The 55,720-nt window shown below is 71.1% G+C and carries 54 protein-coding genes (2 of these 54 only partly in view); 28 read left to right on the top strand and 26 right to left on the bottom strand.

The features are described 5' to 3' along the window. On the top strand, positions 1-349 hold the final stretch of the coding sequence (locus KFLA_RS34335; protein WP_012924450.1) for an MFS transporter. 1,016 nt of this gene lie to the left of the window's left edge; only the last 349 of its 1,365 coding nucleotides appear in the window; the start codon falls outside the window, past its left edge; the stop codon is at positions 347-349. Here KFLA_RS34335 and KFLA_RS34330 read toward each other — a convergent pair whose 3' ends face one another. Next, positions 350-988: a LysE family translocator gene (locus KFLA_RS34330; RefSeq protein WP_012924449.1), complete on the bottom strand. Its 639-nt coding sequence runs from the start codon at positions 986-988 to the stop codon at positions 350-352. It lies immediately after the preceding gene. Positions 989-1,164: 176 nt separating this feature from the next. On the opposite strand from KFLA_RS34330, the gene KFLA_RS34325 reads away from it, so the two are divergent. The 3 genes from KFLA_RS34325 to KFLA_RS34315 all read left to right on the top strand — a co-directional run bounded on the left by KFLA_RS34325 (position 1,165) and on the right by KFLA_RS34315 (position 3,358). Continuing rightward, the gene (locus tag KFLA_RS34325) at positions 1,165-1,761 is read left to right on the top strand and encodes a histidine phosphatase family protein (protein WP_012924448.1); all 597 of its coding nucleotides are present in this window, start codon (positions 1,165-1,167) and stop codon (positions 1,759-1,761) included. Positions 1,762-1,841: 80 nt separating this feature from the next. After that, positions 1,842-2,966, top strand: a complete 1,125-nt coding sequence (locus KFLA_RS34320; RefSeq protein WP_012924447.1) for an alpha/beta hydrolase — start codon at positions 1,842-1,844, stop codon at positions 2,964-2,966. Beyond that, positions 2,963-3,358: a hypothetical protein gene (locus KFLA_RS34315; RefSeq protein ID WP_012924446.1), complete on the top strand. Its 396-nt coding sequence runs from the start codon at positions 2,963-2,965 to the stop codon at positions 3,356-3,358. The genes KFLA_RS34320 and KFLA_RS34315 overlap by 4 nt, the downstream gene beginning before the upstream one ends. On the opposite strand, the gene KFLA_RS34310 is transcribed toward KFLA_RS34315, so the two are convergent. From KFLA_RS34310 to KFLA_RS34300, 3 genes are all read right to left on the bottom strand, one after another. Further along, the gene (locus tag KFLA_RS34310) at positions 3,355-3,732 is read right to left on the bottom strand and encodes a VOC family protein (RefSeq protein WP_012924445.1); all 378 of its coding nucleotides are present in this window, start codon (positions 3,730-3,732) and stop codon (positions 3,355-3,357) included. The genes KFLA_RS34315 and KFLA_RS34310 overlap by 4 nt on opposite strands. Before the next feature lie 118 nt (positions 3,733-3,850). Continuing rightward, the gene (locus KFLA_RS34305; RefSeq protein WP_012924444.1) at positions 3,851-4,702 is read right to left on the bottom strand and encodes a fumarylacetoacetate hydrolase family protein; all 852 of its coding nucleotides are present in this window, start codon (positions 4,700-4,702) and stop codon (positions 3,851-3,853) included. Positions 4,703-4,723: 21 nt separating this feature from the next. Further along, positions 4,724-5,419 carry a GntR family transcriptional regulator gene (locus KFLA_RS34300; RefSeq protein WP_012924443.1) on the bottom strand — a complete coding sequence of 232 codons (696 nt, stop codon included), beginning with the start codon at positions 5,417-5,419 and terminating at the stop codon, positions 4,724-4,726. 145 nt (positions 5,420-5,564) lie between these two features. On the opposite strand from KFLA_RS34300, the gene KFLA_RS34295 reads away from it, so the two are divergent. Both KFLA_RS34295 and KFLA_RS34290 read left to right on the top strand, forming a co-directional pair. Further along, positions 5,565-6,647: a substrate-binding domain-containing protein gene (locus tag KFLA_RS34295; RefSeq protein WP_012924442.1), complete on the top strand. Its 1,083-nt coding sequence runs from the start codon at positions 5,565-5,567 to the stop codon at positions 6,645-6,647. Between the two features lie 136 nt (positions 6,648-6,783). Next, positions 6,784-7,623 carry an amidohydrolase family protein gene (locus tag KFLA_RS34290; protein WP_012924441.1) on the top strand — a complete coding sequence of 280 codons (840 nt, stop codon included), beginning with the start codon at positions 6,784-6,786 and terminating at the stop codon, positions 7,621-7,623. Here the strand turns inward: KFLA_RS34290 and KFLA_RS34285 are convergent, their stop codons facing one another. Together KFLA_RS34285 and KFLA_RS34280 are read right to left on the bottom strand one after the other, a co-directional pair. Continuing rightward, the gene (locus KFLA_RS34285; protein WP_012924440.1) at positions 7,624-8,682 is read right to left on the bottom strand and encodes a DNA polymerase IV; all 1,059 of its coding nucleotides are present in this window, start codon (positions 8,680-8,682) and stop codon (positions 7,624-7,626) included. A 4-nt stretch (positions 8,683-8,686) separates the two neighbouring features. Next, entirely contained in the window at positions 8,687-9,154 is a 468-nt protein-coding gene (locus tag KFLA_RS34280) for a GNAT family N-acetyltransferase (RefSeq protein WP_012924439.1), read from the bottom strand. 223 nt (positions 9,155-9,377) lie between these two features. On the opposite strand from KFLA_RS34280, the gene KFLA_RS34275 reads away from it, so the two are divergent. Beyond that, positions 9,378-11,819, top strand: coding sequence for an immune inhibitor A domain-containing protein (locus KFLA_RS34275; RefSeq protein ID WP_012924438.1), 2,442 nt, complete (start codon positions 9,378-9,380; stop codon positions 11,817-11,819). A 200-nt stretch (positions 11,820-12,019) separates the two neighbouring features. Beyond that, positions 12,020-12,334: a WhiB family transcriptional regulator gene (locus tag KFLA_RS34270; RefSeq protein WP_012924437.1), complete on the top strand. Its 315-nt coding sequence runs from the start codon at positions 12,020-12,022 to the stop codon at positions 12,332-12,334. Positions 12,335-12,361: 27 nt separating this feature from the next. On the opposite strand, the gene KFLA_RS34265 is transcribed toward KFLA_RS34270, so the two are convergent. Together KFLA_RS34265 and KFLA_RS34260 are read right to left on the bottom strand one after the other, a co-directional pair. Then, on the bottom strand, positions 12,362-12,715 hold the full coding sequence (locus tag KFLA_RS34265; protein WP_012924436.1) for a TFIIB-type zinc ribbon-containing protein: 354 nt from the start codon (positions 12,713-12,715) through the stop codon (positions 12,362-12,364). 86 nt (positions 12,716-12,801) lie between these two features. Beyond that, positions 12,802-13,212 (bottom strand): nuclear transport factor 2 family protein, encoded by a 411-nt coding sequence (locus tag KFLA_RS34260; protein ID WP_012924435.1) that lies wholly within the window; start codon positions 13,210-13,212, stop codon positions 12,802-12,804. Positions 13,213-13,285: 73 nt separating this feature from the next. Between KFLA_RS34260 and KFLA_RS34255 the strand changes: the two genes are divergently transcribed. Beyond that, the gene (locus KFLA_RS34255; protein ID WP_012924434.1) at positions 13,286-15,004 is read left to right on the top strand and encodes an AAA family ATPase; all 1,719 of its coding nucleotides are present in this window, start codon (positions 13,286-13,288) and stop codon (positions 15,002-15,004) included. A gap of 55 nt (positions 15,005-15,059) precedes the next feature. On the opposite strand, the gene KFLA_RS34250 is transcribed toward KFLA_RS34255, so the two are convergent. Continuing rightward, positions 15,060-16,967, bottom strand: coding sequence for a penicillin-binding transpeptidase domain-containing protein (locus tag KFLA_RS34250; RefSeq protein ID WP_012924433.1), 1,908 nt, complete (start codon positions 16,965-16,967; stop codon positions 15,060-15,062). Positions 16,968-17,141: 174 nt separating this feature from the next. Next, complete coding sequence (locus KFLA_RS34245) at positions 17,142-17,942, bottom strand: VOC family protein (RefSeq protein WP_012924432.1); 801 nt, start codon at positions 17,940-17,942, stop codon at positions 17,142-17,144. A gap of 129 nt (positions 17,943-18,071) precedes the next feature. Here KFLA_RS34245 and KFLA_RS34240 point away from each other — a divergent pair, with 129 nt between their 5' ends. Beyond that, positions 18,072-18,395 carry an L-rhamnose mutarotase gene (locus tag KFLA_RS34240; protein ID WP_012924431.1) on the top strand — a complete coding sequence of 108 codons (324 nt, stop codon included), beginning with the start codon at positions 18,072-18,074 and terminating at the stop codon, positions 18,393-18,395. Here KFLA_RS34240 and KFLA_RS34235 read toward each other — a convergent pair. From KFLA_RS34235 to KFLA_RS34215, 5 genes are all read right to left on the bottom strand, one after another. Beyond that, complete coding sequence (locus KFLA_RS34235; protein ID WP_012924430.1) at positions 18,392-19,105, bottom strand: pirin family protein; 714 nt, start codon at positions 19,103-19,105, stop codon at positions 18,392-18,394. The two genes, KFLA_RS34240 and KFLA_RS34235, sit on opposite strands and share 4 nt — an antisense overlap. A gap of 4 nt (positions 19,106-19,109) precedes the next feature. After that, positions 19,110-19,625: a DinB family protein gene (locus KFLA_RS34230; RefSeq protein ID WP_012924429.1), complete on the bottom strand. Its 516-nt coding sequence runs from the start codon at positions 19,623-19,625 to the stop codon at positions 19,110-19,112. A gap of 143 nt (positions 19,626-19,768) precedes the next feature. Further along, on the bottom strand, positions 19,769-21,208 hold the full coding sequence (locus KFLA_RS34225) for a S1C family serine protease (protein WP_012924428.1): 1,440 nt from the start codon (positions 21,206-21,208) through the stop codon (positions 19,769-19,771). A gap of 127 nt (positions 21,209-21,335) precedes the next feature. Beyond that, positions 21,336-23,021 (bottom strand): sensor histidine kinase, encoded by a 1,686-nt coding sequence (locus tag KFLA_RS34220; protein ID WP_272941273.1) that lies wholly within the window; start codon positions 23,019-23,021, stop codon positions 21,336-21,338. Beyond that, positions 23,018-23,710 (bottom strand): response regulator transcription factor, encoded by a 693-nt coding sequence (locus KFLA_RS34215; protein ID WP_012924425.1) that lies wholly within the window; start codon positions 23,708-23,710, stop codon positions 23,018-23,020. The genes KFLA_RS34220 and KFLA_RS34215 overlap by 4 nt, the downstream gene beginning before the upstream one ends. A 142-nt stretch (positions 23,711-23,852) precedes the next feature. Here KFLA_RS34215 and KFLA_RS34210 point away from each other — a divergent pair, with 142 nt between their 5' ends. Further along, on the top strand, positions 23,853-24,845 hold the full coding sequence (locus KFLA_RS34210; protein ID WP_012924424.1) for an acetamidase/formamidase family protein: 993 nt from the start codon (positions 23,853-23,855) through the stop codon (positions 24,843-24,845). Here KFLA_RS34210 and KFLA_RS34205 read toward each other — a convergent pair. After that, positions 24,783-25,688 carry a DMT family transporter gene (locus KFLA_RS34205; RefSeq protein ID WP_012924423.1) on the bottom strand — a complete coding sequence of 302 codons (906 nt, stop codon included), beginning with the start codon at positions 25,686-25,688 and terminating at the stop codon, positions 24,783-24,785. The two genes, KFLA_RS34210 and KFLA_RS34205, sit on opposite strands and share 63 nt — an antisense overlap. Positions 25,689-25,810: 122 nt before the next feature. Here KFLA_RS34205 and KFLA_RS34200 point away from each other — a divergent pair, with 122 nt between their 5' ends. After that, positions 25,811-26,236, top strand: a complete 426-nt coding sequence (locus KFLA_RS34200) for an Lrp/AsnC family transcriptional regulator (protein WP_237706666.1) — start codon at positions 25,811-25,813, stop codon at positions 26,234-26,236. 31 nt (positions 26,237-26,267) lie between these two features. Here the strand turns inward: KFLA_RS34200 and KFLA_RS34195 are convergent, their stop codons facing one another. Next, positions 26,268-27,230, bottom strand: coding sequence for a hypothetical protein (locus tag KFLA_RS34195; RefSeq protein ID WP_012924421.1), 963 nt, complete (start codon positions 27,228-27,230; stop codon positions 26,268-26,270). A gap of 182 nt (positions 27,231-27,412) precedes the next feature. On the opposite strand from KFLA_RS34195, the gene KFLA_RS34190 reads away from it, so the two are divergent. Further along, entirely contained in the window at positions 27,413-28,624 is a 1,212-nt protein-coding gene (locus KFLA_RS34190; protein WP_012924420.1) for a pyrophosphate--fructose-6-phosphate 1-phosphotransferase, read from the top strand. Between the two features lie 54 nt (positions 28,625-28,678). On the opposite strand, the gene KFLA_RS34185 is transcribed toward KFLA_RS34190, so the two are convergent. The 3 genes from KFLA_RS34185 to KFLA_RS34175 all read right to left on the bottom strand — a co-directional run bounded on the left by KFLA_RS34185 (position 28,679) and on the right by KFLA_RS34175 (position 30,278). Further along, positions 28,679-29,131, bottom strand: coding sequence for a low molecular weight protein-tyrosine-phosphatase (locus KFLA_RS34185; protein WP_012924419.1), 453 nt, complete (start codon positions 29,129-29,131; stop codon positions 28,679-28,681). A gap of 1 nt (position 29,132) precedes the next feature. Continuing rightward, complete coding sequence (locus KFLA_RS34180) at positions 29,133-29,519, bottom strand: phage holin family protein (RefSeq protein ID WP_012924418.1); 387 nt, start codon at positions 29,517-29,519, stop codon at positions 29,133-29,135. A gap of 90 nt (positions 29,520-29,609) precedes the next feature. Further along, positions 29,610-30,278 carry a GntR family transcriptional regulator gene (locus tag KFLA_RS34175; RefSeq protein WP_012924417.1) on the bottom strand — a complete coding sequence of 223 codons (669 nt, stop codon included), beginning with the start codon at positions 30,276-30,278 and terminating at the stop codon, positions 29,610-29,612. A 213-nt stretch (positions 30,279-30,491) separates the two neighbouring features. Between KFLA_RS34175 and KFLA_RS34170 the strand changes: the two genes are divergently transcribed. From KFLA_RS34170 to KFLA_RS34150, 5 genes are all read left to right on the top strand, one after another. Continuing rightward, positions 30,492-32,069, top strand: a complete 1,578-nt coding sequence (locus KFLA_RS34170) for a phage tail tip lysozyme (RefSeq protein ID WP_012924416.1) — start codon at positions 30,492-30,494, stop codon at positions 32,067-32,069. Positions 32,070-32,079: 10 nt separating this feature from the next. Beyond that, the gene (locus KFLA_RS34165; protein ID WP_012924415.1) at positions 32,080-32,691 is read left to right on the top strand and encodes a PEGA domain-containing protein; all 612 of its coding nucleotides are present in this window, start codon (positions 32,080-32,082) and stop codon (positions 32,689-32,691) included. A 102-nt stretch (positions 32,692-32,793) separates the two neighbouring features. Beyond that, positions 32,794-33,666: a dimethylarginine dimethylaminohydrolase family protein gene (locus KFLA_RS34160; RefSeq protein ID WP_012924414.1), complete on the top strand. Its 873-nt coding sequence runs from the start codon at positions 32,794-32,796 to the stop codon at positions 33,664-33,666. Between the two features lie 78 nt (positions 33,667-33,744). Further along, positions 33,745-34,836, top strand: a complete 1,092-nt coding sequence (gene hisC / locus KFLA_RS34155; RefSeq protein ID WP_012924413.1) for a histidinol-phosphate transaminase — start codon at positions 33,745-33,747, stop codon at positions 34,834-34,836. A gap of 277 nt (positions 34,837-35,113) precedes the next feature. Beyond that, the gene (locus KFLA_RS34150) at positions 35,114-35,833 is read left to right on the top strand and encodes an SDR family NAD(P)-dependent oxidoreductase (RefSeq protein WP_012924412.1); all 720 of its coding nucleotides are present in this window, start codon (positions 35,114-35,116) and stop codon (positions 35,831-35,833) included. Positions 35,834-36,114: 281 nt separating this feature from the next. On the opposite strand, the gene KFLA_RS34145 is transcribed toward KFLA_RS34150, so the two are convergent. Together KFLA_RS34145 and KFLA_RS34140 are read right to left on the bottom strand one after the other, a co-directional pair. Further along, positions 36,115-36,723 (bottom strand): hypothetical protein, encoded by a 609-nt coding sequence (locus KFLA_RS34145; protein ID WP_012924411.1) that lies wholly within the window; start codon positions 36,721-36,723, stop codon positions 36,115-36,117. A 506-nt stretch (positions 36,724-37,229) separates the two neighbouring features. Continuing rightward, a complete protein-coding gene (locus tag KFLA_RS34140; protein WP_012924410.1) occupies positions 37,230-38,189 on the bottom strand; it encodes an EamA family transporter in 960 nt (319 codons plus the stop codon). Between the two features lie 202 nt (positions 38,190-38,391). Between KFLA_RS34140 and KFLA_RS34135 the strand changes: the two genes are divergently transcribed. From KFLA_RS34135 to KFLA_RS34120, 4 genes are all read left to right on the top strand, one after another. Beyond that, positions 38,392-39,681 (top strand): phytase, encoded by a 1,290-nt coding sequence (locus KFLA_RS34135; RefSeq protein WP_012924409.1) that lies wholly within the window; start codon positions 38,392-38,394, stop codon positions 39,679-39,681. Between the two features lie 352 nt (positions 39,682-40,033). Next, positions 40,034-41,209, top strand: coding sequence for a pyruvate dehydrogenase (acetyl-transferring) E1 component subunit alpha (pdhA, locus tag KFLA_RS34130; protein WP_012924408.1), 1,176 nt, complete (start codon positions 40,034-40,036; stop codon positions 41,207-41,209). A 5-nt stretch (positions 41,210-41,214) separates the two neighbouring features. Next, complete coding sequence (locus KFLA_RS34125; protein ID WP_041289613.1) at positions 41,215-42,192, top strand: alpha-ketoacid dehydrogenase subunit beta; 978 nt, start codon at positions 41,215-41,217, stop codon at positions 42,190-42,192. After that, entirely contained in the window at positions 42,192-43,601 is a 1,410-nt protein-coding gene (locus KFLA_RS34120; protein WP_012924407.1) for a dihydrolipoamide acetyltransferase family protein, read from the top strand. Before KFLA_RS34125 ends, KFLA_RS34120 begins: the two co-directional genes overlap by 1 nt. Before the next feature lie 120 nt (positions 43,602-43,721). On the opposite strand, the gene KFLA_RS34115 is transcribed toward KFLA_RS34120, so the two are convergent. After that, entirely contained in the window at positions 43,722-45,176 is a 1,455-nt protein-coding gene (locus KFLA_RS34115) for a S8 family peptidase (RefSeq protein WP_012924406.1), read from the bottom strand. Between the two features lie 201 nt (positions 45,177-45,377). Between KFLA_RS34115 and KFLA_RS34110 the strand changes: the two genes are divergently transcribed. The 5 genes from KFLA_RS34110 to KFLA_RS39510 all read left to right on the top strand — a co-directional run bounded on the left by KFLA_RS34110 (position 45,378) and on the right by KFLA_RS39510 (position 50,146). Then, on the top strand, positions 45,378-46,112 hold the full coding sequence (locus KFLA_RS34110; protein WP_012924405.1) for a GntR family transcriptional regulator: 735 nt from the start codon (positions 45,378-45,380) through the stop codon (positions 46,110-46,112). Continuing rightward, on the top strand, positions 46,109-47,476 hold the full coding sequence (locus tag KFLA_RS34105; RefSeq protein ID WP_012924404.1) for an MFS transporter: 1,368 nt from the start codon (positions 46,109-46,111) through the stop codon (positions 47,474-47,476). The genes KFLA_RS34110 and KFLA_RS34105 overlap by 4 nt, the downstream gene beginning before the upstream one ends. Positions 47,477-47,583: 107 nt before the next feature. Then, positions 47,584-48,570 (top strand): daunorubicin resistance protein DrrA family ABC transporter ATP-binding protein, encoded by a 987-nt coding sequence (locus KFLA_RS34100; protein WP_012924403.1) that lies wholly within the window; start codon positions 47,584-47,586, stop codon positions 48,568-48,570. After that, positions 48,567-49,400 carry an ABC transporter permease gene (locus tag KFLA_RS34095; protein ID WP_012924402.1) on the top strand — a complete coding sequence of 278 codons (834 nt, stop codon included), beginning with the start codon at positions 48,567-48,569 and terminating at the stop codon, positions 49,398-49,400. Before KFLA_RS34100 ends, KFLA_RS34095 begins: the two co-directional genes overlap by 4 nt. A 119-nt stretch (positions 49,401-49,519) precedes the next feature. Further along, the gene (locus KFLA_RS39510) at positions 49,520-50,146 is read left to right on the top strand and encodes a TetR/AcrR family transcriptional regulator (protein WP_012924401.1); all 627 of its coding nucleotides are present in this window, start codon (positions 49,520-49,522) and stop codon (positions 50,144-50,146) included. On the opposite strand, the gene KFLA_RS34085 is transcribed toward KFLA_RS39510, so the two are convergent. Next, positions 50,127-53,417, bottom strand: coding sequence for an ATP-binding protein (locus KFLA_RS34085; protein WP_012924400.1), 3,291 nt, complete (start codon positions 53,415-53,417; stop codon positions 50,127-50,129). The two genes, KFLA_RS39510 and KFLA_RS34085, sit on opposite strands and share 20 nt — an antisense overlap. A gap of 71 nt (positions 53,418-53,488) precedes the next feature. On the opposite strand from KFLA_RS34085, the gene KFLA_RS34080 reads away from it, so the two are divergent. Continuing rightward, positions 53,489-54,835, top strand: a complete 1,347-nt coding sequence (locus tag KFLA_RS34080) for a serine hydrolase domain-containing protein (RefSeq protein WP_012924399.1) — start codon at positions 53,489-53,491, stop codon at positions 54,833-54,835. A 7-nt stretch (positions 54,836-54,842) separates the two neighbouring features. Here KFLA_RS34080 and KFLA_RS34075 read toward each other — a convergent pair whose 3' ends face one another. Together KFLA_RS34075 and KFLA_RS34070 are read right to left on the bottom strand one after the other, a co-directional pair. Further along, positions 54,843-55,280: a PIN-like domain-containing protein gene (locus KFLA_RS34075; RefSeq protein WP_012924398.1), complete on the bottom strand. Its 438-nt coding sequence runs from the start codon at positions 55,278-55,280 to the stop codon at positions 54,843-54,845. Further along, positions 55,280-55,720, bottom strand: the 3' portion of a protein-coding gene (locus KFLA_RS34070) for a DUF433 domain-containing protein (protein ID WP_202797056.1). Its footprint extends 42 nt past the window's final position; only the last 441 of its 483 coding nucleotides appear in the window; the start codon falls outside the window, past its right edge; its stop codon occupies positions 55,280-55,282. Before KFLA_RS34070 ends, KFLA_RS34075 begins: the two co-directional genes overlap by 1 nt.

Genomic DNA, 55,720 nt, shown 5'->3' with positions numbered 1-55,720 from the left:
GGTCTCGCTGATGCTGGGAATCCTCACCGCGGCGGCGACCCTGGACGAGCGGGTGCCCGTCCTGGTCGGTGTCCTCGGCTGGGGGCTGGCCGGGCTCGGCATGGGCACCGTGTTCCCGACCTTGTCGGTGCTGGTGCTGGAGTACTCCAGCCGGGAGCAGCAGGGCGCGAACACCTCGGCCATGCAGCTCAGCGATTCGTTGCTCACCGCAACAGTGCTTGCGGTCGGCGGCTCGCTGTTCGCCGCGATCGAGCCGCACTCCCCGACGACCGCGTACCTGACCGCCTTCGGGCTGCCCGCCGCGCTCGGTCTGCTCGGCGTCCTCGCCGCCCGCCGTACCCGGGCCTGACTATTCTTTGGCGCCGCTGACGGCGATGCTCGCGCCGAGGCCGATGATCATCAGGCCGCCGGTGCCGCCGACCAGCTCCAGCCGGCGCGGGGAGCGGGCGAACCAGTCCCGGGCGGAGCCGGCCGCCACCGCCCAGACGGTGTCCGACGCGAGCGCGATGACGACGAAGATCAGCCCGAGCACCAGGATCTGCGCCGCGGCCGCACCGGCGGCGGGGTCGACGAACTGCGGCAGCACTGCGGCGAAGAACACCGCGGTCTTCGCGTTCGTCACCCCGACCAGGAAGCCCTGCCGGAGCACTCGCCGGGTGTTCGCCGGCTTCACCCCGCCGGTGAGCGCCTCGGCGAGCGACTTGCGGGTCCGGAACGCGTGCACACCGAGACAGATCAGGTACGCCGCGCCGGCCAGCTTCACCGCGGTCAGCGCGATCGCGCTGGCCGCGATCAACGTGCCGAGCCCGAGCGCGACGGCGACCAGCATGACGGCAGCGCCGAGGGTGTTGCCGACCATCGTCAGCATCGCCTCGCGCCGGCCCACCGCCAGCGCGCGGCCGACGATGAACAGCACGCTCGGTCCGGGTACGACGATCACGATCAGCGCGGTGACGGCAAAGGCGAGCAGGTGCTGGATCGACGGCATCCCGCCACGGTAGGCGCCGGCGCGAGTGCGGTCGGCCGAAATCTCACCAGGTGGGGCAAGCTCCGGTTCGCCTCGCTCGGCACGCAGGCGGTGCTGGGGACGCTGCACGGCTTCGGTTACGCTGCGTTGGTGGATCGTCGCACTCCGGTTATCGTCCCGAGCGAAGCGGTCGGCTCGTGACCACGCTGAAGCTGGTCGCGCACGCGCTCACGCCTGGCCTGCGCGGACTCGTGCTCGGCGGCACGCCCGAGCCCGACCAGGCGAGCCTGGAAGCGGCCCGCGAGCTCAAGCCCGAGGCCGACCAGGCGTACTGCGGACCGGAGCCGGCCGCGGTCCGGACCGCGGAGGCAATGGGGCTGACGGCCACCGTCGACGCCGCGCTGCGCGACCGCTCGTACGGCGACTGGACCGGGCGCGGCCTGGAGGACCTGCTGGCGGAGTTCCCGGGCATGGTGTCGGCCTGGCTGGACCGGCCGCACACGGCACCGCGCGGCGGCGAGACCGAGAACGACCTGATCACCCGGGTCGCGGACTGGCTCGGCGACCTGGCCGGTGGACCGTCCCCGTCGCAGCCGTTCGGCGAGCCGGTGACGAGCGGGCCGGCGGCGGACCGGCGTACGGTCGTGGCGGTGGTGCACCCGGCGGTGGTGCGGGCGATCGTGCTGTACGCGCTGGAGGCGCCGGCGGAGTCGCTGCGGCACGTCGACGTCCGCCCGCTGGCGGTGGTCACGCTTTCCGCGCACGCCGGCAACTGGTCACTCGCTTTCCACTGAATCGATACTTCCGGTGAGCTCTTTTCGGTGCCACACTGCCGGAAGCTCGTGACACCAGCCGACTGTCACCGGGAGACGCGATGACGACCGACGAACTGGCGAAGCGGTTCCAGGCGAACCACCTGCGCCTGGTCGCGGCGCGGGACCGGCTGCACGGTCTGGTCGAAGCCGGGACGGCGACCCCGGCCGAGCGCAAGCGGCTCGACACGGTCCAGGAACTGCTCACCCCGGTCACGTCCACCGAGCTCGACTCCACCGGAAAGCTCGTCCAGGTCTCCCGGGCGCGCCAGTTCCTGCACGTCGACCCGGACGGCCAGGGACGGGCGGTCGAGGTGCTCGGCGAGCTCGATGCCGCCGGCAACGTCGCGGTCCTGGTGCCGGGCATGGGCAACAGCCTGGACACCTTCCGCGACCAGTCCGACCGCGGCAACCTCATCCAGCAGGAAGCCGGCCCGGGGACCGCGGTGGTGGTCTGGCTCGACTACCCCTCGCCGCCGGACATTCCGGCGGCGATCAGCCCGGCGCCCGCACAGGAAGCTGGGCCGCAGCTCGCCAAGTTCCTGGCGGAGGTCGACGGGATCAAGCCCGTCACCGCGAAACTGACGGTGATCGGGCACAGCTACGGCAGCGTCGTCACCGGCTACGCGCTGCGGGCCGGTGCCCGGGCGGACCGGGTGGTGCTGACCGGATCGCCCGGTGCCGGCCGGGGAGTGGACGCGGCGGCGGAGCTCGTACCGCCGGGCACCAGCCTGTACGTCGAACGCGCGCCGGGCGACGTCGTCTCGTACACCCAGTGGCACGGACCCGACCCGGCGAACTACTCCGACGCGGTCCGGATGGCGACGAACGCGCCGGGAGCCGACCCGGTCCGCGGGCATGACGAGTACTACCGGACGAACACCGAGTCCCTGCGCAACATCGGCCGAGTGATCCGCGGCGACCTGAGCCGCATCACCACGACGGCGACCAGCGCGGCCGCCGAGACGCGGGTGCTGCCGTGGCTGTCGTGGAGCGAGCCGGTGCGGATCGCGGCGCAGGCGGTGTCCAAGGTGTACGACGGGATGACCGCGCTGACCAAGGCGACCCGGCACGCGGTGCGCAGCGCCGGTGGCGGCGCCGGTGGCAGGGCCGGTGGGACCGCGGCAACAACCGAGAAGCGGCGGTCGACGGACCGCCCGCGCCGACCGGGAGGACCGGATCGATGACGGACGCAGTACCCGCTCGCTCGCTGGCCGAGGCCCGCAAGTTCCTGCGCGAGGAGCTGCTGGCGGTGGCGACAGCCGTCGTGCCGGACCAGCAGCCGGTCGTCACGCACGATCCCGGGCCGGTGAACCCGGGCGCGCTCTTCGACGGGCGCGGGCCGGCGACGGTGTGCAGCATCACCGTGCAGACGGGTACCGCCGACGGCGCGGGCCCCGCGGCGGCGGTGAGCGCGGCAGCCGCGGCCCTGCGTGATCGCGGCTGGACCGCCGAGGTCGCGCCCGAGGAGAACGGCCACCACCGAGTGGTTGCTTCCCTCAACGGCTACGACGTCGCCGTGCACGCCTGGTCCACCGACTGGCGGATCACGCTGACCGGCGAGACGCCGCTGCCCTAGGAAGTTGCCGCGCGTTCGGCGGCGGACCGCAGAACGCAGAACTCGTTGCCCTCAGGGTCGAGCATCACCACGAATCCGGTGCCGTCCGGTTCCCGCCGGTCGTGTGCCACGGTCGCGCCGAGGCCGAGCAGCCGGTCGACCTCCTCGTCGCGCGGGACGTCCGGCTCCAGGTCGAGGTGCACCCGGTTCTTGGCGACCTTGTCGTCGCCGTTGCGCTCGAACAGCAGCGTCACCGACTCGGTCACCACCGCGGCGTACGGGTCGTCGGGCTCGTCGTCGGACGGCCGCTGCACGTCGAACACCTGCAACCAGAACCCGGCCAGCGCGTACGGATCCCGCGCGTCGAACGTCACGGTGCGAACTCTCGAGGTCATGGGGCCCTCCCGGCCTGGACTGAGGAGTGGAAAGAGCGAAGCGACTGGAGCGACGAGGGAAGGCCGGGAGCTGGGGCCCCATGACCCGCCGGCGCCGAAGGCCCGGCCAAGAGCACGGTCAGGCCCGGCGCAGGGTCTGCCGCATCCGGCCGAGGCCCTGGATCTCGCACTCGACGGTGTCGCCGGGGGCGAGGTACGGGAAGCGGCCGGACAGGGCGACGCCCTCCGGCGTACCGGTGTTGACGATGTCGCCCGGGTCCAGGGTCATGTACTGCGACAGGTCGCGGACCAGGGCGGCGACCGAGAAGATCATGTCCCGGGTGTTGGAGTCCTGGCGGGGCTGCCCGTTGACCCAGGACCTGAGATCCAGCGTCTGCGGGTCATCGATCTCGTCGGCCGGGACCAGCGCCGGGCCGAGCGGGTTGAAGGTCTCGCAGCACTTGCCCTTCGACCACTGGCCGCCGGACACCTCGAGCTGGAAGGTCCGCTCCGACACGTCGTTGGAGACCGTGTAGCCGGCGATGCAGTCGAGCGCCTCCTGGTCCGACGACAGGTAACGGGCGGTCTTGCCGATCACCACCGCCAGCTCCACCTCCCAGTCGGTCTTGCGGCTGTCCCGCGGCACCAGCACGTCGTCGTACGGACCGACGACGGTGTTCGGGTGCTTGAAGAAGACGATCGGCTCCTTCGGCGGTTCGGCGCCGGACTCGGCGGCGTGCGCGGCGTAGTTCTGGCCGATGCAGACCACCGCGGCCGGCATGGCCACCGGGGCGCCGACCCGCAGGCCCTCGACGTCGGCCACAGGCAGCGAGCCGGCCTCCAGGGCGGCCCGGGCGCGGGCGATGCCGCCGGAGCCGAGAAAGGCACCGTCGATGTCGGTCGTGACGGAGCTCAGGTCGTAGGTGGTGCCGTCGGTGGCGCGCAGGTACGGGCGCTCCTCACCGACAGCGCCGAGGCGCAGCAGTTCCACGGACTCTCCTTCAGCGGGATCTCACTGGTGGTCGAACACCGGGCGCAACCGGGCCCGGGACGCTTCGAGGTGCGCACGCATCGCGGCGGCGGCCTGCTCGGGATCGCCCTTGCGGACGGCGGTCACGACGGCCTTGTGCTCGCGCAGCGCCTGGGTCGCGGTGCCACCGCCGTAGTACAGGCGGAACAGGTGCAGGTGGCAGTGCGTCCGGGCGAAGGACTGGCGGGCCGTCTCGTTGCCGGACAGCTCCAGCACCAGGTCGTGGAAGCGCTGGTCGTGCGCCGCCATCGCCTTGTACGAGTCGTAGTCCGGGCGGTCCGGGACGTCGGTGTAGCTGAGCATCTCGTCCTTCAGCCGGACCAGGTCCTGCGGCGAGGTGCGCTCGGCGGCCCGGCCGGCCGCCCACGGCTCGATGTGCAGCCGGTACTCGAAGAGGTCCTCGAACTCGGCCCGGGTCAGCGTCGACGACACCCGGTAGCCCCGCAGCGGCTCCTTGATCACCAGACCGTCGGACTCCAGCCGGGCCAGCGACTCGCGGATCGGGGTCTGCGAGATGCCCAGCTCCCGGGTCAGCGCGTCGATGTTCAGCCGGGTGCCCGGCGCGACGACGCTGTCCATGATCAGGCCCTTGACCGTCTCGTAGACGTCGTCGCTCAGGACCTGCCGCTGGGGCAGGCGGTTGAGCTGCCCCGCCAGGCCCACATGCGCATCCGTCACCGTCGCTCCTCCCGGAAGCCACCCATTCTGCCCGACCCGCACCACCGGCATGATCGGTCGAGACAGGGCACGTCTTGACGCCACCAGTGTGAGGCGGCACCATCGACTGCGCAATATCCTATAGGATCTTTGAGGAGACCGGTTCATGAGCAGGCCCACGTCCTGGTACCGGAGAACGGCCGTCGGGCTGGCCGTCGGTGCGCTGGCCGCGACCGGCTGCAGCACGCCGAACGCTACCGGCACCGCCGCAGGCGCCGCCACCGGTACGCCGAACGAGCCGGTCGCCTTGAAGGACGGTTCCGCGGTGAAGCTGGCGCTGGTCCCCGGCGGAGCGCACCCGTACTTCGAGCCCTGGAAGGCCACCGCCGAACGGGGCAGGACCGACTTCGCGCTCGGTCGTGTCACCGTCGACGAGACCGGCCGGTGGGACCAGAGCCGGCAAACGGCCGTGATCAACTCGCTGGCCGCGCAGGGCTTCACCGCGTTCGGCGTCTCCGGCGTGTCGCCGACCGGCATCAACCCCGTCTTCGAGGAGCTGAAGGCCAAGGGCTTCGCGGTCGGCTCACTCGCCTCCTGCCCGGCCGGCGACACCAACGCGGCCGACTTCTGCCTGGCCACCGACGTGGAGTCGGCGGCGTACAAGGCGGCCAAGGCAGCCGTCGACGCGATCGGCGGCGAGGGAACGATCGTGCACCTGACCGGCAGCACCGGCGACCCCACCACCCAGCGCCGGATCGCCGGGGTGCAGAAGGCGGTCGGCGAGACCGGTGGCAAGGTGACCGAGCTGCCGGTGATCACCGGCAGCGACAAGGACCTGCCGACCGCGCAGAAGGCGGTCGCCGACCTGCTCGCCGCCCAGGGCGAGAACCTGAAGGGCATCGTGGCCACCGCCTCGCACCCGGCGGTCGCCGCGGCCGACGGGGTGGCCACCGGCAAGCTGCCGATCAAGGTGGTCGCGATCGACGACGACGCCAGGATCCTGGCCGGCATCACGTCCGGCGGAGTCGTCGCGACGGTGGCCCAGAACCCGGTCGGCCAGGCGTACGTCGGCGGCTGGTTGCTCGCGCTGCTGGGATCCAGGCAGTGCACGATGAAGATGCCCGGCGCGGTCGTCGACTCCGGCTCGTTCCTGGTCACCAAGGACAACGTCGACAGCTACGACGAGGAGCGCAAGGCCAAGACCAAGGAGCTCCAGAGCGAGCTCACGAGTCAGCTGAGTTGCCAGTGAGCGGCGTGCCGACAACCATCACCAGGGCCGTGGCGTTCCTGGTCGATCTCGAGGTCGAGACCGTCCGGACCGACGCGCGCCATCGGCGACCGGCGGGTCTCGTGAACGCACCGGCGACGAACCAGGGAGCGACGCGATGAGCAGGGTCGACGCACATCACCATGTCTGGGATCTCGGCGTGCGCGAGCAGAGCTGGCTGGCTGGTTCGGCGATGGATCCGATCCGGCGGAACTTCGGCGTCGAGGACCTCGCGCCGCTCGCCGCGGCGGCCGGCGTGACGCAGACCGTGCTGGTGCAGACGGTCGGTCTGCCGGACGAGACGGCGGAGTTCCTGGCGATTGCCGACAGCAACGAGTTGGTGGCCGGGGTGGTCGGCTGGATCGATCTCACCGCCGACGACGCGGAAGCCGTGCTCACCGGTCTGCTGAACCGCCCGGACGGCCAGTGGCTGAAGGGGATCCGGCACCAGGTGCACGACGAACCCGATCCGGACTGGCTCGGCCGGTCCGACGTCCGGCGCGGGCTCGCGGTGGTGGCGGAGGCCGGGCTGGTCTACGACCTGCTGACCAGGACGCCGCACCTGCCGGCCGCGCTGGAGGCGGTGCGCGCGCTGCCGGAGCTGACCTTCGTCGTCGATCACCTCTGCAAGCCGGAGATCGGCGGTGACCTGGAGCCCTGGGCGTCCGGCATCCGCGCGCTCGCCGCGCAGTCGAACGTGGCGTGCAAGCTGTCCGGCCTGGTCACCGAGGCGTCCTGGACGGACTGGAAGGTCGCCGACCTGAAGCCGTACGCCGACGTGGTGCTGGAGGCGTTCGGGCCGGACCGGGTGATGTTCGGCTCCGACTGGCCGGTCTGCCTGCTCGCCGCGTCGTACGCCGAGGTCGTCGACACCGCCGACCGGCTGACCGCCGGCCTCACCGCCGCCGACAAGGCCCAGGTCTTCGGCGAAACCGCCCGCCGCAGCTACCACCTCTGATCAGTCAGGTGGTGGGGCGAACTCCGCGCGCACGCCCAGCAGGCGGACGGGCCGGCGGAGCTCGAACTTGGCGAGCACGGTGAGGGCGGCGTCGGCGACGACCGACGGGTCCTGCGTCGGTGCGGGCAGCTTGCGGCTCTTGATCGGGGTGAAGAACGTGATGAACCGGACCTTCACGTGCACCCGCTGGATCCAGCGGCCCTCGGCGACGACCTCGCGGGTCAGTTCCTCGGCGAGCTGCCGGACCTTGTCCTGGATCTCGGCCGGGTCGGTCAGGTCTTCGGGATAGGTCACCTCGTGGCTGCGGGACACCGGTTCCCGCGGGACGTCGGTCACGTCGGTGTCGCCGAGCCCGCGGCCCAGCGCGAGGTACCAGGTGCCCATCTTCGGCCCGAACCGCTGCCGCAGCGTCTCGAGGTCGGCCGCGGCGAGGTCGGCGACGGTGTGCAGGCCGAGCTCGTTCAGGTTCTGCGACATCCGGGCGCCGATGCCCCACAGGTCGCGGACCGGACGGTGGTGCATCACCTCGGCCCAGTTCGCCTGGGTCAGCCGGAACGTGCCGCCGTCCCCGGCGCGCTGGTCGGGCCCGGGCTTGGCGAAGCCGGTCGCCAGCTTGGCCCGGACCTTGTTGTCGCCGATCCCGATCGAGCAGGTCAGCCCGGTCCGGTCGAGCACGGCCGCCCGCAGCTCCGCCGCGAGCTGCTCCGGGTCGTCGGTCGAGGCGCCGACGAAGCACTCGTCCCAGCCCCACACCTCGACCACCACCGGAAACGACCGCAGCGCGTCCATCACCTCCGCCGAGGCCGCCTCGTACGCCGCCGGGTCCGACGGCAGGAACACCGCCTCCGGGCACTTCCGGTACGCCGCCCGCAGCGGCATGCCCGAGTGCACCCCGAACGCCCGCGCCTCGTACGACGCGGTCGCGACGACCTGCCGCGCCTGCTGCGGATCACCCGACCCACCCACCACCACCGGCACCCCGCGCAGCTCCGGCCGGCGCCGGATCTCGACCGCCGCGATGAACTGGTCCATGTCCACGTGCAGCAGCCACCAGCTCACCGGGTCACAGCTCCTTGCGCATCATCTGGGAGACGACGGTGTAGCCCAGGGAGTCGTACAGGCTGATCGCCCGCGAGTTGTTGCTGAACACATTCAGATCCAGGTGCCGGTAGCCCAGCCGGCGGCACTCCTGCTCGGCGGCGACCATGAGTGCGCGGCCGTAGCCCTTGCCGCGGTGCTGCTCGGTGACCAGGACCCCGAAGACGTACGGCACCGGCAGCGCGACACTGATCCACAGGCCGCCCACCGGCTCCCCGTCGACGCAGGCGGTCCACAGCAGGTGCCGGGCGGTGGACCGGCCGTTCGGCAGCAGCCGGTGGACCTCGTCCCGGGCGAGGTCCACCGCGGCCTGGCCGGTCAGTCCGCGCAGGGGCCCGATGCCGGCGGCGAAGGAGTGGATGTTGTGCTCCTGCCAGTCCTCGTACTCGGCGTCGGTCATCGGCCGCAGTGTGACCTCGGGCGGGGAACTCATTCGCCGACGATAGCCCTCCGGCGGGGGAGATGGCGATCGTGTCACGGTCGCCGCTCTGTTCGGCCACAAAGGCCGGTTCGCGGGCCGCCGGGCGGGTGCGACGCTTCCACTCGCCGACCGGGCTCGCCTAGGGTCGCAGCGTCCGCCCGGGTAGTTGCCCCTGGCTACTGCCTGGGCCGTCGACGGGCCGGATCGCAGCCGGCCGAGACCAGCAGGAGGAACCGTGCGCGTCCCACCCGTACGCACCACGGCCGTCGGGGTGCTGACCGCCGCGGTCGCGATCGGCATCAGTCAGCTGCCCGCTGCCACCGCCGGACCGGCCGCCACGCCGCCCGCCGCCGGCACCGGAGCGGCCGGCCCGACGTCGACCGCCACCGTCGGCGAGGCCCCGAAAGCCGCGGGCCCTGGTGTGGCGCACGCCGACGAGCTGCCGAACCCGCTCGAGGACAAGCGCCGGAAGCTGCGCGAGCAGGCGCTCAACGGCGTGCTCGGCGGATCGGTCACGGCCGTGCAGCGCGGCCCGAGCAAGGTGGTCAAGGTCGGCCAGGAAGTCGCCGTGCCGACCGCCCGGGACTCGGCCGGCCGGCTGAAGGTCGCCCAGCACCGCAAGGCGCAGTACGTCGAGCTGGCGCGGGAGAAGACCGACAAGATCTTCGTCATCCTGGCCGAGTTCGGCAACCGGCGGCACCCCGACTACCCGGACCGCGACACCGATCCGAACACGCCCGGGCCCGCGACGTACGCCGGTCCGGTGCACAACGCGATCCCGGCACCGGACCGCAGGACCGACAACTCGACCGTCTGGCAGGCCGACTACTCCGCGCAGCACTACCGCGACCTGTACTTCGGCTCCGGCGAGTCGGTGAAGACGTACTACGAGAAGCAGTCCTCCGGCCGGTACAGCGTCGACGGCACCGTGTCGGACTGGGTGAAGGTGCCCTACAACGAGGCCCGGTACGGCCGCTCGAACGGTTTTCCCTGCGCCGGCGCGATCTGCCAGAACACCTGGGCGCTGATCACCGACGCCGTCGCCCAGTGGGTCGCGCTGCAGAAGAAGGCCGGCCGGACCGACGCGCAGATCCGCAGCACGCTGCAGGGCTACGACCAGTGGGACCGCTACGACTTCGATGCCGATGGCAACTTCAACGAGCCGGACGGCTACCTCGACCACTTCCAGATCGTGCACGCCGGCGGCGACCAGGCCGACGGTGACCCGCACCAGGGCGAGGACGCGATCTGGTCGCACCGCTGGTACGCCCACCAGAACACCCGCACCGGTCCGCCGCGCAACAAGCTCGGCGGGGTGCAGGTCGGCACCACCGGCCTGTGGATCGGTGACTACACGATCCAGCCGGAGAACGGCGGCCTGAGCGTCTTCACCCACGAGTACGGTCACGACCTCGGCCTGCCCGACCACTACGACACCTCCGGGCAGCCGAGCCAGAACCCGGTGAACTGGTGGAGCGTGATGGCCCAGTCCCGGGCCGGCCAGAAGGGCGAACTGGGCATCGGGCTCAAGCCGCAGGACCTCGGTACCTGGGACAAGCTGCAGCTCGGCTGGCTCGACCACGTGACGGTCAAGGCCGGCCAGACCCGGACGGTCGAGCTCGGTCCGCACGAGTACAACTCGAGCAAGCCGCAGGGACTGGTCGTCACGCTGCCGAAGAAGAGGATCACCACCCCGCTGGTCGCCCCGGCCGCCGGCACGAAGTCCTGGTGGAGCGGCAGCGGGGACAAGCTCGACAACACGCTGACCCGAAAAGTGACGCTGCCGGCCGGCAAGCCCGCACTGACGTTCCAGGCGAACTGGAAGATCGAGGACTGCGGGCCGGACGCCTGCGACTACGCCTACGTCGAGGTGAACGACGGGTCCGGCTGGAAGGCGATTCCGGGCAGCATCACCAAGGCCGCCGAGGCGAACGGGATCGACGGCGACTCCGGCGGCTGGGTGCCGGCCAGGTTCGACCTGTCGGCGTTCGCGGGCAAGACGGTCCAGGTGCGGTTCCGGTACGCGACCGACGCCGCGACGCACGGGCTCGGGTTCTTCGCCGACGAGGTCCGGCTCACCGCGAACGGGCAGTCGGTGGTCGCCGACGGCGCCGAGGACGGGACCGGCGGCTGGACCGCGGCCGGGTTCCGGGCGGCCGGGAGCTCGGTCACCACCGAGCACGACCACTACTACCTGGCCTCGCACTACACCTACACCTCGTTCAACCGGTACCTGCAGACCGGCCCGTACAGCTTCGTCGGTGGCACGAAGCCGAACTGGGTCGAGCACTTCCCGTACCAGGACGGCCTGCTGGTCTCCTACTGGGACACCTCGCAGAGTGACAACGAAACCGCGGTGCACCCCGGCCAGGGCCGGTGGCTGCCGATCGACGCGAACCCCGCGCTGCGGCCGAACCCGGCCGGCGGGTTCTGGCGGTCGGGCCTGCAGAGCTACGACTCGACGTTCGGGCTGCAGCGGTCGGACTCGTTCGACCTGACCGTGAAGGGCAGCAAGCACCACTTCACCGGTGCGGAGGCGGTGCCGCTGTTCGACGACCGGGCCGAGTTCTGGTCGGCGAAAGTGCCGTCGTACGGCGTGAAGGTGCCGCACGTCGGGGTGAAGATCAAGGTGGTCGCCCAGCACGGCACCAACGTGCGCGTGCTGGTCAGCCGGTAGCCGCCCCGCTGCCGGGCCCGGGGCGCCAGTTGCCCCGGGCCCCTTTTCGTCGGCCTGGAAACGGTCGTCACCCTCGGTGAAACAGGTGTGGGACGTTTGCGGCCGGGTACCTAAACGGTTGCCGCGGTTGCGCAGACAGCCGCGCGGAACCGATCACTTCCGAGGTGACTGTCGATGGCTCACCTGTTGAGGCACCGCGCATGAGTCGGCGCAAACCGCCCGCCGGGGCGGTCACCAAGGCTCCCGACGGGCTGCCGTCGCCGCTGGTCGAGAACTGGGCGTGGCAGGACCACGCCGCCTGCCGGGACGTGAACCCCGAGCTGTTCTTCTCCGCCGAATCCGAGCGCGGCCTGCGCAAGCACGCCCGTGAGGTGCTGGCCAAGTCGCTGTGCGGCACGTGTCCGGTCCGCCGCCAGTGCCGCGAGCACGCGCTGGTGGTCGGCGAGATGTACGGCGTCTGGGGCGGTACGACCGAGGAGGAGCGCGAGCCGGCCCTGCACGGCCGCCGGCGCTGACCCCTGGTGATCGACCGCCCCGGCCGATCAGTCGAAGAGTTCTTCGAAGAACGACTTCTTCTTCTTGCGGTGCGGCTGGTTGCCGTACTTGTCGTAGCCGCCTTCGTAGCGGCGGTCGCTGTCGCGCCGGTCGTTGTCGTAGCGGCGGTCGTTGTCGTACCGCTTCTCCTCGTAGCGCTTCTCCTCGTACCGCGGCTGCTGCTGCGGCGGCGGCATCGCGGCGGCCGGCGCGTTGTAGGCCAGCTCGGCGTCCACCAGCTTCTCCAGCTCGCCCCGGTCGAGGAAGATGCCACGGCACTCGGTGCACTGGTCGACGGTCACGTTGCTGCGTTCGTACGTCCGCATCGCGCCCCGGCACTTCGGGCAGGTCAAGGTCTCCATCGCACCACCCTAGGTGACGAAATCCCCGCCGGGACGCGGATTCAGCGAACTTTCAGGAACGCCGCCCGGCGCTCGCCGCAAACGTCTCAGGAATCGCCGAACCGGTCGAGCTCCGCGGGCACCCGCTCGACCAGGTGCTCCCGGCCCGGCGGCGGCTCGTACGCCTCCGGCCAGAAGTCGGTGACCCGGGAGACCAGGCCGTCCACCACCTCCAGGAACACCACCCCGACGAGCCGTTCGTCACCCAGGGTGAGATTGACCGAGACCGCCGCCGACGGGCCGTCGGCGAGCAGCCGGGTCACGGTCAGCTGCCAGTCGCCCGGGTACTCCTGGTTGAAGCGCAGGTAGTCGGCGCGCCCGGTGATGCGTTCACTGGTCTGCGGCAGCTCGTAGCGCACGTCCTCGGCCAGCAACGCGGCGAACTCCTCCCACGCGCGGCCGTTCAGGGTGTCGAAGTACTTCCGGGCCAGGGCCCGGGTCTGCTCGGTGTCGGTCATGGGCCGACGGTAGACCGCCGGCACGACATTCTGTGGTGAGAGGATGCTCCTGGCCGGTGACGAGGAGAGTGCGATGGGTGAGCAGTCGGCGGGGCTGCTGGCGCGACGGCGGGCTCGGGGGTTGTGGGTGCGCGGGGCGCGGCAACTGGGGTTCGCGAAGACCGGTGAGCAGGCCGCGACGCCGGACAAACCGGCGGCCCTGGAGACCTTCACCAAGGCACTCGAGCTGGACCCCGGCATGACCGACGCCTGGCTCGGCTTCCACGCGGCCGGCGGCGACGCGGACACCGCGCTCGACAAGCTGGTTGCCGGGCTCGGCCGGTTCGGTGCGGAGCGGGACGCCGACAAGCGGCGGCTGAGCTCGTCGTTCCGGGCCGGCTGGTGGTTCACCCACGCGCTGGAGACCACCGACCACGTCTGGCACGCGGAGGCGCTGCGCCGGCTCGGCGCCGGGGACACCGACGGCGCGGCCGAGGCGACCGCCCAGGTGATCGAGGACCTGCGCCGCAGCTTTCTCGACGCGGCCGTCGCGATGCACCGCCAGGACTTCGGCGCGGCGATCGGCATCCTGCACCGGATCCCGGCCGACGGTCATCTCGGCGCCGAGGCCCAGCTCCGGCTCGGCATGCTGCTGGCGACCGTGGAGCAGTGGAGCGAGGCGGAGACGATCCTGCGGCAGGCCGCCGGTCAGCAGCTGAACCCGTTCGTCGCGCTGGACGCGGAGTACTACCTCGGCTTCGTCTACCGCGGCACCGGCCGCGAGCAGAACGCGATCCGCCAGTTCGAGTGGGTCTACGAGCGGGACAACTCGCACCGCCAGGTCGCCGAGGCGCTGGCCGACTCCGAGGTGCGGCTCAGCACCCGCCCGGCCGAGCGCAGTACGGCAAAAGCGGCGCCGGTGATCCGCCGGGGCGCGCCGTCGGCGCCGTCGCTGCACCGGCAGCCCGACTGGGGCGCGGTCCAGGGCATTCTCAACGAGCTCGACCGCAACGTCGGCATGGAGGACGTGAAGCGGCAGGTCTCGGCGGTGGCGGCGCAGGTCCGGGCCGGGCTGATGCGGGCCGAGCGCGGCCTGCCGACGGCCAAGCTCGGCGGTCACCTGATCTTCGCCGGGCCTCCGGGCACCGGCAAGACCACCGTCGCCCGGGTGGTCGCCCGCCTGTACTGCGCGCTCGGACTGCTGGCCGCCGACACGGTGATCGAGACCGACCGGTCCGGCCTGGTCGCGGAGTGGATCGGCCAGACCGCGGTGAAGACCAACGAGGTGGTCGACTCGGCGCTGGACGGCGTGCTGTTCGTCGACGAGGCGTACGCGCTGCGCAAGAAGCAGTCCGGCAACGACTTCGGCACCGAGGCGATCGACACGCTGCTGAAGCGGATGGAGGACGACCGGGACCGGCTGGTGGTGATCGTCGCCGGCTACTCCGAGCCGATGGCCGAGTTCCTCGAGGCGAATCCCGGCCTGCGCAGCCGCTTCTCCACCCGGATCGACTTCCCCCGCTACACCGCCGACCAGCTCCGCGAGATCGCGCTGCGGCTGGTGGACAGCCGCGGCGACCACATCACGCCCGACGCCGTGGCCGGCCTGACCGCCGTGCTCGACCAGGTCTGCGCGAACGGCCGGATCGACGAGCTCGGCAACGCGCGCTTCATCCGGACCGTGCTGGAGTCGGCCGGCAAGCACCGCGACCTGCGCCTGTTCCACTCGCCGGGCCTGCCCACCGATCTGGACCTGGTCACCCTCGACGGCTCCGACCTCAAGGCCGCCATCGAGGAGATCCTCAGCTTCTGACCGGCGACGGCCGCCTGCCCCGGCTGGGGAGGCGGCCGTCGCCGGTGCCCGGGTCCTACCGGAAGCGAGCGAGCCAGTTCTTCAGGATCGGGCCGGCGGCCTTCGCGCCGGAGGCGCCGCCCTCGACGACGACGGCGAAGGCGACGTCGCCGCGGTAGCCGACCATCCAGCCGTTGGTGACGACCTTGCCGCCCTCGACCACCTCGGCGGTACCGGTCTTCGCGGCGACCGTGCCGTTGCCGGCCAGTACCGCGGCGGTGCCGTTGGTGACGGTGGTCCGCATCATCGTGCGCAGCGCGTTCGCGGTGGCCGGCGGCAGCGGTTCCGCGGCCGGGCCGGCCGGGTCCTTGCCGAGCACCAGCACCGGCTTCATCGCGGTGCCGTGCTTCACCGTGGCGCCGATCATCGCCACCCCGAGCGGGCTGGCCGTCACGGTGCCCTGTCCGATCATCGAGGCCGACTCGGCGACGACGTCCTTGGGCGCCGGCACCTCACCGCCGTACGCCGGGACCGCGGACTTCAGCTCCTGGCCGAGGCCGAACATCGCCGCGGCCTTGGTCATCCCGTCGGCCGGCAGCTTGCCGTGCTGGGAGATGAAGGCGGTGTTGCAGGAGGTGTTGAACGCCTTCTCCAGGCTGCCGGTCCCGTACGGCGCCAGCCCGTCGTAGTTCTTGAACGACTTGCCGAAGACGTTGATCGTGTTCGTGCACGGCAGCTGCGAGCTCGCGGTCAGGCCGGCGCCCATCAGCGCGGCGGCGGTGACGACCTTGAACGTGGAGCCCGGCGCGTAGTGACCCTGGAAGGCGCGGTTGTAGCTGGTCGCGGTCGGGCCGTTCGCGGCGGCCAGCACCTGGCCGGTCGAGGCCTGCACGGCGACCAGCGAGGCGGGCAGCTTGCTGGTGGCCAGCGCGGCCTCGGCCTGCCGCTGGAGGTTGGTGTCCAGCGAGGTCCGGACCGGCGTACCGGCCTTGCCCTCCTGCTTGAACACCTCCTTGATCACCATCTTGGTCTTGCCGTCGCGCAGGGCGACCGAGCCGCCCGGCGTACCGGCGAGCTGCTGCTGGAACGCGTACTGCAGGCCGGTGGTGCCGACCTGGTCCTGGGTCGAGGCGGTCGGGCCCGCGTTCTTCAGCGTCTCCGCGGTCGCCGTCTTCATCGTGCCGATCACCGACCGGGCGAAGGTCGGGCTCTCCGGCAGCGACTGGGTGCCGCCCATCGTCAGCACGCCGGGCAGGTTGCCCATCTTCGGGCGCAGCTTGTCCCACTCCTGCGCCCGGATCGTGATCGCGTCGACGAACTGGCCGGCCGGCGCCGCCTTCGCGCGCTTGGCCAGCTTGGCGCCGTCGACGTCCAGGTTCTTGGTGAACGCCGCGTACGTCGCCGCGGTCGCCTTGGTGCCGGACGCGACGCCGACGATCACGACCGGGCGGTTCGCGGTCAGCGGCTTGCCGGTGCGGTCCAGGATCGACGCGCGCGGCGGCAGCGTGCGGACCCGCTTGAGGTAGTTGCCCTCGCCGAGGCCGGGGTAGATGGTGTCGCCGGAGGCCTTGATCTTCCAGGCGTCACCGGTCTTCACCGCCACCGCCGTGCTGGTCCACTTCATCGTGCCGATGCCGCGCAGCACCGCCTCGACGGCCAGGTCCTGGGTGCAGTTGCTGTCGTCGGTGCACTTCGGCTCACCCTGCGGCGTGACGGTGGCCGACTGCGCGACCAGCGCAGTGTCGACGTCGTCCAGCCGGGGACCGAAGGCCTCCGGGTTGTCGGTCAGCGCGGCGGCCTCGGTGGGCTTGCCGTCCGGAGCCCACGCCTTCACCCAGCCGGCCGCGAAGGCCTTCACCACCGCGGCGGACGCCTGCTTCTCGTCGTTCGGGTCGGGCTTGCCGCCGCTGTCCGGCGTGTTGTCGGAACAACCGGCGGCGACCAGCAGGGCACTCAGACTGACGATGGCAGCAGTTCGTTTCACGATCTCCACTCTCGCACGGTGACGGTGTGACTCTCCGAACAGTCTCGGCGTGTGCACCAGCCTGCCACGAGCGGGAAAATACTCAGGCCGGCACAGCAGTACGACGCCCGGCCGGCGCGGGAGGTTGGCTCGGACTTCGGCCGGGGTGTCTCGGGCTCGCCCGAGCGGCCGGGCTCAGCTGAGCTGGATCACCGCGAACACCGCCGACTCCGGGTCGGTGAGCACCGCCATCCGGCCGAAATCGGTGTCCAGCGGTGCGCCCGTCAGCTCGCCACCGGCCTGGACGGCGCGATCCACCGTGGCGGCGAGATCGGCGGTCGCGAAGTACGGGAGCCAGTGCGCGGGGGTCCCGGCCGGCATCTCCGGGTGGAGCTCGCCGGTGCCTGCGACGGGCCGGCCGGCAGCGTACAGGGCGGCGTACCGGGCGTCGGCGTACTGCTCGCCCGGGCCGCCGAACGCGGAGGTGGTGCCGATCTCCTCGGCCCGGTAGCCGAAGACCGCGGTGTAGAAAGCTTTGGCCGCGTCGTACCCGCGGCTGAGCGCCTCGCTCCAGACCAGCGTGCCGGGCCGGGACCGGCGGTCCGCCCCGAGGTGGTCGGTCGGTTGCCAGAGGCCGAAGATCGCGCCGTTCGGGTCGACCGCGATCGCCATCCGGCCCTGGGTGCCGACGCGCGTCGGGCCGACCAGCAGGCGGCCGCCGGCCGCCGCCACCGCGTCAGCTGTTCGCTCGACGTGCTCGGTGGTCAGGTAGGTGGTCCAGCGGCTGGGCAGGTCCTCGGTGCCCGGGTGCTTCGGGCGGATGCCGCCGACGTCCTCGCCGTCCAGCCGGCAGACCCAGTAGTCCTTGGCGGCCCGGTGCTCGCACTGCCATCCGAACAGCTCGGTGTAGAACCTCACCGCGGCCCTCGCGTCGTCCGCGGCGAGGTCCACCCAGTTCGGCGTACCGGTCGGCCAGGGGGCGGTGCGCTGGGCCATCGGTGCTCCTGTTCGGGAATCGGTTGCCAGGACAGGCCCCCAACCTGCCAGGGCCCGCCGGTCCCGTCGAGACTGTTGCCGGCGGATCGGGTAACGGTTCGATCACTGCCCGGCGTATCCTGCCCGGTTGTGAGCCGACTTGCCCTGCACAGCCGCCTGATCGCCGGGACCGAGCAGTCCTACGAGCGCGAGCACGCCCGGGTCTGGCCCGAGCTGATCACCGTCATGCGGGCCGCCGGCATCGATGACTGGAGCATCTGGCGCAGCGGCCGCGACCTGTTCCACCTGGTCGAGTGCGACGACTACGAGGCGGCAGTCGCCCGGCTCGCCGACGACCCGGTCGACCAGCGCTGGCAGCAGCACATGAGCCGCTTCGTCGAGGGCTTCGCGCAGAACGCCGACGGCGGCCGGACCCTGCGGCACGTGTGGACGATGTCCGAGCAGCTCGGCTAACTTCGCATCTCCCAGACCAGGATCTCCGCACCGTCGGCTCCGGCGGTCACCCTGCGGCCCTCGGAGTTGGTGAGGCGCACGGCATCCGCCGTACCCAGGTCGCCGGCGCCTTCCAGCGCGACCGAGCCGACGGCAACGAACAGGTGCACGTACGGCGCCGCCGGCAGTTGCACCCAGGCGCCGGGGACCAGCCGGGCCACGGACAGGCCTGCGGCGCGCTGGTTGATCCGGATCGCGGTGTCGCGCGCGTGCTCGGGCAGTCCGGAGGCGATCGGCACCAGTTCACCCGTTGCGAGGCTGACATCCACCTCCGCCTGCTGGTACGACGGGGTCAGGTCGAGCTCGTCCGGCCGGACCCACATCTGCACGTAACGGACGGGCTCGCCCGCGTCGTTCTTCTCGGAGTGCCGGATCCCGCTGCCCGCGCTCATCCGCTGGGCCAGGCCGGGGTAAACGACGCCGCTGTGCCCCTCGGAGTCCTGGTGCACCAGGGCGCCGCGCACGACCCAGGTGACGATCTCCAGGTCCTGGTGCGGGTGCGTGCCGAATCCGGTGCCCGGAGCAACCACCTCGTCGTTGTGCACCATCAGCACGCCGAAGCCGACGTTCGCGGGGTCGTAGTACGGGCCGAACGAGAAGGAGTGCCGGGAGTCCAGCCAGTCGGTGCTGGTCCGGAACCGCTCACCCGCACGCCGTACGTCGATGCTCACCCGACTAGTAATACCCCTTCCGGCCGTCGAGCAGCTCGCGGATCGTGTCCAGGTGACCGACGTGCCGGGCGGTTTCCTCGAGCATGTGCAGGATCATCCACCGCAGGGTCGCCTGCGCCGACCCGAAGTCCGGGTGCTTGCCGGTGTCGTCCAGCGAGTGGGCCGCGATGATCTGGTTCGACCGCTCGCACTGGGCCTCGAACTCGTCCAGCAGCTCGGCCAGCGGCGCCGCGGGCATCATGTCGGCGTCTTCGGGCAGGTCCTCGTCCAACTGGGGGTTCCCGGCCGACGACGCGCCCAGGAACAGCACCTCGAACCAGCAGTGCTCGGTCCACCGCATGTGCGAGACCAGCCCGGCCATCGTCATCACCGGCGACGTCGGCAGCACCGCGCGCTTCTCGTCGTCCGCTGCCAGCCCTTCGCACTTGAACCGCACCAGCGCCCGCTGCTGGTCCAGCCACCCGACGAGCTGCGTCCGTTCGTCGGCGACAAACGGCGGCCGCTCGCGGGAAAACGTCATGCCGGCGACGCTAGTGGATCGGCCCTGGCACCGCACCGCATTTAGCGCCACACAGAACGGGACTGCGGCCGCTCGGTGGGCGGTCGCAGTCCCTGTCCGTGGATGGCGCCGGCGGGGAGGGCCGGCCGGCGCCGTTCGGGGGGTCAGCCGGTGGGGTTGCCGTTGTCGGAGCCGAGCTTGGCCTTCACCGTCTGCCCGGGCTTGCCGTCCCGGGTGAAGGTGATGGTGACCTCGTCGCCCGGGCGGTGCGAACGGACCGCGGCGACCAACGCGTCCCCTGACGCGATCGCCTTGCCGTTGATCGCGGTGACGATGTCACCGCTCTTCAGGCCGGCCTTGTCCGCCGCACCGCCGGGCGTCACCTCGCCGAGGGTCGCTCCTTGCGTGAGCCCGTCGGAGGACTGCGCGTCGCCGACCGTCACTCCGAGCCGCGCATGCGTGGCCTTGCCCGAGGCCACCAGCTCGTCGATGATCGGCTTGGCCTGGTCGATCGGGATTGCGAAGCCCAGGCCGATGTTGCCGCCTTCGGATTGTCCCGATCCTCCGGCGGTCTTGATCGCGCTGTTGATTCCGACCACCTGGCCGGCGAGGTCGATGAGGGCGCCGCCGGAGTTCCCGGGGTTGATCGCGGCGTCGGTCTGAACGGCTGGGAAGACCGTGGTGCTGTCCTGCTGCTCGCCGCCCGAGCTGACCGGACGGTTCAGGGCCGACACGATGCCGCTGGTCACGGTCGCGTCCAGGCCGAACGGCGAACCGATCGCGACCACGCCCTGGCCGACGAGCAGTGAACCGCTCTTGCCGAGCACGGCCGGCTTCAGGTCCTTGGCGTCGGCGCGGATCACGGCGAGGTCGGTCAGCGGGTCGGTGCCGACGATGGTCGCCGGCACGGTCCGCCCGTCGTTCAGGATCACGCTCAGCCGGCCGCCGTTGCCGGCGCCCGCCACCACGTGGTTGTTGGTGACGATCAGGCCGTCCTGGCTGATCACGATGCCGGACCCGGTGCCGGCACCCTGCGCGGTGGCGACTGCGATCTTCACCACGCTCGGCAGCACCTTGGCGGCGGCGTTCTGCACCGAGCCGTCCGGCGCCGAGGCCGGAGCGGCCTGCCCGCCGGTCAGCGGCGCGGTCACCGACGGGGTGGCGCTGGAGTCGTTCGTCGCCGAGTACACAGCCGCACCACCCACACCGCCGGCGGTCCCGACCAGCAGCGCGGTGGCTGCCACCAGAGCCAGCCCGCGCCGCTTGGGCTTGGGTGGCTCCGGCTGGGCCGGCTGCTGGGCGGCGAACGGCCAGCCGGTACCCGGCGACGCCCCCTGATGCGCCCCGGTCGTACCGAACTGTCCGCCCTGGAAAGCACCCCCACCTGAGGAGTGCTGCCCCGGCCGCGCCGGTCCGTGCGGCGCGTACTGCTGCTGCGAGTGCTGGCCGTAGCCGGTCGTCGGCAGCTGCTGAGTACGCTCCTGCGGACTCGAGCCGTACGACGGCGACGTCCCCTGCGGGGCCTGGTTCCCGTACGTCGAACCCTGCGCCGGGGTGTCGTTCCCGGGCTGGTTCTGCGGCTGGTGCGGCTGGTTCTCGGTCATGGGTCAACCATGAGGGCCGGACCTGAGAACGCGCTGAAGATCCCGTCAGAGCTGCCGAAGAACTCGATGAAGATCCCCTGAGCACACTGTGAGGGAACCGCGAAGGCCCGGCCGCCCCGCGGGGGAGTCATCGCGACTGCGTGGCGGCGTGGGGCAGCCACAGCGTGAACTGTGCTCCGCCGCCGGGCGCGTTGCGGGCGTAGATCATGCCACCGTGCTGCTCGGCCGCGTGCTTGACGATCGCGAGGCCCAGACCGGAGCCCGGCCTGCTGCGTGCCTCGCTGGAGCGGTAGAACCGGTCGAACACGTGCGGCAGGTCGGCCTCGGCGATGCCCGGGCCGCTGTCGGTCACCGTCAGCACGCCGTCGCGCAGCCGGACCGTCACCCGGGCCGGCGGCTGGTCCTCACCCGCCGGCTCGTCCGGAGTGCTGTACTTCGCGGCGTTGTCGAGCAGGTTGGTCACTGCCCGGCCGAGCAGGCGCTCGTCGCCCCAGACCGGGAACGGGTCCAGCTGGACGTCCCACTCCAGCCCCGGCGCGCGGCGGCGGACCTTGATCACCGCGTCCTCGACCACGTTCGACAGCTCGATCAGCTCGGCGTCGCGGACCTGCGGGGTGTCCCGGGCCAGCTCGGTCAGGTCGCCGATCAGCGTGGTCAGCTCGTCCATCTGTGCGCGGACGTCGTCCAGCAGCTGCTGACGGTCCTCGGGGCGCAGACCGCCGCGCTGGTCGGCCTGGGCGAGCAGGTCCAGGTTGGTCCGGACACTGGTCAGCGGTGTCCGCAGCTCGTGCCCCGCGTCGCCGACCAGCCGCCGCTGCCGGTCCTGCGACCGGGCCAGGGCCTGCAGCATCGCGTTGAAGGCGAGCGCGAGCCGGGAGATCTCGTCGGAGCCGCTCACCGGGATCGGTCGCAGCTCCTCGGTCCTGGCCACGTGCTCGGCGGCACCGGTCAGCCGGACCAGTGGTCGCAGCCCGGACTGGGCGATCGCGTTGCCGGCCAGGGCAGCGCCGATCACTCCGACCAGGCCGAAGGCCCACAGCACGATGCCGAGGTTGTGCAGTGTGCGGTCGATCGGGTCCAGCGACTGGGCGACGACCAGCGCGGCGGGCAGCCGGGCCTCCCTGTCCTGCTGGCAGGGATGCATGATCGGGCAGAACTCGGCGGGCACGGAGATCACCCGGAAGTGCGCGCCGTTGCGGGTGCCGACCGTCCGCACGCTGGCCTCGTTGCTCTGGCTCTGGGCGATGGCCAGCTCGGTGGGACCCATCGGCGGCAGGTAGCTGTCGGCCGCGCCGACCTTCTGCCCGGTCGCCAGGTACAGCCCGAGCCGGATGTCGCTGAGGCCGAAGGCGTCGGTCGGAATGGTGGCCAGGTTCTGCTGGTTGGTCAGCACGCCGGTCTTGGCCGCCTGCTCGGCCCGGTCGATCAGGCTGGAGTCCAGGTTGCGGTACATCTGCTGGCGCACCGTGACGTACGCCGAGACGCTGACCAGCGCGACCGCGAAGCCCACCGCGACGGCGGCCAGCAGGGTGACCCGGGCGTGCAGGCTGAGCCGGTGCAGCTTCTCCTGCCACCAGCTCTGGGTCCGGGCGAGGTTGGCCGAGACCAAAGCGGTTCCGGAGTAGCCGTTCCGGCCCGGCTTGCCGCCCGGCCCCTGAGCACCCGGGCCGGGAGCACCCGGACCTGTGACGCCGGGACTCTGCCCGGGCTGGGGAGGACCGCTCGGCCCGGCCGGCCGCGGCGAGGGCGTCGGCGGTACGCCGGGCCGCGGGCGACCGGCGTACGACGGGAAGTCGGGGGGTTGCGTGCTCACGGCGGAGTGTCCCGGAGCACGTAGCCGATGCCGCGCACGGTGTGGATCAGCCGGGGCAGGCCGTTCACCTCGGTCTTGCGGCGCAGGTAGCCGATGTAGACCTCGAGCGAGTTCGCCGTGGTCGGGAAGTCGTAGCCCCAGACCGCGTCCAGGATCACCGCGCGCTCCAGCACCCGGCGCGGGTTGCGGATCAGCAGCTCGAGCAGGGAGAACTCGGTCCGGGTGAGCTGGATCGGCACGTCGCCGCGGTGCACCTCGTGCGCGTCCACGTCGACCACCAGGTCGGCGTACTGCAGGATCTCGCCGCGTGGGCCGCCTTCGCCGGGGGCCGCGCTGCGCCGCAGCAGGGCGCGCAGCCGGGCCAGCAGCTCCTCCAGCGCGAACGGCTTGGTCAGGTAGTCGTCGCCGCCGGCGTCCAGGCCGTCCACCCGGTCGGCGACCGCGTCCCGTGCGGTCAGCACCAGGATCGGCACGTTGTTGCCCGCGGCCCGCAACGCCTTGGTGGTCTCCAGCCCGTCCAGCCGGGGCATCATCACGTCCATCACGACCACGTCGGGGTCGACGTTGCCGATCACCGCGAGCGCCTCGGCGCCGTCGGAGGCGGTGACCACCTCGAAGTCGTTGAACTCCAGCGAACGGCGCAGCGAGTCCCGGACCGCCCGGTCGTCGTCCACCACGAGTACCCGCATCGTGCGCTCCCACCGCTGGTCGGATCACTGGTCCGGTGTGGTCCGGACCTCCGACCATCGAGCGTAGGCCGTCTGTTTGAGAATCGGCTGAGAACCCGCTGACCGGTCGCGTTACGGTCGGACCCGGCGTAGCTTGCGGTCCGTGGACATCGTCGACTTCACCCCGGACAGCGAGCAGCTCACCTGGACCTTCGGCGGTGCCGCTGAGGTCCGCCGGGTCCGCCCCGGCACCCAGCTGCGGCTGTGGACCGAGGACGCGTTCTGCGGCCGGCTGCGCAGTACTGCGGACCTGGCCAGCGCCTCGCTCAGCATGCCGTTCGTCAACCCGCAGACCGGGCCGTTCTACGTCGAGGGCGCCGAGCCGGGCGACACCCTGGCGCTGCACTTCGTCGAGCTGACCCCGGCCCGGAGCTGGGGCGCGTCGGCGACCATCCCGTTCTTCGGCGGGCTGACCAGCACCGACCGGACCGCCACGCTGCAGGACCCGCTGCCGGAGCGGACCTGGATCTACGAGGTGGACACCGACCGGCAGACCGTCGGCTTCCAGGCGCAGGGCAGTGACCTGGAGGTGGCCCTGCCGATCGAGCCGATGCTGGGCACGGTCGGGCTGGCCCCGGCGGCCGGGGAGGTCCGCTCGTCGCTGGTACCGGACTACTTCGGCGGCAACATGGACACCCCGGAGATGAAGCCCGGCACGACCTGCTACCTGCGGGTGAACGTCGAGGGGGCGCTGTTCTCGGTCGGCGACGGGCACTACCGCCAGGGTGAGGGCGAGTCCTGCGGTACGGCGGTGGAAGGCGCCATGAACGTCGTCATGGTGGTCGCCCTGGTGAAGACGCCGGGCCCGGCCTGGCCCCGGCTGGAGACCGACGACCACCTCGCGGTGGTCGGGTCCAGCCGGCCGCTGGAGGACGCCTGGCGCGCGGGCCAGGTCGACATGGTCGGCTGGCTCAGCGAGCTCTACGGGCTCGACAAGCTCGACGCGTACCAGCTCCTGAGCCAGATCAGCGAGGTCCCGCTCGCCAACGTCGTCGACGCCAACTACAGCGTCGTCACGAAGGTCCCCAAGCGGCTACTGCCGCGCGTGAGCGTCTACGGCGGCATCCACGCGCACCTTCGCGGTACGGCGCGATAGCGCGACGCCGACCAGGCACAGTGCGCCGCCGCCGAGGGCCAGCGCTGCCGGTGTCTCGTCCAGCAGCAACCAGGCCAGACCGATGGCGACGACCGGCACCAGGTACGTCGTGGCGCCCATCCGGCCGGCGGTGGTCCGGGAGAGCGCGAACGCCCAGGTGGTGAAGCCGAGCGCGGTCGGGAAGGCGCCGAGGTACAGCACCCACCACAGCGTGGACGGCCGGGCCGCCGCGATCTCCTCGACCAGCGACGGTCCGTACGGAAGGCAGCTGATGGCGCCGATCGTGCAGGCCATCCAGGTGACCTGGCCGGCCGGCAGCCGGGCGAGCAGCGGCTTCTGGGCGATCACCCCGACGGCGTACGAGACGGCGGCCACCACGCAGAGCACGACGCCCCAGGTCTCCGCCTGGCCGGTCGACGTCGCCGTACCGATCAGTGCGACGCCTCCGAACGCCACTAGGCTGCCGATGACGAGCTGGCGCGGGAAGCCTTCGCCCAGCGTGAGTCCTGCGAGCAGGGCGATCAGCAGGGGCGCGATGTGGACCAGCATCGCGGCCGTGCCCGCGTCCAGCCGGCGCTCGGCCGCGTTGAGCGCGATGTTGTAGACACCGAACCAGAGCAGACCGCAGGCGAGCAGCGGAAGCCAGTCGTGCCGCGCCGGACGCTGCCACTGCCGGCCCAGCAGCATCAAGCTGAGCAGCACGCTTCCGACCAGCAGCCGCGCCAGCGACAACGGTCCTGCCGACAGGTCGGTGCCGAGATGGCGGATCGCGACGAACGCCGACGCCCACAGCACCACGGTGATTCCGGCGGCCACCAGCGCCGGCCAAGTCCGTTCTCTCATACCAGAAGCCTAGAAAGTAGACTGGGGAGATCCCATGCCGAAATGAAGCTGGAGAGACCGCGATGTCTACTGGAACGAAGGCAGCAGGGCGCTGTGGTGTCCAGAGTGAAATTCTGGACGGCTTGAATCGCCGGCTGCTGCGGGCCCTGACCGACGATCCGCGGGCGCGCACCAGCGATCTGGCCCGCCGGCTCGGCGTCTCGGCCCCGACCGTGCGCGAGCGCGTCGCCCGGCTGGAGGAGTCCGGGGTGATCCGCGGCTACCGGCTGGAGCTGGACCCGGCCGCGCTGGGCCTGCCGGTGGCCGCCTGGGTGCGACTGAAGCCCGGTCCCGGCCAGATCCCGCGGATCGTCGAGCTGGCCGAGCGGACGCCCGAAGTGGTCGAGTGCCACCGGATCTCCGGGGAGGACTGCTTCCTGATCCGCGTGCAGGTCCCGGCGATCGACGCCCTGGAGGCGCTGCTGGACACGCTGAACGTGCACGGCTCGACGAACAGCTCGTTCGTCGTCTCCACGCCCGTTCCGCCCCGACCGGTCGGGCTCGACTGAGCAGCCGCGGCCGATCGGGACGGCGTACGGCTCAGGACGCGTAGAGCCGGGCGACGGTCGCGAAGGCCTGCTTCGGTTCCCAGGTGGCCGGGTCACCGGCCGGGATCCGCACCACCCCGAACCCGGCCATGTCCAGGTCGAAGAGTGGATCGCTCCAGTGCGGGAAGTCCGCCATCGAGAACGTGTAGACGAAGCAGCCGTGCACGCCGGTCCGGGAGTACACCCCGATCAGGTCCTCCAGGTACGCCGCCTGGGTTGCCTCGTCGCGCCGGTACCCGTCCTTGATCCGCGGCGGTGTGGCGAACCAGTTCACGATCAGGAAGGACCCCGGTCCGCGCCGGTCCGCCCCGACGAACGCGCCGCAGCCGAACTCCGTGATCACGACCGGCTTGCCGGTGGTCTCGGTCAGCTCCCGGACCCGCCGCTCGTAGCCGGCGTGGTCGGTGCCCATCCGGTAGAGGTTGACGCCGACCAGGTCGAACCCGGACCAGTCGACCTGCTCCCAGTAGCCGGCCGCGTACGTGATCGGGCCCTGGAACGAGCGGCGTGCCGTGGCCAGAGCGGCGTCGAGCAGGCTCGCGAGCTTGCGGGTGATGCGGCGGTCGAAGAAGCGCCGCCACCGGATCAGCACCTGGATCCGGACGAACATCCGCGGTCCCGGGATCATGCCGGGCGAGGTCAGGGAGAACTCGGACCCGAGCACCAGGGTCACCTTGCCCGGGTGGCTGCGCCGCAACTGCTCGGCGGCGACGGCCGTTTGCTCCAGGTGCGCCAGGACCTCGGACCGCGGCCGGTCCTCGACGTACGGCCGGACGTAGACCTCCAGCCCCAGCTCCAACGCGTACTCCGCGGCCGCCCGCAGCTGCTCGGGATCGGTCTCGATCAGCATCACCGTGGTGCAGTGCAGGGACTCGGCGACGACCCGCAGGTCGCGGCGTACGGCGTCGGGGTCGGCGGCCGGGACGTAGGAGATACCGCGGATCTGCAGGCTCATCTCCGCAGTGTTGCGGGCGGCCGACGGGCGGCGGTAGGCCCGCGGCGGCGGCGAAGACCAAAGTCCGCCGGGACGGTACTTCGGTCGGCGGTGTCCGGCTGGTGGGCCCCAACCACCGTTGGGAGTGGTCTGCATCACTACGCTGTGAGCGACTTCAGCGACCTCCGGAAGGACCCTGACCCATGGCTGCCGACAAGTCTGTCCGCAGAGTTGCCCTTCTCACCGCGGGCGGGCTCGCGCCCTGCCTGTCGTCCGCCGTCGGCGGACTGATCGAGCGCTACACCGCCGTGGCGCCCGACGTGGAGATCATCGGATACCTGAACGGCTACCACGGTCTGCTCAGCGGCCGGCACGTCGAGGTGACACCCGAGGTGCGCGCCAAGGCCGGGCTGCTGCACAAGTTCGGCGGCAGCCCGATCGGCAACAGCCGGGTCAAGCTGACCAACACCGCGGACCTGGTCAAGCGCGGGCTGATCGCCGACGGCCAGAACGCGCTGCAGGTCGCGGCCGAGCGGCTCGTTGCCGACGGCGTCGACGTGCTGCACACGATCGGCGGCGACGACACCAACACCACCGCGGCCGACCTGGCGGCGTACCTGCACGAGCACGACTACGACCTGACCGTGGTCGGCCTGCCGAAGACGATCGACAACGACGTGGTGCCGATCCGGCAGAGCCTGGGCGCCTGGACGGCGGCCGAGCAGGGCGCGCTGTTCGCCCGCAACATCGTCGCCGAGCACAGCTCGAACCCCCGGATGCTGATCGTGCACGAGGTGATGGGCCGCAACTGCGGCTGGCTGACCGCGGCGACCGCGCTGGCCTACCGCGAGTGGTTCAAGCAGCAGGAGTGGAACCCGGGCATCGGGCTGAGCGCGGGCCGCTGGGACATCGACGCGGTGTACGTGCCGGAGGCACCGATCGACCTGGACGCCGAGGCCGAGCGGCTCAAGGCGGCGATGGACCGCGAGGACTGCGTGAACATCTTCCTGTCCGAGGGCGCGGGCGTGCCGGCGATCGTGGCCGAGATGGAGGCCCGCGGCGAGCAGGTCGGCCGGGACCCGTTCGGGCACGTGAAGCTGGACACGATCAACCCGGGCGCCTGGTTCGCCAAGCAGTTCGCCGAGCGGATCGGCGCGGAGAAGACGATGGTGCAGAAGAGCGGGTACTTCAGCCGCTCGGCCGCCGCCAACGACCGCGACCTGGCGCTGATCAAGCAGTGCACCGACTACGCCGTGGACGCGGCGCTGCGGGGCGAGTCCGGGGTGGTCGGCCACGACGAGCAGCGGGGCGACGAGCTGCGCGCGATCGAGTTCCCGCGGATCGCCGGCGGCAAGGAGTTCGACCCGTCGACGGACTGGTTCGTCGCGCTGAAGGCCGAGATCGGCCAGGCCTGACCTGGTGCGTCCGAAGAACCCTGCGCGGTGGCGCCGGGTTCTCCGGACGCGGGATCAGCGGGTGAGGCGCTCGACCCAGCGGTCGGCTGCTTTCTCAATCTGGTCGAGCACCTCGTCGAAGCCCTCGTCCTCGCCGTAGTACGGGTCCGGTACGTCGAGCTCGGCGAACAGCTCCGGCTGGATCGCCGGGTCGGGGCCACGCCGCCGGACCAGCGCCGCCAGGTGGCCGGAGTCCATCGCGAGCACCAGGTCGCGCTCGGCGAACCAGCCGGCGCGGAACTCCTGGGCCCGGTGCGCGCTGCCGTCGTACCCACGGCGGCGCAGCGCGGCGGCCGCCCGGGGATCCATCGGGTCGCCCGCGTGCCAGCCGTCGGTGCCGGAGCTGGTCACCACCACGTCGTCGATGCCGGCCTCGGCCAGCTTCGCGCGCAGTACCACCTCGCCGATCGGCGAGCGGCAGATGTTGCCCGTGCAGACGATCTCGACGCGCCTCACCACGCCGGTCATCTCAGCGGATCTCCGCCTTGTCGGGCAGCACCACGTTCAGCAGTACGCCGACCAGGGTGATCACCAGCGAGCCGAGCAGCGCGGCGACGAAGCCGTCGACGTGGAACTGCACGTCGAGCTTGCCGGTGATCCACGACGTCAGCAGCAGCATCAGGGCGTTGATCACGAAGATCAGCAGGCCCAGCGTGAGAATGATGAACGGCAGCGACAGCAGCTTCGCGACCGGCTTCACCACCGCGTTCACGACGCCGAAGATGGCCGCGACGATCAGCAGCGTCAGCACCCGGCGGCCCGTGGTCGAGCCCTCCAGGGTGATCCCGCCGACGACCCAGCTGGCGACGGCCAGCGCGACCGCGTTGGCCAGCAGCTTGATGATCAAGTTCTTCATGCACCGATCCTGCCACCCCGGGCATCGCCGGCCCTGTTTCCCGCTCCGGGGGAGCCAGGAGCCGGCGGGCTGCGTCGGAGCGGACGTGGCTCAGGACGGTGGGGTGGCGATGGCTTCGAGCAGGGACTCCTCGGCGCCGGCCAGGTGGCGGCGCAGCTCGTCGACGCACTCGTCCAGCTCGCCCCGCTCCAGCAGCCGGACGAGCTTGCGGTGCGAGGCGACCTGCTGCCGGGCGTCCTGGCGCAGCGCGTCCACCCGTGCGAGCGCGAGCCTGGCCTCGCCGGTGATCGAGTCGGCGGTGGCGATCAGCCGGGCGCTGCCGGTCAGCGCGACCAGGCTGCGGTGGATCGCCAGGTGCGTCTCGGTCATCGCCTCCGGGTCGGCGCCGTCCTTGGCGGTGGCGGCGAACTCACGCATCGCCGCCCGGACCCGCTCCCGGGCCGCCTCGTCGGCGTCGAACCAGGCCTTGATCCCGGCCGACTCGAGCACGAACCGGGCCCGGCAGATGTCGGCGACCGCGTCCGGGTGCAGGATCGCCACGCTGACGCCCTTGTTCGGCTCGCGGACCGCCAGCCCCTCGGTGACCAGCATCGTCATCGCCTCGCGCACCGTACTGCGGGCGACGCCGAGCGCCTCGGCCAGCGGCTGCTCGCGCAACGGCGTGCCCGGTTCCAGGTCGCCGGCGAAGAGGGCGGCCCGGAGCGCGTCCACGACCCGGTCCACCGTGGTCGAGCGGTCCACCCGCAGCCGTTCGTACATGGGGCGATTCTCGTCCAGTCAGGCTCCGTTGTCGCGTTCGGCACCGGTGCGGCGCCCGGCCCGCACCGAACCTGTGGACAACTCCCGACATGATGAGCCGCTTTTCGGGCAGGCTGTTCCCAGCGCCCCGGCCCGACCACTCGATGCGGGGGCCCCGAGCCGACGACGGTTCCGTTCCGCCCGGAGAGCCGCTGATCGACCCAGGAGGACGTGATGGAGGGTAAGGCGCTGCCGGCGCTGAGCGCTGCCGGGCTCATTCTCGTCCTCCCGCTGCTGATCGTGCTGGCGATGCTGCTGACCTCGATGGGATCGATCGGCCAGGCCTCGGCCTGTACGCCGTCGCAGACCGCCGGCAAGGCGTTCGGCTGGCCCACCGAGAAGCAAGAGGCCTCGCAGGGCTGGGACGACGGTGAGAACAAGCACACCGGTCTGGACTTCGACGTCCCCAAGGGCAGCAAGGTGATGGCCGCCGAGGACGGCACGGTGGTCTCGGTCGAGGGCGACTGGATCAAGATCAAGCACCAGGACGACGCGGTCCAGACCTGGTACCAGTTCTTCGAGTCCAAGAGCGTGCGGGTCGGTGACGAGGTCACCCGCGGCCAGGAGATCGGCAAGTCCGGCGAGGGCGACGAGGACGAGCCGGGGGAGAGCGGCGAGCACCTGCACTTCGAGCTCCGGATCCGCGGCGGTGAGAACGGCGGCGGCGAGCTGGTGCCGCGGGACCCGACCAACGAGCTCGGCGCGGACAGCGCCGAGAGCTCGTCGGGCTGCGGTTGCGGCACCGGTGGTCCGCTGGTCGGCGGCAACAACCAGGAGAAGGCCTTCAACTTCTTCGCGTCGAACGGCTACAGCAAGGAGCAGGCCGCCGGCATCGTCGGCAACATGATCCACGAGTCGGGCGTCGAGCCGGCCCGGCTGCAGAGCACGCCGCCCGGCCAGATCACCCACGCCAGTGCGGCCCGCGGCAGCTCACTCGGCTGGGGCATCGTGCAGTGGACTCCGGCCGGCAAGATGATCAATCCGTCGATGGAGGCCACCGGCAACGACGAGGCCAAGGTCGAGTCGCTGGAGTGGCAGCTGGAGTTCCTGGCCAAGCAGCTGCTCGGCGAGGGGCCGCTGCCCGAAGGACCGGCCGGTGACAAGCTCCGGGCGGCCGGCGGGGTCGACGAGGCCGCTGTCGCCTTCGGCCGGTACTTCGAGCGGTTCGCCGGCTCGCAGGACGTGAACAACCCCGAGTACGCGGAGCGCAAGGCGACCGCCCGGGAGGTCTTCGCGACCTTCGGCGACGGCGCGGCCGCCGGTGGTGGTGGCGGCTGTGGCGCCGGCAACGGCGACATCGTCGCGACGGCGAAGATGCTGGCCTGGGACACCCCCGGCCACGGCAAGTACAAGTCCGACGCCAAGCCGGAGTACCAGGAGGCGATGCCGAAGTGGAACGGCTCGACCGGCACCGACGAGTTCTCCGACTGCGGGGTCTTCGTCGCGACGGTGATGCGGATGAGTGGCGCCGATCCGGACTACCCTGTCCGCGGCACCATGATCCAGGAGCCCTACCTGCGCAGCTCCGGCAAGTACGACGTGTTCGACAACATCACCGAGGACGAGCTGCAGCCGGGTGACATCCTGATCGGACCGGGGCACACGTACCTGTACGTGGGCGAGTTCAACGGGTACAACTCGGCCTCCGCCTCGCTGCACGGGCACGTGCCCGAGGCGACGAACACGTACGGCATCGGGACCATCTTCGCCGCCGCCCGGTTGAAGAACGCGCCCGCCCCGCAGAGCGACTGAGGAGGAACGGATGGACGAGCAGAATCCGCGGTTGTGGCTGCTCAGCGGCGTCGTGGTCGTCGTCCTGGTGGTCCTCGTCGGCGGCTACCTGGTCTTCCGCGGGGGCGCGGAGTCGAAGCTGACCGTGCAGTCGATCCCCAACGACCTGACCCTGACCCTCGACGGCCGCCCGATCCCCGCGAACGGCGAGGTGAAGGTCAAGGCCGGGCAGCACACGCTGACGGCCGAGCGGGAGGGGTTCCAGAGCTACACCCAGACCGTGACCGCGAAGGGCGGCGACCCGCTGACGGTCAAGATGTACCTGTACGCCAACGGCCCGGCGGGCCGGATCTGGGTGCAGAACAACCCCGACCAGGCCCTCGAGGCCGAGGCCGAGGCGGGCCGCCGGTTCGACGAGATCCAGCGCCGGCTGTGGGCCAAGTATCCCGTCCTGCGCGAGCTGCCGTACGTCGGCCCGGGCTTCAAGGCGACGTACCAGGCGTCCAAGTCGGAACCGAACAATCCCGAGGCGATCTCGCTCAAGATCCGGGTCTTCTCGGCCGACGGCCGGACCAAGGCGCTGCAGTGGCTCCAGGGCCACGGCTACGACCCGGCCTCGCTGGACATCATCTGGACTCGGTAGCGGGCCCGTGTTGACGGCGCCCGGGCGGATCTGCACACTGACTGATTGTCGGACAATCAGGGGATCCGTCAATGACGGGTCCAGAAGCAGCGAGGTGCGTTCATGGGTCAGCCACTCCGGTGGGGTCGGCGGTATCTGATGGTCCGCCCGGACCATTTCCGGATCGACTACGTGATCAACCCGTACATGTCGACCCAGGACCAGCCGGACCCCGCGCTGACCCGCAGGCAGTGGGACGCACTGCGGCAGGCGATCGTCGACGCCGGCGGCTCGGTCGAGGTGCTGGAGCAGCGGCCGGACTCGCCGGACATGGTCTACGCGATGAACCTGGGGCTGGCCACCGCGGACGGCCGGGCGATGCTGTCGCACATGCGGTTCGAGCCGCGGCGGCACGAGTCGCTCACGGCGGCCGAGTGGTTCACCGGCCACGGGTTCGCGCTGGACCGGGCCGGCGGCGACGGTGTCGGGCCGCACTTCGAGTCCGGCGACGCGTTCGTGTTCGGCGACAGCCTGGTGGTCGGCTACGGGCCGCGCACCGAGGCGCTGGCCCTGAAGCACCTGGCCACCGAGTGGAACCTCCGGGTCCGCGGGCTGCGGATCGCGCACGAGGGCATGTACCACCTCGACCTGCCGTTCTGTCCGGTCGACAGCACGCACGCGCTGGTCTACCCGCCGGCCTTCGACGCGGCCAGCCAGGCCGAGCTGGCCGGCATCGTGCCGGAGCCGATCGTGCTGACCGACGACGAGGCGTTCGCGTTCAGCGGCAACTCGGTCGTGGTCGGCGAGACGATCCTGATGCCGGCCTGCTCGCCGCGGCTGCGGGAGATCCTGACCGGGCTCGGGCTGCGCGTGGTGGTGCTCGACCTGTCCGAGTTCCACAAGGGCGGTGGCTCGGCGCGGTGCCTGACGAACCCGCTCGATTTCGACCTTTCCGGGATCACCGTGCCCGGCGGGGACGTCATTCTGCCGGCCTGACGGCGAGACGCTGGACAATGTGTCCGGTCGGCCCGCAGGCACTTCTGCCCAGGTGGTGGAAGCCTTTAGCCTGCGGGCATGACCGCACACGATGAGGTCCGCTTCCGCTCCTGCCTGGACGACGTCGCGGCGTACAAGCCGGGTCGTCCGCCGGAGCGCACCGACGGCCGCCCGACGTACAAGTTGTCCAGCAACGAGAACCCGTACCCGCCGCTGCCGGGGGTGCTGGCCGCCGCGACGGCCGCCGCGGAGAGCATGAACCGCTACCCGGACATGGGTGCGGTCGACCTGCTCGAGGCGCTGTCCGAGCGGTTCGGCGTGCCGCAGAGCGACCTCGCGGTCGGCACCGGGTCGGTCGCGGTGCTCTACCACCTGCTGCAGGCGGCGTGCGATCCGGGCGACGAGGTGGTGTACGCCTGGCGGTCCTTCGAGGCCTATCCGATCGCCGTCCAGCTGACCGGCGCGACCTCGGTCCGGGTACCGCTGACCGAGGACGCCCGGCACGACTTCAAGGCGATGGAGGCGGCGCTGACCGACCGCACCAAGGTCGTGCTGATCTGTACGCCGAACAACCCGACCGGTCCGGTGGTCCGTCGCGACGAGCTGCTCGCCTTTCTCGACGTGGTGCCGCGTACCGTGCTGGTGGTGCTCGACGAGGCGTACCGGGAGTTCGTGCGCGAGCCGGAGACGGTCGACGGCGCCGAGCTGTACCGGGACCGGCCGAACGTGGTCGTGCTGCGGACCTTCTCGAAGGCCTACGGGCTGGCGGGATTCCGGATCGGCTACGCGATCGGGCACCCGCCGGTGGTCGCGGCGATCCGCAAGTGCGCGCTGCCGTTCGGTGTGAGCCACGTCGCGCAGGCGGCGGCGATCGCTTCGCTGCGGGCCGAGCCCGAGCTGCTCGAGCGGGTGGACGCGCTCGTCGCAGAGCGGGACCGGGTGGTCGGCGAGCTGCGGGCGGCGGGCTGGGACGTGCCGGAGACGCACGCCAACTTCGTCTGGATGCCGCTCGGTGAGCAGACCGTGGCGTTCGCGGAGGCGGTCCAGGCCGAGGGGGTGTCGGTTCGCCCGTTCCCCGGCGAGGGGGCCCGGGTGTCGATCGGCGAGCGGGAAGCGAACGACCTGTTCCTCGCCGTCGCTCGCGACTGGCGCAAACAACCCTCGACCTGACCCCAGTCGGCGAGTCCGGATCGGCGAAGTCCAGCTTCAGGTCCCACGCCGCTGACCCGGCGCCAGGTCCTCTCGCGGTCCCCCCGCCCGAGACGCATTTCGAGGGGTTAACCCGTCAAATGCAGGGTTGACCGCTCGGATTTCGGTGGGTCAACCCTGCATTTGGAGGGTTAACCCTCGGCCTGGTGCTGTCCGGGCGGGCGACACCGCTCGGCTGGCCGTGGTTGCGGGGCGGGTGGTCTACTGCGTGCTGGACAACCTGGAAGGAGGTGGTCGGGTGCGGTCGCTGGTGTGGATTTCCGGGGCCTCGGCCGGCATCGGCGCGGCGCTCGCGCGGACCGTGCCGTTCGAGCAGGCGCGGGTGATCGACCTGTCGCGCAGCGGTGGCGGGTCCGCCCGTGGCGAGTACGTGCACTTCCGGGCCGACCTGGCCGAGGTGTCCGAGTGGCAGCGGGTCGAGCGGCACTTCGAGGACGAGCTGGCCGGGTTCGACGGCGAGCGGGTGGTGTTCGTGCACAACGCCGGCACCGTGGCCCCGATCGGGCCGGCCGCCGTCGTCGACCCGGCGCAGTACGCTCGCTCGGTGCTGCTGAACTCGGCGGCGCCGCAGGTGCTCGGACGGGCGTTCCTGCGCGCCACGGCGGAGCTCGACTGCGAGAAGCACCTGGTGATGCTGTCGTCGGGTGCGGCGAGGAAGCCGTATCCGGGCTGGTCGGCGTACAACGCGGGCAAGGCGGCGGTGGAGCAGTGGGTCCGCAGCGTCGGCGAGGAGCCGACCGGATGCCGGGTCGTCGCGGTCGCGCCGGGCGTCGTCGACACCGCGATGCAGAGCGAGATCCGGAAGGTGGACGAGCAGGCCTTCCCCGCGGTCGAACGCTTCCGCGACCTGCACCGGACGGGCGGGCTGATCACCCCGGAGCAGGCGGCGACGGGCATCTGGTCCCTGCTCGACCGTCCGTTGTCCAGCGGAGCGACGGTCGACCTGCGTGACCTCTGAGGATCTGGTTGCCCTCGACAACTCAGTGTTGCCTCGGGCGAAGCAGTGTTGCCCAGGCATCGAACGCCAACGCAGCGGGGCGCGATGAGAGCGGCATACCAAGAACGCTCGGCGCGCGGGGTGCTTGCCGGTGGGGCTGGTCGGTGAACCGCCCCCGGACAACGAAGAACGGCACCGGGAAGGAGTGAGGCGTACTTCCCGGTGCCGTTCGTTTCGTGCTACCGCGTCAATCGCCCCACCGAGGCGACTTCGTCGGGTCCTGCATCACTGACCAGGGAGGGTCAGCTGTTCTGGCCGACGCCCTGCTCGCAGGTCTCGAGCTTGTCGACGCCGTTCTCTTCCTGGTCCAGGCCCAGCAGGCCGGTCAGGTCGTTCACCGGCACCTGGACACCCAGGACGTTGACCGGAACGTAGTTGTGGCAGACCTGGAACGGGCCGACCTTGTTCTCGCTGACGGAGATGAGGCCGCTCTCCTCGGCGCGGTACCACTTGCCGCGGTTGCTGTTCTGGCCAACCTCCTGCTCGCAGGTCTCGACCGCGGTGACGCGGTTCTCCTCCTGGTCCAGGCCGACGATGCCAACGATGTCGTTGACCGGCACCTGGACGCCGAGGACGTTGACCGGAACGAAGTTGTCACAGGCCTGGAACGGGCCGATCTTGTTCTCGTCGATGGCGATCAGGCCGCCGTCCTTCTCCACCGCGTACCACTTGCTCAGCTTCTTGTGGTCGCCGTAGCCCTTGCCGTCCTTGCTCACCTTGGAGGCCGCGTCAGCAAGGCCGCTGCCGGCCTTCGAGTTGTCGACCATGTTGGCGCTCACGACGGTGGCGAGGCCCAGCGTGGCGACGGTCGCCACGGCAGCGGCAGCGGCGATCTTGCGTGTTACCTGCATTATGCGAGGTTTCCTTTCGGGTTTGACGGATCGTCTCACTGGTAACGACGGCTGGTGCGTGTGGTTACACAATTTGGGTACAGATTTTTTCGGCCCGGGGGGATTGCCGCTCGGCCCATAGTCTGTGGGTGATGAGTTCGCTGACCAGGCAACGACATCGTTCTGACCAGGCAACTTGCCGGTAACTGCGAGGGAAGGAACGGTCGCGAGGTTCGTCTCATCGGGGCGTAACCAAGGCCGGACCTGTTCGTTGTCTCATCGCGGGAGACGGATCATCCGATGATTCGAAATGTATTTTCGGTGGGCTCGGTGGTCGCCGAATCAGCATCTTCAGATGAGTCGGAATGTCGTCGCAGTTATACCGTCGGACATTCGCGCCATGTTTTTTCGGGGCAGGGCGTGACCGGCACCTCAGGACCCGCTGCCGCGCGCATCGGCAGCGGTGGGAGACCCGGGCACCCCATGGGAGCCCGGGTCTTTCCCTTTTCCTGCGGCCGGCTCGGCTGCTACTGCTCCGGCTCGGCCGGCGTCGCCGGGCGGCGCTCGGCGGTGACCACCAGTGCGACGCCGAGCACCACGACCGCCCCGCCGAGCAGGATCGTCGGGGTGACCCGCTCGCTCAGGATCAGCCAGCCGAGCAGGACCGCAACCACCGGGTTCACGTAGGCGTAGGTGCCGATCAGCGAGATCGGCGCGTTCGCCAGGAGATAGGTGTACGCCGAGTAGGCGAGCAGCGACCCGAAGACGACCAGGTAGCCGAGCGCGATCCAGCCGTCGGTGTGGATCGCGTCCAGGTGCAACCGCCCGGGCTCACCGCGCAGTACGCCGAGCAGGACCATCGCCGTCCCGCCGATCGCCATCTCGTACACCGTCGCCACCAGCGGGTCCTTCGGCAGTCCGAGGCGCGGCGAGAACCGGGAGCCGACCGCCCAGCTGATCGTGCCGAGCACCAGGATCACGACCGACAGTGGTTTCGCGCTGGTGTCGCCGCTGGACAGGGAGAGCAGAGCAGCGCCGGTGAAGCCGATCAGTACGCCGATCCAGGTCAGCAGGCGCGGGCGTTCGCCGCCACCGACCCGGAGCAGCATCAGCCAGAGCGGAACGGCCGCGACCAGCAGCGCGGCCAGGCCGGACGGCACGGTCTGCTCGGCGACCGCCACCGCGCCGTTGCCGAAGGCAAGAAGGAGCAGGCCGACCACGGCCGTGCCGAGCAGTTCGCGGCCGGTCACCTTGAGCCGGTGCCCGCCGGAGCGGAGGGCGAGAAATCCGGCCAGCAGCGCGGCCGCGGCCAGGAACCGGGCCGCCATCCCCAGCATCGGCGGGATCTCCGCCTCGACCACGATCCGGATGGCGAGGTAGGTCGAGCCCCAGACGATGTAGACGACCACCAGCGCCGACCAGATCATCGCGGTCGACGCGGTCCGGGCGCCGGCGTTCGCCGGCACGGTGGGCGCAGGCGCGGCCATCGATCGCTCCTTTGTCATGGGCAAAACTGCACAACGATCCTGACGCTAGTCCGCCGACGTGGGCGGCGGCAAGGGGTTTGGCTGCCAGTGGCCGGTGGATTCCTGCCGGGTTCACCCGGCGGACAGCCGGTGGCCACGGGGTGCCGCGAGCCTGTCCGCTGGTGCCGTGCCCGCAGGTGCGGCCGAGCGTGAGGAGAATCCGATGCGATCCACCAGCGTCCTGCTGGCCGGTGCCTTGGCGGCCGTCACCGCCTTGCCTGCCGCTGTTCTGCCCGCCGCCGCCCGGCCGAACCCCGAGCGCGGTGCCGGAGTCCAGGAGCTGGTCTCGGTGCGGGCGGCGGTCGAGACCGCGCCCAACTGGGACGACGAGGCCGGCGGTGACGCGGACGCCGACGACCCGGCGATCTGGGTCGACGCGGTCCGGCCGGAGCGGTCCGTGGTGCTCGGCACGCTCAAGAACGGTGGCCTGACCGTCGTCGATCTCGCTGGACGGCAGCTCCAGCATGTCGGCACCCCGCCCGCCCCGGCGCCCGGCCGGGAACCCGGCCGGTTCAACAATGTCGACCTGGTCCAGAACGTGCGGCTCGGCGGCCGGGTCCGTGACCTCGCCGTCGTCACCGACCGCGGCCGCGACCAGCTCCGCGTGTACGCCGTCGACCGGCGCGGCGCCGGCGCAGGGAACAAGGTGCTCGCCGACGTCACCAGCCCGAACGCCCCGCTGGTGTTCAGCAAGGACACCGCCGAGGTCCAGGACCAGCGCACGGCGTACGGCGTCGCGGTGATCGCTGACCCGGCCGGACCGCTGGTCGCGGTCAGTCGGCGCAGCGAGACCCGGATCGGGCTCTTTCGCCTGGTCACCGACGGACCGAACATCTCCTACCGGCCTGTCACCCACTGGGACTTCCCCGCGTCCTTCGAGCTCCGTGACGGCAGCACCTGGTCACCGTGCGCCGACCCGGGCGACCGGCCGCAGTTCGAGGGCATGGTCTTCGACCGGACCACCCGCACCCTGTACGCCGCGCAGGAGGACGTCGGCATCTGGCGGATCCCGCCGCACGGCCGGCCGCAGCTGGTGGAGAAGGTGCGCGAGTTCGGTCAGCCCGCGGAGTACGACGAGAGCACCGAGGAGTGCGTTCCGACCGGGCCGCCCGCCCTGGACGCGGGACAGCACCTGAGCGCAGACGCCGAAGGCCTGACGATCGCCTACCGGCACGGCACCCGGACGCTGTACGCGTCGAGCCAGGGCGACTCCACCTTCGCGGTCTACCGGCTCGACGCCCGCGGGCTCAGCCACCGGGCCGGGTTCCAGGTTGCCGACGGACCGGCGACGGACGGCGTACAGCACAGTGATGGAGCGGCGGTGTCCACACGGTCCCTGGGGGCGCGGTTCCCGCACGGTCTGCTCGCGGTGCATGACGGCGAGAACACGCCGGGCGACGGGGACCGGGAGGGGACCAATTTCAAGCTGGTCCGGCTTGAGCAGGTGCCCTGATCGGTACCAATCTGTGACGCAAGACACCCGAGGCGGCGAATCGGTGTCACATTGCTCGTTCCGAGCGTGCCGACGGCTGCTGGTATGACCACCTGTCGGACTGGTGTCTCATGCCGGCACGGCTTTCGGTACCGGCGTACGAGTCGGCGTCCAGACAGTTAGCGGATCAACCATCTCCTCGGTACGGTGTCCGGCAAGATGGGCAGTGATACCAGTGAGGAGGTTCACTGCCGGACGGTGCATCAACCTGGATCCACGCGGTCCTGTCTGCGAGGCCTCACCCGGCTGGTCAGGCCGGCGGCGTGCAAGTTGCGGTCGCGGCGATCCCGCGCTCGAACCCCGAGGAGTGCATGTGAGTGAGTCGGTGCCGGGCCTGGCCCCGGAAGTGTTCGCGCCCGTCGAGGCGCCGGTGAGTCCGCCACAGGCCTCCGAGGAGGTCGAGTTCGTCCAGCTGCTGACGCCCGAAGGTGAGCGCGTCGAGCACCCGGACTTCGCGTTCGACCTCGACGACGAGGCGATCAAGGGCTTCTACCGGGACATGACCATCGTTCGCCGGATCGACACCGAGGCGACCGCGCTGCAGCGCCAGGGCGAGCTGGGCCTGTGGGCTTCGCTGCTCGGCCAGGAGGCGGCCCAGATCGGTTCCGGCCGCGCGCTCAACGCCAAGGACATGGTCTTCCCGACCTACCGCGAGCACGGCGTCGCGTACTGCCAGGGTGTCGACCCGCTGAACCTGCTCGGCCTGTTCCGCGGCGTCGACCAGGGCGCCTGGGACCCCCGGGACAACAACTTCCACCTCTACACGATCGTGATCGGCGCCCAGACGCTGCACGCGACCGGGTACGCGATGGGCCAGCAGCGCGACCACGCGGTCGGCGACCCGGACACCGGCGAGGCCACCATCGCGTACTTCGGCGACGGCGCCTCCAGCCAGGGCGACGTGAACGAGGCCTTCATCTACGCCTCGGTGTTCAACGCCCCGGTCGTCTTCTTCTGCCAGAACAACCAGTGGGCCATCTCCGAGCCGATCGACCGGCAGACCCGGATCCCGCTGTACCAGCGCGCGGCCGGCTTCGGCTTCCCCGGCGTCCGGGTCGACGGCAACGACGTGCTCGCGACGTACGCCGTCACCCAGCAGGCGCTGAAGCGGGCCCGGGAGGGAAGCGGCCCCACCCTGGTCGAGGCCTACACCTACCGGATGGGCGCGCACACCACCTCCGACGACCCGACCAAGTACCGGCTGTCCGAGGACCTGGAGTACTGGAAGCTCAAGGACCCGATCGAGCGGGTGAAGGCCTACCTGGCCCGGTCCGCCGGCGTCGGGCAGGACTTCTTCGCCGAGGTCGAGGCGGAGGCCGACCAGGTCGCCGCCGAGCTGCGCCGGGGCTGCCTGGCGATGCCCGACCCGACGATGACCGACTTCTTCCAGCACGCCTACGTCGACATGCCGGACGAGCTGGCCGTCCAGCGCGACCAGTACGCCGCGTACGCCGCTTCGTTCGGCGCCGATTCAGAGGGCGAGGGCTGAGCCAGATGACCAAGATCAGTCTCGGCAAGGGCATCAACAAGGGCCTGCGGGCCGCGATGGAGAACGACTCCAAGGTGCTCGTGATGGGCGAGGACATCGGCAAGCTCGGCGGCGTCTTCCGGGTCACCGAGGGCCTGCAGAAGGACTTCGGCGAGGACCGGGTGATCGACACCCCGCTGGCCGAGTCCGGCATCATCGGCACCGCGGTCGGACTGGCCCTGCGCGGCTACCGGCCGGTCTGCGAGATCCAGTTCGACGGGTTCGTCTTCCCGGCGTACGACCAGATCATCAACCAGGTCGCCAAGATGCACTACCGGTCGATGGGCAAGCTGCGGATGCCGATCGTGATCCGGATCCCGTTCGGTGGCGGCATCGGCGCGGTCGAGCACCACTCGGAGTCGCCGGAGACGCTGTTCGCGCACGTCGCCGGGCTCAAGGTCGTCGCCTGCGGCGACCCGGTCGACGCGTACTGGATGATCCAGCAGGCGATCTCCTCCGACGACCCGGTGATCTTCTTCGAGCCCAAGCGGCGGTACCACGAGAAGGCGGAGCTGGACGAGTCCGTGCCGCCGGCGTACCCGCTGCACCAGGCCAAGGTGGTCCGCGAGGGCACCGACGCCACGCTGTTCTGCTACGGGCCGATGGTGAAGACCTGCCTGCAGGCGGCCGAGGCCGCGGTCGAGGACGGGCGCGACCTGGAGGTCGTCGACCTGCGCACGATCTCGCCGCTCGACCTGCGCACGATCTTCGACTCGGTCAAGAAGACCCGGCGCGCGGTCGTCGTGCACGAGGCGCCGTACTCGCTCGGCCCGGGCTCGGAGATCGCGGCGCGGGTCACGGAGGAGTGCTTCTACCACCTGGAGGCGCCGGTGCTCCGGGTCACCGGGTACGACACTCCCTACCCGCCGTCGCGGATGGAGGAGGAGTACCTGCCCGACCTGGACCGGGTGCTCGACGGTGTCGACCGGGTGATGGGGTACTGATGGGCATCCAGCAGTTCCGCCTCCCCGACGTGGGAGAGGGCCTGGTCGAGGCCGAGATCGTCAGCTGGAAGGTCAAGCCGGGCGACGCGGTGAAGCTGAACGACACCGTGGTCGAGATCGAGACCGCCAAGTCGCTGGTCGAGCTGCCGGTGCCGTTCGCCGGCACCGTCACCGAGCTGCTGGTGCCGGAGGGGGAGACGGTCCCGGTCGGTACGCCGATCATCGCCGTCGAGACCGCCGACGCCACTCCGGGCGACCTGACCCCACCGGTCACCTCGGGGACGCCGAAGGAAGACCTGGTCCCGGACATCGAGAACGGCGGTACGGGCCGCACGGCGGTGCTGGTCGGTTACGGGCCCCGCACAACTGAAGCCAAACGCCGTCCCCGCAAGGGCGCAGCATCGGCCGCGCCGCAGGCCGTGCCCACACCCGCACCGGTCGCCGCCGCGCCGACTCCGGTCCCGGCTTCCGCGCCCACCCCGGTCGTGGCCGATGTTGCCGCAGGCAACGTGCACGTGCTGGCGAAGCCACCGGTGCGGAAGCTGGCGAAGGATCTGGGCATCGACCTGAGCACGGTGACCCCGACCGGAGCCGGCGGGGTCGTCACCCGGGCCGACGTGGAGAACCACGCCGCGACCGGTGCACAGGCCGCGGGTGCGGTCGCCGGAGCCGCGAGCGCCGCCGCGCAGTACGCGCCGGTGCGGTCCGGTCAGGGCGACACCCGGATTCCGGTCAAGGGTGTGCAGAAGGCGATGGCGCAGGCGATGGTGGCCAGCGCGTTCACCGCGCCGCACGTGACCGAGTGGATCACCGTCGACGTCACCGCCACGATGGACCTGGTCGAGCGGCTCAAGCAGGACAAGGCGTTCCGCGACCTGCGGGTCTCGCCGCTGCTGATCGTCGCCAAGGCGGTCACGCTGGCCGCCCGCCGGACGCCGATCGTGAACGCGGCTTGGGACGAGCAGGCCCAGGAGATCGTGCTCAAGGGCGCGGTCAACCTGGGCATCGCCGCCGCCACCCCGCGCGGCCTGATCGTGCCGAACATCAAGGGCGCCGAGTCGCTCACCCTGCCCGAGCTGTGCCGGGCGCTGAACGACCTGGTCGCCACCGCCCGCGAGGGCAAGACCCAGCCCGCCGACCAGGCCGGCGGCTCGTTCACGATCACCAACGTCGGCGTCTTCGGCGTCGACGCCGGTACGCCGATCATCAATCCCGGCGAGGCCGCGATCCTGGCCTTCGGTGCGGTCCGCAAGCAGCCGTGGGTGGTGGACGACCAGATCGTGCCGCGCTGGATCACCACGCTCGCGCTGTCGTTCGACCACCGCCTGATCGACGGCGAGAAGGGCTCGATCTTCCTGGCCGACGTGGCGAGCATTCTCGAGGACCCGGCCCGCGCGCTGATGTTCTGAGTTGTCCGCCGAACGGCCCGGGCGGTCTCCGCCTGGGCCGTTCGTGCTGTGCCGGGCCTGCTGGAACGAACACTGAGGGGCCCCGGGCGGGGGACCCCTCAGTAGTTCAGTGCCGCGATCTCACCAGGTGCGCTTGACCGCGTCCAGGGCGTCGACGATGCCCTCGCCGTAGAAGGCGTTGTTGGCGGTGGTGCCGGTGCACCGGGCGTCGGGAGTGGCCGGGCAGGCGGTGTCGTCGGCCTGCCGCCACAGCGCCCGCTCGAGGTCGCGCGGGCTCCACCACGGGTGGGTCGACTTCATCAGCGCGGCGACGCCGGCGACGTGCGGCGACGCCATCGACGTACCGCTCATCGGCGCGTAGCCGCCGCCGGGCATGGTGGACAGGATGCTGCTGCCCGGGGCCGCCACGTCGATCGTGCGCAGGCCGAAGTTCGAGAAGAGGCTCTTGGCCCGCGCCTGGGTGGTGCTGGCCACGGTGATCACCCCGGGCAGCTCGGTCGGCAGGTCGAGGCAGTCGTTGCTGATGGTCCGGGTGACCGCGGTGCTGTCGTTCGGGCTGGTGGTGTCCGTGGTCTTGTTGGACAGGTCGTAGTTGGAGTTGCCGGCCGCGGCGACCGACAGCACACCCTTCTTGGTGGCGAAGGACACCGCCCGGCGGACCGACTCCTGAACCGCCCCCTGGTCGCCGTTGTCGTCGCACCAGAACTGCCACGGGTCGATGAAGTAGCTGTGGTTGGTGACGTCCATCCCGCGCTCGGCCGCCCAGACGAATCCGCAGATCGAGTACTCCGGGTAGATGTAGCCGTCGTCGTTGACCACCTTCACCGAGGCGATCCGCACGCCCGGGGCGACGCCGACGATGCCGACGCCGTTGCGGGCCGCGGCGACCGTGCCGGCCACGTGCGTGCCGTGTGCGCTGGTGGTCGGCCGCCAGCCGCCGGCGGTCTGGTCCGGGATGCCGTTGCCGGTGCAGTTCACCGAGTTCGCGGCGTCGAAGTTCGGCGCCAGGTCGGGGTGGGCGTCGTCGACGCCGCTGTCGTTGATGCCGACCAGCACCTGCCGCGAGCCATCGGTGATCCGGTGGGCCTGGTCGGCCTTGATCTGGACCATGTCCCACTGCTCGCCCTCGCGCGGGTCCGGGACGACCGCCGCCTCGTCCGCGGCGAGCCGCTGCGCGACGGTCTTCTTCGCCGTGCCGACCGGTCCCTCGGAGACCGCAGCGGTCCGGGTGGCGCCGACGGACTGCACCTCGCGGCCCTCGCGGCCGGACCGGACGGCGGTCCGGAAGTTCGGGTTGGTGCTCTGGGCGATCAGCACGCCGATCTGGTCGTACGACTGCACGACCGTGCCACCGGCGGCCTCGATGGCCTTGGCCACCTTCTTCGCGTGGCCCTTGCCGGCTTTGGTGTTCACCACGTAGTTCATCAGGACGCCGGGGGCGGCCGGGGCCGCGGTGGTGGTGGCCGGGGCGGAGGGAGCTGCCTGAGCAGCGGTCGCGGCGCCGGCGGCGGTGAGGGCCAGGGCCGCCACGGCCAGGCCGGCGCTGAGCCGGCGGGTACGGGAGCTTCGGGACACTTGCTCTCCTCAGAACACGGAGCGAATCGGGACGGCAACGCTCCGGTGACTCTAGAGCGGTTTTCCGTCCGGCGCCCGTTGCCGGGCCAGGACAGGGGAAACCCGTCACGGTTATCCACAGACTTGTCCACAGCTGTGAGTGAAAAGTCGGCTGCTAACATAGATACAACAGAGATGCATGCGGTCGATCGAAGGAGTGTTGTGGGAAGCGGGGCCGCCGGCGATCAGCCGGCCCACGGGGTGACGTTGGGGGACGAGACGGCGGAGATCGCCCGGGTGGTGGCCGAGGCGGCGCCGGGGGTGGAGAAGATCCCCGCGGCGGAGCGGGTGTACGCCTCCGTCAAGGCGGCGATCCTGGACCGGGTGTATCCCGGCGGGCAGCTGCTCACCGAGGGCGAGCTGGCCACCGCGGTCGGCGTCTCCCGTACGCCGGTCCGGGAGGCGTTGCTGCGCCTGGAGGAGTCCGGCCTGGTCAAGCTGTACCCGAAGAAGGGCGCGCTGGTCCTGCCGGTGCTGCCGCAGGAGATCAACGACGTGCTGGAAGCGCGGGAGCTGATCGAGACGCATGCGGCGGCCAAGGTCTGGCCGCGCCGCAAGCAGCTGATCGAGGCGCTGACCGCGACGGTCGACCAGATGCGCGCGCACCGCCGGGCCGGCGACGCGAAGGGCTTCCTGGAGGCCGATCGCGCCTTTCACGAGGCCATCGTCGGCGCCGCCGGCAACGAGATCCTGGCCAAGCTCTACAACAGCCTGCGCGACCGGCAGGTCCGGATGGGCGTGCCCGGCATCGAGGTGCAGCCGGCCCGGATGGACAAGTCGATCGCCGCGCACCAGGAGATGATCGAGGCGCTCGGCGGTAACAGCGTCCGGCGGTTCCGCGAGCTCGTGGTGGCGCACATCGAGGTGGCGGCGGCGGATCTGCGAGGCGTGCGGTGACCGAACTGCTCTTCCCCCTGGGCGGTCGGCGAGCCTGGGCGGTGTGGGGCACGGCGGTCGTCACCTACCTGGTCACCGTGCTGCACCGCGGCTCGATGAGCGTCGCCGGTCTGCAGGCGGCCGAGCGGTTCGACATCTCCGCCTCCGCCCTGGCCAGCTTCACCGTCGTCCAGCTCACCGTGTACGCCGCGATGCAGGTCCCGGTCGGCATCCTGCTGGACCGGTACGGCTCGAAGCGGCTGCTGATCACCGCGTCCGTCCTGCTCTTCGTGGCCCAGTCCGCGTTCAGCCTGGTCGAGTCCTACCCGGCGGCGCTGGCCGCCCGGGCGGTGCTCGGCGTCGGAGACGCGCTGGTCTTCATCAGCGTGCTCCGGGTGGTGATGTCCTGGTTCCCGGCACTGCGCCAGCCGGTGATGTCGCAGGCGACCGGCATGCTCGGCGGCATCGGGGCGATCGTCTCGACGGTGCCGATGGCCGCCGCCTTCCACCACGTCGGCTGGACCGGCACGTTCGCCGGCGCCGCGGTGCTCAGCCTGGTGACCGGTCTGGCCGTCCTGTTCCTGATCAAGGACACGCCGTACGACGAACCGCTGCACCGCGCGAAGCAGTCGCTCGGCGAGGTCCGGCGCAACCTGCGCCGCGCCTGGCGTGAGCCCGGCACCCGGCTCGGGCTGTGGACCCACTTCACCACCAGCTTCTCCGGCTCGACGTTCAGTCTGCTCTGGGGCTATCCGTTCCTCGTTCGCGGTGAAGGCGTCGCGCCGTCCACCGCCGCGGCGATGCTGATCCTGCCGGTGCTGGCCGGACTGTTCTACGGACCGGTCGTCGGCCGGTACGCCGCCCGCTTCCCGTTCTACCGGTCCTGGATCGTGCTCGCGGTGATCGCCGGGGCGGCGCTGATGTGGACCGTCGTCCTGCTCTGGCCGGGTCAGGCGCCGATGCCGGTGCTGCTCCTGCTGATCGTCGTACAGGCGGCCGGCGGACCGGGGTCGATGCTGGGCCTGGACTACGCCCGGACGTTCAACCCGGCGACCCGGTTCGGTGCCGCGAACGGCATGGTGAACACCGGCGGCTTCATCGCCACGCTGATCTGCATCGGCATGGTCGGCATCCTGCTGGACGCATCGTCCGGCGGAGCTCCGCAGACGATCACCGACTTCAAGTGGGCGCTGACCTTCCAGTACGTGCTCTGGGGGATCGGCACCGTCCAGATCCTGCGCTACCGGCGCAAGGCCCGTGCCACCCTGGCCCGCTACAACCCGGAGATCTACGAGGCGCTGCGGGCCAACCAGGTCGTCCCGCTGAAGGACGACACCTCCCAGCAGCACAGTGTGGCCGACAAGGTCCTGACCAGCGCGCGCTGACACCGGCTGGCACGGCCTGGTACGGCCGTGCCAGCCGAGTGCCAGGCCCGTACCAGAGCGGTCGGCGACTGTTCTCTCAGCCGCGAAAGTCACGCTGGGAGGCGACGATGTCCGCAACGAACCCGAACGCCATCGAGGCGGAGGGACTGGTCAAGAGATACGGCAGTACGACGGCGCTGGCCGGGGTCGACCTGACCGTGCCGGCCGGCACGGTGCTGGGAGTGCTCGGCCCGAACGGCGCCGGCAAGACGACGGCGGTGCGGATCCTCGGCACGCTGCTGCGGCCGGACGCCGGCCGCGCGGTGGTCGGCGGGTACGACGTGGTCCGCGAGGCCGGCAAGGTCCGCGAGATCATCGGCCTCACCGGCCAGTACGCCTCGGTCGACGAGGACATGTCCGGCCGGCGCAACCTGGTGATGATCGGCCGCCTGCTCGGGATGAACCGGGCCACCGCGCGGGCCAAGGCCGACGACCTGCTCGAACGGTTCGAGCTGACCGCGGCCGGCGAACGGATCGCCAAGACCTACTCCGGCGGGATGCGCCGGCGGCTCGACCTGGCCGCCAGCCTGGTCGGAGACCCGAGCATCCTCTACCTCGACGAGCCCACGACCGGGCTGGACCCGCACGCCCGCAACGGCGTGTGGGACACCGTCCGCAACCTGGTGCTCGACGGTACGACGGTGCTGCTGACCACGCAGTACCTGGAGGAGGCCGACGCGCTGGCCGACTCGATCATGGTGTTCGACAAGGGCAAGGTGGTCGCCTCCGGGCGGCCGGCGGAGCTGAAGGCCCAGGCCGGCAAGCAGTCGCTCGACGTCCGCCCGTCCGAGCCCGGCCACCTGGAGCGGGTCGCGGCGATCGTCGCCGAGGCGGTCGGCACCCGGCCGACGGTCGACGTGGTGAACGCGGTGGTGAGCGTGCCGGTCAGCGACGGGACCTCGATGCCGGTGGTGGTCCGCCGGCTCGACGAGGCCGGCATCGCCGTCACCGAACTGTCGCTGCGGCTGCCCAGCCTGGACGAGGTCTTCCTCGCTCTGACCGGTCACACCGCCGAGCAGGAGTCCACCGCCGTCCTGGAAGGAGCGGGCCGATGAGCACCGCCACTGCGCCGGCCGCGCCGGCTCCCACGCCGGGCCACGCCGGCCGTCGGCACCGCCCGTTCGCCTGGGTCGAGCAGAGCCTCACGCTGGCCTGGCGCAACATCGTCCGGATCCGGCAGAACCCCGAGGCGCTGGCCGACGTCACGTTCCAGCCGATCATCTTCCTGGTGCTGTTCCTGTTCGTGTTCGGCGGTGCGATCGCGTCCGGTGGCGGCGGCTGGCGCGAGTACCTGCCGTACCTGCTGCCGGGCCTGCTCGTGCAGACCGTGGTGTTCTCCACGATGGGTACCGGCGTCGGCCTGAACGACGACTTCGCCAAGGGCGTCTTCGACCGGTTCCGCAGTCTGCCGATCGCCCGGATCGCGCCCCTGGTCGGCGCGGTGCTCGGCGACGCCGTGCGGTACATGCTGTCGATCGTGATCCTGATGGGGACCGGATTCGTGCTCGGCTTCCGCTTCGAGAACGGGGTCGGCTACGGCCTGCTGGCCTGCGGACTGGTGCTGCTGTTCGCGCTGTCGCTGTGCTGGATCTGGGTCTGGCTCGGCCTCAAGCTGAAGACCGCGCAGGGCGTGCAGGGCGTCGCGATCCTGGTGATGTTCCCGCTGACCTTCGGCAGCAACGTCTTCGTGCAGACCGACACGATGCCCGGCTTCCTGCAGGCGTTCGTGGACGTCAACCCGGTCAGGTACCTGGTCGACACGATGCGCGGCATGATGCTCGGCGGCGACATCCAGCGCCCGCTGCTAATCACGCTGGCCTGGATGGTCGGCCTGGTCGCGGTCTTCGCGCCGCTGGCCATCCGCGCCTACCGCCGCCGCACCTGACAGGACGGCGCAATTCGTTCGCGACACCCCGTGGGGCCGGAGCCGTGTTCCGGCCCCACGACCTTGCACTGAGTGACTAGGATGAACGGGTCACGCACGGGGTAGCGACAAGAGGTGTTATGAACGAACCCCCCGTGCGCCGGTACTCCGGGCGTTCGGTCGACGAGTGGAAGGCCGCCCGGCGGGAGCGTCTGCTGGACGCCGCGCTGGAGCTGTTCGGGACCGAGGGCTATCCCGCAACCTCGGTGGAACGCCTGTGTGGGCAGGCGAAAGTGTCGACCCGCCACTTCTACCACGAGTTCCAGAACAAGGAAGCCGTGCTGCTCGCGGTGCACGCGCAGCTGATCGAGCTGGCGGTCCGCAGTACGGGTGAGGCGCTGGCCGCGACCGCGGAGGCGCCGGTCGAGCAGCGGATCGGGGCGGCCGTCGAGGGGTACCTGCGCACGATCATGACCGACCTGCGGCGGGCCCGGATCTCGTTCGTCGAAGTGGTCGGTGCCAGCCCGGCGGTGGAGGAGCAGCGGATCGCGTTCCGCGAGCTGCTGGTCTCCAGCGTCGTGAGGATCGGCGACACCGCGGTGGCCCGGGGCGAGATCAAGGCGAAGGACTTCCGGTTCCTCGGGCTGTGCTTCATCGGTGCCGTCAACACCGTCGTCTACGACTGGATGCTGGCCGATCCCCGGCCGCCGGAGCAGCAGGTCCAGGTCGCGCTGCGGGACCTGGCCGTCAACCTGATGACGAGCTGAACCGCTTGCGCAGTTCGGCGAAGGCGTCGTGGTGGCCGATCCGGGCCGCGGCCTGGTAAGCGGCCTGGAACCGGGCCTCGCCGAGCTGGGCCTGGGCAGCTGCCAACGTAGCGCGGACGTCGGAGTCCGGCACGGTCCGCGCTCCACGCAGCGCGGCGGCCAGTCCGAGGGTCCGGGCGGACAGCTCCGCGTCGCCGGCCAGCAGGTCCACAGCGGCCGCCGCCTCGACGACGCCGGCGGTCACCGGCACGTCGTCGGTGTTCAGCGCGAAGCCGACCGCCGGCGCGATCCACCGGCGCGCGGCCGGAAGGTCGCCACGGGCAACCATCACCCGGCTGAGCTCGGCCATCACCATCGCCTGGCCGTGCGCAGCGACGACCTCGACGCCGGCAGCACCCCCGGCGGGTGCGATCCGCTCGGCCTGCAGGTCGAGCATCGTGGCCGCCCGCTCGGCCAGCTCCAGCGCCTCGTCCAGCTCGCCGGTCCGCCGGGCCAGGGTTGCCAGCCCCATCGTGATCATCGCCTGGCCGCTCCGGCCTCCGGTCTCCCCGGCCAGCTGCAGGGCGTGCAGCATGTCGGCCTTGGCGCCCTCGGCATCGCCTACCTCGAACCGGCTGAAGGCAGCCTGGCCCAGCAGTTGGGGCACACCCTCAGGGGTGCCGAGCTCGCCGATCAGCCGCAACGCCTCGGTCAACGAGTCCAAGGCGGCCTGGTGCTCACCGTGCGCCGCTTGCTGGGTGGCCAGGCCCCGCAGCGCCAGCGCCGTTCCCCAGCGGTCGCCGATCGCCCGGAAGCCGTCGAGGGCGACGGCCAGGTCGGCGGCCATCTGCTCGAGGTCGCCCTCGTTCTCCCGGAACATCGCGGACATCATCACCGCCATGTTCCGGGTCCAGGGATCGGGGTGCGAGCGGGCCTCGTCCAGCTCCCGGAAGGCGCCGGCGGCATCCCGGCGGATCGCGGCCCAGGCGGCGTTGGTGAACCGGCCGACGCCGGACTCCAGGACCTCCGGGTGGCGCCGGTTGAGCAGCCGGACCTCGGCCAGCGCCCGGATCGCCCCGGTGATCGAGTTCGACCCCTCGACGCCGTCGCCCAGCGTGCCGAACGCGTACAGCATCACCGCGGTCGCCCGGGTCAGCGGCGGCGTCGGTCCTGGGACAGCGAGCGCCGCCTCGAACCAGGCCACGGCCTCGGCCGGCTGCCCGCGCATGGTCCAGTACTCGCCGAGCGAGGCGACCAGTTCGAGCGAGTTCGTGGCCTGGCCGCTGTCGACCGAGTGCCGCAGGGCGTCGAGCAGGTTCTCGCTGTCGGCGTCCAGCCGGGCGATCCACTGCAGCTGGTCGCCGGTCCGCAGCTTCGGCCGCGCCTGCCGGAGCAGGTCACCGAAGTACGCCGTGTGCGCCTGCCGGAACCGGTCCACCTCGCCGGCCGCCGCGAGCTGCTCCGCGCCGTACGCCTTGACGGTCTCGAGCATCCGGTAGCGCACCGAGCGGTCGTCGGCGGCAGCGTCGACGAGCGACTTGTCCACCAGGGACGCCAGCACGCCGAGCACCGCCTCGGGCGGCAGGTCGGAGTCGGAGCAGATCTGCTCGGCGGCCTCCAGCGTCGCTCCGCCGGAGAACAACGACAGCCGCCGGGCCACCGCCTGTTCCTCCGGCTCCAGCAGCTCCCAGCTCCACTCGACGACTGCCCGCAACGTCTGGTGCCGGGGCAGCGCGGTGCGGCTGCCGCTGGTCAGCAGCCGGAACCGGTCGGCCAGCCGCTCGACGATCTGCTGCGGGGTCAGCGCGCGCAGCCGGGCCGCGGCCAGCTCGATCGCCAGCGGCATACCGTCCAGCCGGCGGCAGATCTCCGCGATCGCCTCGCGGTTGGCGTCGGAGACGGCGAAGTCGGGCCGGACCGCGCGGGCCCGGTCCACGAACAGCCGGATCGAGGGGTAGTCGTCGTCGGTCGCGTCGACCGGCGGCAGTGCGAGTGGTCCGACCTGGTGCAGATGCTCACCGGGGATGCCCAGCGGCTCGCGACTGGTGGTGAGCACCCGCAGCCGGGGACACTCGGCCAGCAACGAGTCCACCAGCCGAGCGACTTCCTGCACCAGGTGCTCGCAGTTGTCGAGCACGAGCAGGATCCGCCGGTCCGCGATCACCTCGACCAGGCGCTCGGTCGCTGCCCGGTGGGTCGGAAACCTCTGCGGTGTCAACGTGGTCTGCAACGTGTCGACGAACTCGCTGGCACCCAGTGTGCTGAGCACAGCCGGGGCGACGTCGGCCGCTTCGGCGAGCGGCGCCAGCTCGACCAACCAGATGCCGTCGCCGCTGTGCTCGACCAGGGTCCGGCCGGTCTCGGTCGCCAGCCGCGTCTTGCCGGCGCCGCCGGGACCGACCATCGTCACCAGGCGGGCTCCGTCGGCCAACTGCCGGGTCAGCTCCGCGACGTCCTCGGCGCGGCCGACGAAGCTGGTTAGCGGCATGCGCAGGTTGCTCTTCGGGGCGGCGGCGACCGGCCGCGGTACGGCGGCGACCGCGGGTGGCGGGTCGATCGCGTCGCCCCGCAGTACGGCGACGTGCACGTCCTGCAGCCGCCTCCCCGGGTCGGCCCCGAGGTCATCCACCAGCGTCGTCCGAACCCGCTCGTACGCCGCCAGCGCCTCGGCCTGCCGCCCGTCGGCAGCCAGAGCCCGGATGAGCAGCTCGTGCGCGCGCTCCCGCAGCGGATGGCCGAGGGTGAGTCGCTCCAGTTCGGCCACGACCTCGCGGGCGTGACCAGTGGTGATCGCGGCCTCGGCAAGGTCCTCAGCCGCGGCCAGCCGGAGCTCACCCAACCGGTCGGCCTCGGCCTCGGCGAACGGAAGGTCCCGCAGGTCGGCCAGGGCCTCACCGCGCCAGAGCCGGTGCGCCTGCGTGAGCAGGTCGCGCGCTTGTGCGGGGTCGGTGGCGAGCAACTGCCGCCCACGCCGAGCCAGCTGCTCGAACCGGACCGCGTCGACGCTGTCGGCCTCGATGGTCAACGTGTACCCGGCCGGACCGGACTGCACGGAGATGCTGGACTCCGTGACCGGCAGGCTCGCCCGGAGCCGCGACACGAGTGACTGCAGCGCGTTGGCACTCGGCGCCTCGCTGCCCCAGAGCCCGTCGACCAAGGTGTCCACGCCGACCGGGCGGCCGGCGCCGAGCGCGAGCCGGGCCAGCAGGCCACGCAGCCGAACACCGCGGACGTCCAGCGGTGTCCCGTCGGCCGCCCACATCGCGAGTGGACCGAGCACCGCTATGCGCACCGGTCCAGCCTCCCACAGCCCACGCTCAAACCCCTGCCGCTGGCCGGATCCTTCGCCTAAGGTCAGCACTCGTGACCGACATCGCCCAGCAGACCCAGACAGCGCTCACCCGGATCCTCGTCGAGCGGCAGACGAAGGGCCGGGTACCGGGCCTGGCCGGAGCCGTCGTCCGCGACGGGAGGCTGGCCTGGTCGGGGGGCGTGGGCGCCGCCTCGCTGGACGCCCCGGACGCGCCGCCGACCGCCGACACGCAGTACCTGATCGCGTCGCAGAGCAAGACGCTCACCGCGGTCGCGATCATGGCGCTGCGCGACGAGGGCAAGCTCACCCTGGACGACACCGTCGAGAAGCTGATCCCGGAGAGCAAGCACGAGGGCATCACCGTGCGGCAGATGCTCAGTCACGCCAGCGGCATGCAGCGCGAGCCGGTCGGCGACGTCTGGGACGTGATGCGGTTCCCGGACCGGGCCGAGCTGGTGGCGGGATGGAACGACGCCGAGCGGATCGGCAAGCCGCACCACCGGTTCCACTACAGCAATCTGGTCTACTCCCTGCTCGGCGAGATCGTCGCCCGGCTGGACGGCCGCTCCTGGTACGAGTCGATCCAGGCCCGCATCCTGCAGCCGCTGGAGATGCGCCGGACAACCGTGGGCATGGACGGCGGACCGGCCGCGTCCGGGTACTACGTGCCGCCGTTCAGCGACGTCCCGGTGCCCGAGCCGCTGCTTTCGCTCGGCGCGCTGGACGCCTGCGGCGGACTCGCCAGCACGGCCGGGGACCTGGCCAAGTGGATGGCTTTCCTGGCCGACCCGACCGACGAGGTGCTCTCGAAGGACACCCTGGACGAGATGTGCCAGCCGCAGATCATGGCCGACCTGGACCGCTGGCAGCTCGGGTTCGGTCTCGGGTTCATGCTGCTCCGGCTCGGTGAGCGGATCTTCGTCGGTCACACCGGCGGCATGCCCGGCCACATCACCGGCAGCTTCGTGCACCGCCCGTCGGGTGTCGCCGGCATCGCGCTGATGAACACCACGTCCGCGCCGTCACCCGCCGCGCTGGCCACCGACCTGGCCGTCAAGGTGCTCGACGACGACCCGGTGCTGCCGTCCGCGTGGACGCCGGGGACGTCGGTGCCCGAGGAGCTGACCGACGTACTCGGCACCTGGTTCACCGAGGGCCAGCCGTTCGTCTTCTCGGTCCGCGAAGGCACCCTGGAGGCCCGCTCCCCGTCCGCCGCCGACTACACCGCCCCGGCCGTCTTCGAGCGACTCTCCACCGACCTCTACCGCACCGTCTCCGGCCGCGAGACCGGCGAGCTCCTCCGCATCACCCGCGCCCCCGACGGCACCCCCGTCAAACTGAACTGGGCCACCTACCTCTGCACCCGAGCCCCCCTCGCCTTCGGCCAGCACCTGTAGGCGCCGCTCACCGCGGCCAGTACTTCGGAGGGTCGGCGGACGGATCGACGGTCGAATGACGTCCACTGGCCTGGATGCTGCTGATCCGGACCAGCCGCTGACCGCTGGCCGCAGCCAGCTCGGCGACGACGAAAGGCATGGCCGAGACCACCGCGCCCAAGGCCAGCGCCAGTCCGTTGAGCCCCAGTTCGTACCGCTGACGAAAACGCACGTGGTGCAGGCCGCACTTCTTGATTGCGGCGGTCTCCGCAGGATCGTCCAGCTGGCGGGCGTCGTTGGTGACCAGCACCTCGAAGTGCTGGGCAGCGGCGTCCCGCAGGACGAACAAGTCCTTCTTGCCGCTCCAGCCCAGCCTCTGGACGTGGTCGACCCGATGGTCACGCAGGACGTGCCGCAGGGGCTCGAGGACCTGTAGCGCTACGTCCTCGTCGAGCAGGATGCGCATCAGGCAGCTGGCGTACGACCGTAGCGGTCAACGTAGTTGGCGAAGTCGAGCGCATCCGCTGCGGCCGTTGCGCCGACGGAAGGGTAGTACTCGGCAATCCTGTCGGCCGGGACACCGTCGCGAAGAAGTCCCGCGACGAGCTCGAAAGGCACCCGCGTTCCTGAGATCACCGGGTGTCCACTGCGGACCTCCGGATCGACCCGCAGCGCTCGCCGCGGCTGCAGGAGGCCGGGAACGCGAATCTCGTCCGCGGTGGTGAACGGCTGCAGGACATCAGCCATCACGACGGTGACCTGCTGACCCGGCTGCTCCACAAGATCCACCGCGGGGGCGTCCGAAGCGACGAGAACCACGCTGCTGCCCTGGGCGATCAGGCGGTAGTGCGACAGGTGCTCGACCTCGCCGAGGTCATACAGGTTCTCCAGTGCTCGCCGAACGCG

Origin of the sequence: Kribbella flavida DSM 17836 (assembly GCF_000024345.1) — a bacterium.
GTDB classification, from domain to species: domain Bacteria; phylum Actinomycetota; class Actinomycetes; order Propionibacteriales; family Kribbellaceae; genus Kribbella; species Kribbella flavida.
This window is presented reverse-complemented; position numbering and strand designations above follow the sequence as displayed.

Bases quoted from the DNA above. Each gene is read 5' to 3' on its own strand.
- KFLA_RS34265 (WP_012924436.1), bottom strand. From the start codon at position 12,715: ATGGAGACCTTGACCTGCCCGAAGTGCCGGGGCGCGATGCGGACGTAC.
- KFLA_RS34165 (WP_012924415.1), top strand. From the start codon at position 32,080: ATGGACGAGCAGAATCCGCGGTTGTGGCTGCTCAGCGGCGTCGTGGTC.
- KFLA_RS34175 (WP_012924417.1), bottom strand. From the start codon at position 30,278: ATGTACGAACGGCTGCGGGTGGACCGCTCGACCACGGTGGACCGGGTC.
- KFLA_RS34100 (WP_012924403.1), top strand. From the start codon at position 47,584: ATGTCCGCAACGAACCCGAACGCCATCGAGGCGGAGGGACTGGTCAAG.
- KFLA_RS34095 (WP_012924402.1), top strand. From the start codon at position 48,567: ATGAGCACCGCCACTGCGCCGGCCGCGCCGGCTCCCACGCCGGGCCAC.
- KFLA_RS34245 (WP_012924432.1), bottom strand. From the start codon at position 17,942: ATGGCCCAGCGCACCGCCCCCTGGCCGACCGGTACGCCGAACTGGGTG.
- KFLA_RS34160 (WP_012924414.1), top strand. From the start codon at position 32,794: ATGGGTCAGCCACTCCGGTGGGGTCGGCGGTATCTGATGGTCCGCCCG.
- hisC (WP_012924413.1), top strand. From the start codon at position 33,745: ATGACCGCACACGATGAGGTCCGCTTCCGCTCCTGCCTGGACGACGTC.
- KFLA_RS34195 (WP_012924421.1), bottom strand. From the start codon at position 27,230: ATGAGCCTGCAGATCCGCGGTATCTCCTACGTCCCGGCCGCCGACCCC.
- KFLA_RS34260 (WP_012924435.1), bottom strand. From the start codon at position 13,212: ATGACCGACACCGAGCAGACCCGGGCCCTGGCCCGGAAGTACTTCGAC.
- KFLA_RS34315 (WP_012924446.1), top strand. From the start codon at position 2,963: ATGACGGACGCAGTACCCGCTCGCTCGCTGGCCGAGGCCCGCAAGTTC.
- KFLA_RS34330 (WP_012924449.1), bottom strand. From the start codon at position 988: ATGCCGTCGATCCAGCACCTGCTCGCCTTTGCCGTCACCGCGCTGATC.
- KFLA_RS34255 (WP_012924434.1), top strand. From the start codon at position 13,286: ATGGGTGAGCAGTCGGCGGGGCTGCTGGCGCGACGGCGGGCTCGGGGG.
- KFLA_RS34230 (WP_012924429.1), bottom strand. From the start codon at position 19,625: ATGACGTTTTCCCGCGAGCGGCCGCCGTTTGTCGCCGACGAACGGACG.
- KFLA_RS34140 (WP_012924410.1), bottom strand. From the start codon at position 38,189: ATGGCCGCGCCTGCGCCCACCGTGCCGGCGAACGCCGGCGCCCGGACC.
- KFLA_RS34125 (WP_041289613.1), top strand. From the start codon at position 41,215: ATGACCAAGATCAGTCTCGGCAAGGGCATCAACAAGGGCCTGCGGGCC.
- KFLA_RS34320 (WP_012924447.1), top strand. From the start codon at position 1,842: ATGACGACCGACGAACTGGCGAAGCGGTTCCAGGCGAACCACCTGCGC.
- KFLA_RS34135 (WP_012924409.1), top strand. From the start codon at position 38,392: ATGCGATCCACCAGCGTCCTGCTGGCCGGTGCCTTGGCGGCCGTCACC.
- KFLA_RS39510 (WP_012924401.1), top strand. From the start codon at position 49,520: ATGAACGAACCCCCCGTGCGCCGGTACTCCGGGCGTTCGGTCGACGAG.
- KFLA_RS34120 (WP_012924407.1), top strand. From the start codon at position 42,192: ATGGGCATCCAGCAGTTCCGCCTCCCCGACGTGGGAGAGGGCCTGGTC.
- KFLA_RS34075 (WP_012924398.1), bottom strand. From the start codon at position 55,280: ATGCGCATCCTGCTCGACGAGGACGTAGCGCTACAGGTCCTCGAGCCC.
- KFLA_RS34290 (WP_012924441.1), top strand. From the start codon at position 6,784: ATGAGCAGGGTCGACGCACATCACCATGTCTGGGATCTCGGCGTGCGC.
- KFLA_RS34180 (WP_012924418.1), bottom strand. From the start codon at position 29,519: ATGAAGAACTTGATCATCAAGCTGCTGGCCAACGCGGTCGCGCTGGCC.
- KFLA_RS34310 (WP_012924445.1), bottom strand. From the start codon at position 3,732: ATGACCTCGAGAGTTCGCACCGTGACGTTCGACGCGCGGGATCCGTAC.
- KFLA_RS34225 (WP_012924428.1), bottom strand. From the start codon at position 21,208: ATGACCGAGAACCAGCCGCACCAGCCGCAGAACCAGCCCGGGAACGAC.
- KFLA_RS34280 (WP_012924439.1), bottom strand. From the start codon at position 9,154: ATGAGTTCCCCGCCCGAGGTCACACTGCGGCCGATGACCGACGCCGAG.
- KFLA_RS34295 (WP_012924442.1), top strand. From the start codon at position 5,565: ATGAGCAGGCCCACGTCCTGGTACCGGAGAACGGCCGTCGGGCTGGCC.
- KFLA_RS34170 (WP_012924416.1), top strand. From the start codon at position 30,492: ATGGAGGGTAAGGCGCTGCCGGCGCTGAGCGCTGCCGGGCTCATTCTC.
- KFLA_RS34185 (WP_012924419.1), bottom strand. From the start codon at position 29,131: ATGACCGGCGTGGTGAGGCGCGTCGAGATCGTCTGCACGGGCAACATC.
- KFLA_RS34215 (WP_012924425.1), bottom strand. From the start codon at position 23,710: ATGCGGGTACTCGTGGTGGACGACGACCGGGCGGTCCGGGACTCGCTG.
- KFLA_RS34205 (WP_012924423.1), bottom strand. From the start codon at position 25,688: ATGAGAGAACGGACTTGGCCGGCGCTGGTGGCCGCCGGAATCACCGTG.
- KFLA_RS34190 (WP_012924420.1), top strand. From the start codon at position 27,413: ATGGCTGCCGACAAGTCTGTCCGCAGAGTTGCCCTTCTCACCGCGGGC.
- KFLA_RS34145 (WP_012924411.1), bottom strand. From the start codon at position 36,723: ATGCAGGTAACACGCAAGATCGCCGCTGCCGCTGCCGTGGCGACCGTC.
- KFLA_RS34270 (WP_012924437.1), top strand. From the start codon at position 12,020: ATGAGTCGGCGCAAACCGCCCGCCGGGGCGGTCACCAAGGCTCCCGAC.